The sequence below is a fragment of the Dyella sp. genome, from assembly GCF_051954575.1.
Classification (GTDB): Bacteria; Pseudomonadota; Gammaproteobacteria; order Xanthomonadales; family Rhodanobacteraceae; genus Dyella_B.
On sequence record NZ_JBQCHP010000179.1, the window covers coordinates 1 to 57336 of the forward strand.

The window sequence follows — 57336 nt, forward strand, 5'->3', positions numbered from 1 at the left end:
GGACATGCGTCTGCCGCAGGCATGGTCAGGCGCGGCGGGATGGATGGAAGCCCTGCTCGCGACGGTGGTGGTGCTGTGGGGCGGTGCGCCGTTCTTCGCGCGCGGCTGGCGCTCGCTCAAACCGTGGCAACCGAACATGTATACGCTGATCGCGCTGGGTACCGGCGTGGCGTGGCTCTACAGCGCATTGGCGTTCCTGGCGCCGTCGATCTTTCCACTGGGCTTTCGCGACATGCATGGCCGCGTCGGCGTGTACTTCGAATCGGCCGCGGTGATCGTCACGCTGGTGACGCTGGGCGATTTCCTGGAGTGGCGCGCGCGCCGGCGCACCAGCGCCGCGTTGAAGGCTTTGCTGGGCCTGGTGCCGAAAATCGCGCATCGCTTGTCCGACGGCGAAGAGCACGACGTGCCGCTGGATCAGGTGCAGGCCGGCGACGTCTTGCGCATACGTCCCGGCGAAAAAGTGCCGGTGGATGGCATCGTGTTGAGCGGCCACAGCCAGGTGGACGAATCGATGCTCACCGGCGAATCCATGCCAGTAAGCAAGAGCGAAGGCGATCCGCTCACCGGTGGCACGGTCAACCAGCAAGGTGCCTTGACCATGCGGGTGGAGAAAGTCGGCGCCGCCACGGTGCTGTCGCAGATCGTCGCGCAAGTGGCGCAGGCGCAGCGCAGCAAGGCGCCGCTGCAGCGGGTGGCCGATCGTGTGGCCGCGTGGTTCGTGCCGGTGGTGATCGCAGTGGCCGTGCTGGCCTTCGCCGGCTGGACCTGGCTCGGGCCGGAACCGCGCCTGGCGCATGCATTGATCGCCGCGGTGTCGGTGCTGATCATCGCCTGTCCCTGCGCGCTGGGCCTGGCCACGCCGATCTCGATCATGGTGGCGAGCGGCCGCGGTGCGCAGCAGGGTTTGCTGTTCAAGGACGCCGGCGCGATCGAGGCGATGCGCGAGGTCGACACGCTGGTGCTGGACAAGACCGGCACCTTGACCGAAGGCAAGCCGTCGCTCACCACGCTCCTTACGCTGGATCAGCACGAGCGCGCACACCTGCTCGGTCTGGCCGCCAGCCTGGAACAGGCGAGCGAACATCCGTTGGCCAGGGCGATCGTCGCTGCGGCGAAAGACGAGGGCGTGGGTGTTCCCGCGGCCACCGATTTCCAGGCGCACGTCGGTGGCGGCGTTAGCGGGCAGGCGCAAGGGCGGCAGCTGGTGTTCGGCAACGCGCAGCTGATGGAGCAGATGCACGTCATGCTGTCGGCGGAGACGCTGGCCAAGGCCGAACGCCTGCGCGGCGAGGGCGCCACCGCGATGTTCCTGGCCATCGACGGCAAGGCCGCCGGCGTGTTCGGCGTCAGCGATCGCATCAAGGCCGATACGCCGCAAGCGCTCGCCAGCCTGAAGGCAGCCGGCATGCATATCGTGATGCTGACCGGCGATCACGCCACCACCGCGCAGGCGGTGGCGCGCACGCTGGCGATCGACGAAGTGCACGCCGGCGTTTCACCTGCCGGCAAGGCCGCTGTGATCGACAACTTGCGCAAGCAGGGCAGGCGGGTGGCGATGGCCGGTGACGGCATCAACGATGCGCCAGCCTTGGCGGCGGCGGACATCGGCATCGCCATGGGCCACGGCACCGACGTGGCGATGGAAACCGCGCAGGTGACCTTGGTGAAAGGACAGCTCGGCGGCATTTTGCGTGCACGCATGCTATCGGCCGCGACGGTGAAGAACGTTCGCCAGAATCTGTTCTTCGCCTTCGTCTATAACGCGGTTGGCGTACCGCTGGCGGCCGGAGTGCTGTATCCGCTGTTCGGCATCACGCTGTCGCCAATGATCGCGGCGCTGGCGATGAGTCTGTCGTCGGTATCGGTCGTCGGCAATGCGCTGCGCTTGCGCATGCATGGCGATACCCGGATTTCCTCGTAGGTTGGGTAGAGCCCCGGATCAAGTCCGGGGCTCAGCCCAACCTATGTGGGCGTTCTCTGCATCAACGCCCGCCCAACTCTGCACCGGTGGTCGGATTGCTTTCCGTATTCGACGCCGTACGCGTCGCAAACGCTCGCACGCAGGCCTGGTCTTCCGAATCCAGCTTCACCTGCGCGTGGCCGTCGCCGCCGTCCATCGCCACGAACTCATCGATATTGCTGATGTATTTGAAATTCTCGTCGCTGTTCCACGGGCCGCGCGTATCGCCTTCGCCCTGCGAGGTGTTCACGTACACATGCGCAAACCCGTCCTTGCCGGGCAGTTTGCCGGGCGGAAAGTTAGGTTCGATGGCGTAGAGCGCCTTTTCGAACGATAGCTGGTGTGCGATCTCGCGCGTCATCAGGAACCCTAAGGCATCCTTCACACCCGGATCGTCGGTCACGTTGATCAAGCGCTCGTAGATGATCTTCGCGCGCGCTTCGGCGGCGATGTTCGAACGCAGATCGCAGGTGGGGTCGCCGATGGAATCGATGTACGCCGCGCTCCACGGCACACCGCCGGAATTGGTCAGCGCGGGGCCGCCGCCGTAGAGAACCTGCGTGACGTGCGAATCGTTGCCGGCGCCTTGCAATGAGCGATACAGATCCGCGGCCTCGGCCACCCCTTCGGCCAGTTCGCCCTTGGCGCCGCGGTTGAGCATGGCGACGATCGAGCCGATCACCTCCAGATGGCTCAGCTCTTCGGTGGCGATATCCATCAGCATGTCCTTGCGGCCGGGATCTTCCTCGGCCAGGGCCTGGGTGAAGTAGCGCATGGCGGCGGCCAGTTCGCCTTGCGGGCCACCGAATTGCTCCAGCATCAAATTGGCCAGTCCGGGATTGCATTCGGCGACGTGGACGGAATACTGCAACCGCTTGTTGTGAGAAAACATGGTGTGATTCTCCGTAGATCGTATGAGTTGCGGCACCTGGCAGGCAGCCGCTTCGGAGCTTGATGTGTCTTGGGGTCGATGTGCAGTGCGGAGGCGATACACGCTTTCGCGGCGCTAATGTGGGCGCGTAGCGGTCGAGGTGCGGTCAACCGTGTGTCGAGAATGCGCGATCAGAAGCGCAGCAACAGCATCACATTGAGCGCGATCACGAACGCGGCGCAGGCAATCGTCGTCAACCACATCCACGCGCCGCTGCGATCGTTGCCCATGATCTTTTTGTCGCGCACGAACCACACCAGCGCCAGCATCGGAAACGGCAGCGCGATGCTCAGCACCACCTGGCTCAGCACCAGCGCCTGCGTGGCGTTCATGCCGAGATAGACCACCACGAAGCTGGGTAGCATGGTGACCAGCCGGCGGAACCACAGCGGTATCTGCATGCCGACGAAACCTTGCATCACCAACTGCCCCGCCATCGTGCCAACGACCGAGCTGGACAGGCCCGAGGCGATCAGCGACACCAGGAATAACGTCGCCGCGGCCGAGCCGAGCAAGGGCGTAAGGCTGTGATACGCGGCCTGGATTTCGGCCACGTCGCGATGCCCGGCATGGAAAGCGCCCGAGGCCATCAGCACCATCGACACGTTGATCAACCCGGCGATGCCGAGCGCAACGCTCACTTCGATGCTCGAGTAGCGCAACACGCGCTTGCGCTCATGCGGGGATACCGAAGGAAAACGGCGTTGCGTCAGTCCCGAATGCAAAAACAGCGCGTGCGGCATCACCGTTGCACCGATGATGCCGGCGGCGAGCAGCAAGGCTTGCGAATCCTGCCATTGCGGCGCCAGCAACTGGCGGCCGGCGTGCAGCCAATCCACCGGTACGATGAAAAGTTCCAACAGGTACGACAGGCCGACGATGCCCACCAGCGCGCCGATGGCCAGTTCAAGCCGCCGAAATCCACCGCCTTCCAGCAGCAGCAAGGCATACGTCATCACCCCGGTGACCAGCATGCCGGCCCACAACGGCAGGCCAAAAATCAGGGCGATGCCGATCGCGCCGCCAAGAAACTCGGCAAGATCGGTGGCCATCGCGGCGATCTCGCTCACGATCCACATCAGCCCGACCAGCGGCTTGGGAAAATTTTCGCGGCAAAGCTCCGCCAGGTTCCTGCCCGTGACAATGCCCAACCTGGCGGACAAGCCCTGGAACAGCATGGCGATCAGGTTCGCCGCCAGCACCACCCACAGCAGGCCGTAGCCATAGCGCGCACCGGCCTGGATGTTGGTGGCGAAATTGCCCGGGTCCATGTACGCCACCGACACCACGATGGCCGGACCGGCAAACGGCAGCAGCGCGGCCATGCCACGGCGCTTGCCATCCAGCACGGCGCGCATTTCGCGCATGGCCATCTCGTTGGCACGATCGGCGGCAGAGACGTTGTACTTGGCGTCCAAGGTCGCGGTTTCCGGTTGATTGCATGACCGATGCTAGAGAGCGCGCCGTGCAAAGGGTGCGTATGCGTGCATGGAAAACTGCGGTGTCGATGAGTTTGTTCATGCCCCGGCGACAGTCTCTTCCTGCCGAACGATGCATGCTTTTGCGGCAATCCTCCGCGTACGAGGTTGACCCCATGAAAGAGGACACCATTTCCCTGGCGGGCACCACCCGGGCCATCGTCACGGTGCTGCGTACGCTACTGGATGCGCAGCCTGACCAGGACGGCACCTGGGAACGCCTGCGCGCGCAATATCGCCAGGCCATCGCCGGCTACGATGCCGACCCTTCGCTGCTGGGCGAACGTACCTCCTTCGATGAAGTCTTCGACATGCTCGGGGTCGACGTGCATGACGATTTCCGTGTTGTGCGCAGCGTGCGCCACGCCAGCAGACGGTTACCCGATGTCGATACCGCAACGGCCACGCCGACCGATGGCGTGGACGATGCCTCGTTGTATTGACCCCTTTGCAGTGGAAGCGCCGCGCCTTCCGACTCCCCCTCCGACATGACGCGCGCTTCCGCTGCAATCCTCACAGGCGCTTGCCTGCTGATGTTGAACTCTTTTTCACCGCAGCAAGACTTCGAGTACAGATGAGTAACGCCATGATCGCCTGGTGCGACACAAGAGCGTGTCGTGCGCTGTCCTGTTTTTCTTTGGAGTTACAACAATGGCAAATCAAAGTTCAGACAACAATCGCGGTGGACAAGGTGGCGGACGTGGATTCGCCGGCATGGACGAATCGCGGCAACGCGAGATCGCGAGCCAGGGTGGACGTGCGGCGCACGAAAGTGGCCACGCCCATGAGTTTTCCTCAGAAGAAGCCCGCGAAGCCGGCCGCAAAGGCGGTGAGGCGGTAAGCCAGGATCGCCAGCATATGTCCGCCATCGGCCAGAAGGGTGGCGAGGCGGTGAGCGAGGATCGCAGCCATATGGCGGATATCGGCCGCAAAGGCGGCGAAAACAGCCATGGCGGTGGCTCACGTTCCACCGGCGCCAGTTCTCGCGGCGGTAGCAGCGAGCAGCACGCCGAGGCCGGCAGGCAAAGTCACAAGAACACATGACCGGTGACTTTCCCTCCCCTGTATGCAGGGGAGGGAGCCTCTCTTCAGCGCGGTGTGCATGGGCCGGATGGACGTCGTAGGTTGGGGTGCAAACCCCAACGGTCGTCATCTTGACGGCTCGCGCAATTCGTCATTGTCCCCCGTCCATGCATGGCAATGTTGGGGTTTGCACCCCAACCTACAAATGAGGTTACGCCGCGAAAAACGCTTCCTCACGCCACCTTCGACACTAACAACTCCTCAACCCGTATCGGCAAATCCCTGACCCGCACGCCCGTCGCGTGATAAACCCCGTTGGCAATCGCCGCCGCAATCCCCGCCAAGCCGATTTCGCCAATCCCCCGCGCGCCCATCGCGTTGAAGCGCGTGTCGGGATAATCCAGAAACTCCACATCCATCTGCGGCGGCATGTCCGCGTGGCTGGTCATGATGTAGTCGGCCAGGTTGCTGTTCACCACCTTGCCGTTGCGTGCGTCGTACAACGCTTCCTCGAACATCGCCATGCCGATGCCCATCACCACTGCGCCTTCGATCTGGTTGCGGCCGGTGAGCGGATTGATGATGCGGCCGGCGTCGATCACCGTGACCGAGCGCGTGACGCGCAGGCGTGCCAAGTGCGGTTGCCATGCCACTTCGGCGAAATGCGCACCGAAAGAATGGGTGGAGTATTCCTTTTGTTTCTGGCCGAACGTCGCCTTGGCCTTGCCGTGGCCTTCGACTTGCGCGACGCGCGCCTGGTCGAGAATGTCGCGGAAATGCCGGCCCGCAGAGGGGCTTTGATCCTTGCGGTGCACTTTGCCTTCGCTGAAGGCGAGCTGCGTGGCATCCACACCTTTGAAGTGTTCGTCGTCCATGGCGAGCTTGATCAACTGCTCGCCGGCTTGCCCGACCGCTTCGACCAGCGCAGGCACCATCGAGCCGGTGGCCATGGAGCCGCCGGACCACGGGCCAGGCGGAAGATTGCTGTCGCCGATGACGACGTTTACCGCATCGACGTCGACGCCGGTGAGGCCCGCCGCCATTTGCGCGATGACGGTGTAAGTGCCGGTGCCGATATCCTGCGTGCCGCTGGCCACGCGCACACTGCCGTTGTTGAACAGGGTGATTTTCGCTTCCGCATTGAAGCGTTCGGCCATCCAGGTGCAGGCAGCCACGCCCCAGCCGAGCACGCTGTCGCCATCGCGCATGGAGCCGACAGCGGGGTTGCGGCGCGACCAGCCGAACAGTTCGGCGCCGCGCGTAAGGCATTCGGGCAAGTGGCGCGACGAGAACGGGATGTTCTTCATCTCGTCCTTGGCCGGTTCATTCTTCAGGCGAAACTCGATTGGATCCATGCGCAGCGCAATCGCCAGTTCGTCCATCGCCGATTCCAAGGCGAAGGAGCCGGGCACCTTGCCGGGGCCGCGCATGGACGTGCCGACGCCTACGTTGCGTTCGGCGTACGCGCCGGTGACGCGCAGGTTAGGCGTGCTGTAGAGAAAGCCGGTGGCTTCGCCGCAGTCCTCCTGATAATCGGAACCCGGCGAGCGATGGTCGATGTAGTCGTGCTGCAGCGAGACGAGACGGCCGTCCTTTTCCGCAGCGATGCGCAGGCGCTGTTGCGTATGCGGACGATGGCCGACGTTGTGGAACATCATCTGCCGCGATACCACCACCTTCACCGGGCGATGCAGGTCGCGCGCGGCTGAAGCCGCCAACAGGGCTTGTGGCCACGGCCATAGTTTGCCGCCGAAGCCGGTGCCGAGAAATTCGGTGATCACGCGTACGTTGTCGGTGGGCACGCCCAGCATCTGCGCCATCACCGAGCGGTAATTCATGATCGCCTGCGTGGTTTCGTAGAGCGTGAAATGCGTGCCGTCCCACAGCGCCACGCTGGCGTGCAGTTCGATCGGGTTATGCGTTTCGGTGGGCGTGCTGTAAGTTTCGTCGACCTTTACTGGCGCGCGCGCGTAGGCGCCGTCGGGATCGCCGCGTTCGGTCTGCGTTTCTGGCGATTTTTCCGCGCTCAGCCTGGTGGACACGGAAGGCGCTTGCACATCGGTATAGGTCACCTTGACTGCATTGGCCGCCGCCAGCGCTTGTGCGTAAGTGTCGGCCACGATAAATGCCACATATTGGCCGTAGTAGCGGATGCGATCGTCGTCCAGCGGCGGGCGCTTTTCATCGATCATCGCCTTGCTGGCCTTGGATACCTGATAGAACGTGCCGATGTTTTCGTGCGTATAGATTTTCTGCACGCCGGGCATGCGCGCGGCCGCCGTGCTGTCGATGCTGGCGATGCGTCCGTTCGCAATGGTGGCGCATACCGGCACGCCCCAGAGCATGTCCGCAAAGGCGAAGTCGGAGCTGTAGCGCGCGGCGCCGCTTACTTTCAGCGGTCCGTCGATGCGCTTGTGCGCACGGCCGACGACGGGCAGGGTGGTGAGGTTCTCGCGTTGCGCCATGACGGTTCCTCAAGCGGTGACCTGGGTGAGCGCGTGCGCAAGGCAGCGCCGGGCCAGCTCCAGCTTGAAGCCGTTCTGGCTTTGCGGCTTGGCGTTCGCCAGCAGCGCCTGCGCGGCGTGCTCGAACACGGCCGGCGACGGCGCCTGCCCGGTGAGCACGCGTTCGGCTTCGTGCGAACGCCAGGGACGCGTGGCGATGCCGCCCATCGCGATGCGTGCGTTGGCGATCTTTCCATCTTGCATCGTCACGACCACTGCCGCGGACGCAAGTGCGAACTCGTAGGATGCGCGGTCGCGCAGCTTCAAATAGTGCGACCGTGTACCTGCCTGCGGTTTCGGCAGCAGCACGTACGTAATGAGATCGCCGGGTTCCATCACGGTTTCCACCTGCGGCGTATCACCCGGAAGCAGGAAGAACTCGTCGATGGGGACGCTGCGCTCGCCCTTGCGTCCCTGGATCACGATGGTGGCTTCCAGCGCGGTCAGCGCGACGTTCATGTCCGAAGGGTTGGTGGCGATGCAATGCGGACTCACGCCAAGAATCGCCAGGTTGCGGTTGTAGCCTTCGATGGCCGGGCAGCCGCTGCCGGGTTCGCGCTTATTGCATGCGCTGGCGGTATCGCGAAAGTACACGCAGCGCGTGCGTTGCAGCAGATTGCCGCCGGTGGTGGCCATGTTGCGCAACTGGCCGGATGCGCCCGCCAGCAGTGCCTGCGACAGCACCGCATAATTGCGTTCCACCTCCGGCAGCACGGCAAGATCGGCATTGCGCACCAGCGCGCCGATCTTCAGGCGGCCGTCCGCCGTGGTTTCCACTCTATCCAGCGGCAGATGATTGATGTCGACGACTTGCGCGGGACGCTCCACGTCCAGCTTCATCAGGTCGACCAGCGTGGTGCCGCCCGCCACGTAGCGCACCTCTGCGCCTTGCTGCGCGGTGGATGCGTGCGCGCCGGCCTGGATCGCCTGCTGGATGTCGCTTGCACGGGAAAAGGCGAATGGCTGCATGTCGAACCTCGCTCAGCCGCGCCGTACCTGCTTGATGGCGGCCAGAATGTTGCGATATGCGCCGCAACGGCAGATGTTGCCGCTCATCGCTTCGCGCAGTTGCGCATCGGAGTCGCCCCATTTTTCCTTCAGCACAGCCACCGCGGACATGATTTGGCCGGGCGTGCAATAGCCGCACTGGTAGCCGTCGTGATCGACGAACGCCTGTTGCATGGGATGCAATGCGCCAGGCTGGCCGAGGCCTTCGATGGTGGTCACCTCATCGCCGTCGTGCATCGCGGCCAGGCTCAGGCATGCATTCACGCGGCGACCGTTGACGTGCACGGTACACGCGCCGCACTGGCCGTGATCGCAACCTTTCTTGGTGCCGGTCAGCTGCAATTCGTCGCGCAACGCATCCAGCAAGCTCATGCGATTGTCGACGGTGAGTTCCCGCGGCTTGCCGTTGACGACCATGCTCACGTGCGTGCGCATGTCCTCGTGGCGGGGCGATTGCTCATGCGCCTCGCCATGCACGGCGCTTGCGTGGGCGCTGGACCATCTGAATCCGGAAGCCATGCCAGTCATCCCGATCATCTGCAGAAAATTTCGGCGGCTGAATGCAGGCTCCGGCGGATCGGTTGGATGCTCAGGCATGCCGCTTTCCCTCGCTGCGAAGGTGACGGGGATTCAACCGTACTTGCGGTTAGGGTGATGTGCAGGGCAGGCCAATGGCGCGGCCAGATCAGTCGCGATCCGGCGCACCCAACGGAAAGAGCGGACGATACGGCCGCGCCTCGTCCACCGCGCGTGCGAAGGACGGACGCGCAAGCAGGCGCTTGCGATACGCGAGCAGATGGCCGAACGCCGGATCGATGCGATGCGTCCAGTCCGCATAGAACAGCGCCGGCGCCGCGCTGCAATCGGCCAGGCTGAAGCTGTCGCCGGCGGCCCATTCGCGATCGGCCATGGTTTTGTCCAGCCAAGCGTAGGCGGTTTCGAGCGCCTTGCGCGCTTCGCGCACGCCATGCGCATCGCGATCGGCTTCCGCACGCAGCGCATCGGACACGATCTTCTGCTGCGGCGCGAATACGTACAGGTCGAAACAGCGATCCATGAAGCGGACTTCCAGTGCATCGCGTGGATTTGCCGGGAGCAGCGACACGGGGCCAGGATGATGCAAGGCGAGATGCTCGATGATGATGGTCGATTCCATGATCGGCGTATCGCCATCGACCAGCAGCGGGAAGCGCTGGAACGGCCACATCGCGGCGAACTCGGCGTAGTGCTGCGGTTGTTCGCTCGACAGTACGCGCCACTCGAAGGGGACGCCGTTTTCGTAGAGGGCGATCAGTACTTTCTGGCAGTAGGAGGAGAAGGGGTGGGCGTATAGCTTGAGGCTCATCGTGCGTTCCTGTGGTGGTGTCTATCCGTGCGACGAGTGGGAATTAGCAGAATCGACAAAATATCCTCACCGTCATTCCGGCGAAGGCCGGAATCCATGCTTCGTCCTGGCGATGGATTCCGGCCTTCGCCGGAATGACGATGGGGCGAGAGTGGAGTAAGGAGAAACGTTTAGCTCACCAAGTAAAAAGGCCGCCATTCCAAAGAACAGCGGCCTTCAATCAACCAACGTAAATCCCTAAGCGTTACATCCCCAGCACGCTTTCCGCCTTCGTATACGGCAGGTTGTGCGCCTGCGCCACCGGCTCGCAGGTGACCTTGCCTTCGAACACGTTGAGGCCATTGCGCAGATGCACGTCTTGCTGCAGCGCCTTCTGCCAGCCGTGGTTGGCCAGCGCGAGCGTAAAGGGCAGGGTGACGTTGTTGAGCGCAAACGTGGAGGTGCGCGCCACCGCGCCCGGCATGTTGGCCACGCAGTAATGCACCACGCCGTCCACCACATAGGTGGGATCGGAGTGCGTGGTGGCGTGCGAGGTTTCCACGCAGCCGCCCTGGTCGATGGCGACGTCCACGATCACCGCGCCCGGCTTCATCGTGCGCACCATCTCGCGCGTCACCAGCTTGGGCGCCGCGGCACCCGGCACCAGCACCGTGCCGATCAAGAGGTCGGCGCGGCGCACCAGTTCCTCGATCGCCGAGCGGGTGGAGAACACGGTGGAGATCGAGGTGCCGAACTGCGTGGCCAGGCGCTTGAGCGCTTCGGCCGAGCGGTCCACCACGGTCACCTTCGCGCCCATGCCCACCGCGATGCTGGCCGCGTGCGAACCGGACACGCCACCGCCGAGAATCACCACTTCGGCCGCGGCCACGCCGGGCACACCGCCGAGCAGCACGCCACGTCCACCCTGGGCTTTTTCCAGCGCATGCGCGCCAACCTGCGGCGCCAATCGGCCGGCCACTTCGGACATCGGCGTCAGCAGCGGCAGCGAGCCGTTCGATGCGGTGACGGTTTCGTAGGCGATGCAGATGGCGCCGGAATCGATCAGGTCGCGGGTCTGCTCCGCATCGGGCGCCAGGTGCAGGTAGGTGAAAAGGATCTGGCCCTTGCGCAGCTTCTTGCGCTCCACCGCCAGCGGCTCCTTCACCTTCACGATCATGTCGGCGTCGGCAAAGATCTGGTCGGCGCTGTCGACGATGGTGGCGCCAGCGGCGACGTAATCGGCATCGGACAGCCCGGCGCCCACGCCGGCGTCCTTCTGCACCATCACCTGATGGCCGTGGTGTACCAGTTCCTGCACAGACGAGGGGACCAGGCCCACCCGGTATTCATGGTTCTTGATCTCTTTCGGTACACCGATGCGCATGACTGGTTCTCTCGACAGATGGTAGGAAAAGGTGGCGGCGCCAGCCTTCCGCGACCGGCGCGGCGCGCAGTATGATCGAGCTGTTGCGCAATTTCTCGCTCATTACGCCGATGAATCGGCCAATTTTTCGCATTAACTGCGAATAATGAACGCAAAGATAGAATTTATGACGAATCCTTTTTCGCCCCTGGACGAACGCGACCGCGCCATCCTCCGGTTGCTGCAGGAAGACGGTCGCTTGGCCAATGCCGAGCTGGCCCAGCGGATCAATCTTTCCCCCTCCGCCTGCCTGCGCCGGGTGAAGCTGCTGGAGGAGCGGGGCCTGATCTCCCGTTATGTGATGCTGCTGGACGAAAAGGCTGCCGGCCTGTCAGGCACCGCCTTCGTGCTGGTGACGCTGGACCAGCAAGGCCGAGCGGCGCTCGACGCCTTCGAGGTGGCGATCCAGAAACATCCGGAAGTCACCGAATGCTGTCTGCTGGCCGGCGCGGCCGACTACATGGTCCGTGTGGCATATGCCGACTCGGCGGATTTCGAACGCATCCATACCGAGATCCTCACCCAATTGCCGGGCGTGGTGCGCGTGCAGTCGACGCTGGCCTTGCGCACAGTGAAGCGCACCACTGCGCTGCCGGTGTAACGCTAGACTTAAGGCAACACTGATCAAGTATCACCGTCGTCACCAGCCCTGTATGTCCGCCTGCCGCAGGTACCCGTCACTACAGACGGCCAGTCTGCCTTCGCCGACGGCCCTATGGCCTGCGAACAGACAGGGCTGGTGACGACGGTGATACTTGATCAGTGTTGCCTTAAGCACATACTTCCGATGGGAACCCACGCATGGCACGCGACCCAGGACTCGAAGAGCTGTTGAACGAAGAGCTGCAGGATGAGCGCGGCCTTACCGGCAAGGCCATGTTCGGCGGCTGGGCATGGCTGTTGAACGGCAACCTGCTGTGCGGCGCCCGCAAGGACGGCTTGCTCGTGCGGCTGGGCAAGGGCAACGACGCCTGGGCGCTGAAGACGCGCGGCGTGGTGCCGATGATCATGGGCGAGCGCCCTATGCATGGCTGGGTGCGCGCGGCGCCGGAAGCCTATGGCGACGATGCGCTACGCCGAAAGCTGCTGGATGCGGCGCTCGCATTCGTCCGTTCGCTGCCCGAAAAGTAGATTGGGATGCCAACCCAGCTATCGCATCGTGTCGATTACGAACGGTTCAACAGCGGCGTCACCACCTGATCCAGGCGTTGCTGCGTCCACGCCGGTTGCTTGTCCTTCCAGCCGTTGTCGACCAGCTTGCCATTGCGATCGATGGTGAAATTCACCGGCAGATGCCAGATGCGTCCGTAGCCGGGCACATGCGGATCGCCCAGCAGGCCGACCGGAAAACGCAAGCTGCCGGCGACCTTGCGCACCTGGTCGAGATTGTCCGGCCCGTCGAGGCTGAAACCGAGCACCACCAGTCCGTCCTTGGCGTGTTCGCTGGCGTAGCGCGAGAGCAGGGGCAGCTCGTCGCGACATGGATCGCACCAGGTGGCCCAGAACGTGAGGATCACCGTTTTGCCGCGCAAATCGTGCAAGGCGATGTGCTTGCCTTCGAGCGTGGTGAGCGTGATGTCGGGCGCGGGTTGGCCGATGACCAGGTCGTTGGCGAATGCGGTGTGCGCAACCAGGCACAGCATCAGTGCGATGCATGTGCGCGATAGAAACGTGTTGAGTAGTTTGGACATGAGTTGTCGTTCATTCTTGCCGATACGTTCCCTCCCCTACGCGTAGGGGAGGGTTAGGGTGGGGTGAGGCAACCTCGCAATGCACGTCAAATGTGCGGCAAGCCTGAACAACCCCACCCCAGCCCTCCCCCCGGATCAAGTCCGGGGCAGGCTCTGCAAGCAGGGGAGGGAGCCTAAAGTCGCATGCTCACGCCCACCGTTCCCGTCCATCCCGGAAACACCTGATAGCCCTGCAGGCGGCTGTAAATCGGCACCTGCACAAAGGCATACACCTGCAGGTTGCTGCTTACGCTCGCGCTGATGCCGGGGCTGAGATAGGCCACGGTACCTTCGGTATCCGGCACGTCGGCGAGGTAACCCTGGTCGGCCATCTTGTGCGACCAGTTGAGCTGCAACTGCGGTACCCAGTTGGCATGCGCTTCATAACGCAGGCCCACGCTGACGGTAGTGAGGTTGCCGGGACGATAGTCGGCGCCCGGCCGGTTGAGGTTTTCCTTTACCGCGGCCTGGAATTGCGCGCTGGCGAATGCATCGAAGTCCTGGCTCACCGGCTGGTAGTAATACGCGCCAGCGATCAAGTCGGTGCTGCCGGTACCGGCCTGCAGATCCGTATCCAGCGATTGACCCATGCCGGGGCCGTTACGAAACGTGACCGGATGGCCGACAAGATTACCGTCCACGTCCTGTCCGCCGTAATTACCGGTAGGCAGCTTTACGCCGAACTGCACGCCCAGGTTGTGCATCGGCAAAAAGCCCTGGTAATTGGCCAGGATCTTGATGTCACCCAGGCCGGCGACGTGCGCGCCGCTGAGCTGGTCCGGCGCGGTTTGCGCCGGCGTGTAAGGCTGCAACTGCGTGCCATAGGTGCTGTGATCGCGGATCACGTACGGCACGATCATGCTTACGCCCCAGTCCGCATTGAAGCGATACATCGCGGTGAGGTTGATGTAGCGGTTGGTGGTGTTCTTCTCGATTTCTCCGCCGCCCAGCGCGGGATTGGCCGGCTGGTCGACCACTTGTTCGGCCGTGGCCTTGCGGCTGCCATGGCGCAGCTGGTTCTGGTCGATATAGGTGTAATCGAGATTGATGCGCCAGCCGGACATGGTGGAATAACCGGTGGCGGCGTCGGTGCTGAGCGTGCAGCCGCAGGTTGCGCACGCCTGCACGGCTGGCGGCAATGCAGTGGCGGCAAGCAATGCGGCAAGCGTCAGGCGCTGACGCGATCGCACGCGGGTGGCGCGTGGGAGTGGATGAGGACTCATCGAAAGGAAACTCCTGTACCGTTGCCGCCTTCCAAGACGGCAACGCAATCAAGGCGGGCCGCGGGCAATGGCCGCGCGCGACGCATCGCACACGCTGCCCGCAGCGTTATCAGTGCGCATGGCGGGCACGGCACGATGGCCGGCCAACGTCCATGCGTAGCGTGTCAGCTCAGGTGCGGCGGGCCACGAGGAGCGGCGCTGAGACGTGGCGATGCAGGCGTGTCGTCGCTGCGATGAATGGATGCCGGCGGCAAGGCGGGCGCGACCGGTGCCAGATAGACCACCGTGCCGGAAGCGAGCAGCGGTGTGTGATTGAGCAGTACGCAATAGCTGCAGCGCTCGGTCGGATCGGCCGGTGCCTGCGGGTGTCTGGTAGCGTCGGCCTGGTGAACCGGGCAATCGCCCTCGGCGGCGGAAGTGGCCGCGCCGGCCATGCTTCGCGACAGCACCGGCATCACCACGATCAAGGCCATGGCCAGCATCGCCAGCCATGTCACGGATCGAAGCGGACGCCTGCCTTGCAGCACGTTGGGTTCCCTGGAGGATGAGTGCGGTAGACGCGTAAGCGTAGCATGTGGCTATGCGTGCGGCTTGCATAAGATGCCGCAGCTGGGAGCGGCATGTCTGTCTATTTAGGCGAGCCCCATAGCACCTCACCGTCATTCCGGCGAAGGCCGGAATCCATTTATATCCATGCGAGATACATGTCGATTCAATGAAGCTCTGCGCAACGGCCAGCATGGACTCCGGCCTTCGCCGGAATGACGGTGAAGTGAGATTGATGGTTATGTTGAAACACCAGACGATGCGCTCCGTAGCATGTCGTCAATCACTCAACCACTTCACGCATCACTCGGCTTCCCCGTCACCGCCGAAATCGGCTTCTCCGGCGCCGGCTTGCGCATCCCTTCACCCAACGCGAGCAAGCCTTGCACCAATGGCGAAAGCGCATGCCATGTCTCTTCATCCTTCAGCGCTTTGTACAACCCACGCACGCCAGGCGGTTCTTTCTGAGCTGGAGGTTCTTCCGCCGCAGCCAGCAGCGCATCTTTCACCGTGCTGGTGATCTTGTAGAAGCGCGAGGGTGGAATCTGTCCAAGCATCATCAGCAGGGCGGCGATGTTCTGCACTGCGTAGCGCGAGCTTTCCAGATTGAGGCCTTCGAAAAGTATGCCGACGATATCCTGCCTGCCGGCGGCAAGATCGTTGGCCAAACGCAGCAACCCGGAACCGTGCAGGGTTTCCAGCAACTGCTCCAATTCCTCGCGCGCGGTGGGGCCGATCGTTGGCGGCTTGGGCTGATAGCTGATGGGTTCGGCCATAAGGATGCCCTGATCTATTCCACGTACCCGTCACCGCACTGTATGCGCGCCTCGAGGTTTTTACGTGGTGAAGGCAGACTGGCTGTCTGTCTCGGCACTGTGGCGCAGCGAGGCGCGCATACAGTGCGGCCCCAACATTCCGAGTTAAATGACGGGGTGACGTCCAGAAGGCCCGCAGGCTGCGCCGCGCGGCTTGCACGCGGGGAGGGCACATGGATGTGCCCGGCTTTGAGGAGCGAGGAACAGACGGCCAGTCTGCCCTGCGCCACGCAACACACCCTGCGAGCCTTCTGGACGTCATGCCGGGTGCGTGGAATAGATCAGGGCATCCTTAAAGTGTCTCGGGATGTTCGATGGTGCTCGGCGGTTCTTCGTATTCGGCGCGCTGCCATTTCTGTTCCGCATCGGGCCCCAGGTTCGGCGTGCGTTTGCCGTAGCGGTGATTGCGATACGGCAATGGCGGTTCGCCTTTCGGTTGCGGCAGTTTCTCGATACGCACGGCCAGTTCCTTGTAGGCGGGCGTGTTGACCTCCGCATCGTGATGCTCGCCGGTCAGCATGTTGACGCCGGGCTTGGAGTGATGGATAGGCAGGTACATGGTTTTGCCGCTGACGCGATCGGTGACGGTGGCGCGCACGTCCACCTGCGCGCGGCGCGAGATGATGCGCAGCCAGGTGCCGTCCTCGATGCCATGTTCGGCCGCGAGTTCAGGGCTGATTTCCACGAACCAGTGCGGTGATTCGTGCCGCACGCGCGGGCCGCGCCCGGTCTGGTTGGTGGACTGGAAATGTTCCAGCAGGCGGCCGTTGTCGAGCAGGATGTCGAACGTGGCGTCGGCTTCTTCGGCTGGCGCTTCCCACTTCACTGGATGCAGCTTCGCCTTGCGATCGGGGAAATGAAAACCGTCGGTGTAGAGCAGGGGCGTGTCAGTGCCGTCTTCCTTCACCGGCCACTGCAGCGATTTCCAGCCTTCCAGGCGTTCGTAGCTGACGCCGGCGAACATCTTCGCGATGCCGGCGCATTCGGCCATGATCTGCGACGGATGCGTATAGCCCCAATCGTGGCCAAGCTGTTTGGCCAGTTCGGTAAGGATCTGCCAGTCGGGCCGGCTGTCGCCGAGCGGCTCCATTGCCTTGTAGAAGCGTTGGATGCGGCGCTCGGTGTTGACGAAGCTGCCGTCCTTTTCCACGCTAGTGCAGGCGGGCAGGATCACGTCGGCGAATTCCGCGGTGCGGCTGGGGAAGATGTCCAGCACCACGAAGAATTCGAGCTGTTTGAACGCCTTGATCACGTTCTGCGTATCGGCATCGGAAATGGCGGTTTCCTCGCCGATCACCATCATCGCTTTCACTTCGCCCTTGGACGCCTTCTCCACCATGCTGAAGTTGTCCAGCCCCACTTCATCAGAAAGATGTTCCGGCGGCACGCCCCAGGCCTTGGCCCAGCGTTCGCGCGCCGCCTGGTCGGTGACTTTTTCGTAGCCCGGATACACGTTCTTCAGGCAACCGAAATCGCTGGCGCCCTGCACGTTGTTGTGGCCGCGCATGGGATAACCGCCGGTGCCCGGGCGGCCGTAATTGCCGGTGACCAGCAACAGGTTCGACAAGGCCGTGCTGGTGTCCGAACCGTGGCTGTGCTGCGTGATGCCCATCGCCCACAACAGGCAGACCGACGGCGCGTGCGCGATCATCTCCGCCGCTTGCACGATCTGCGCTCGCGGAAGACCGGTAGTGCACTCGGCGAATTCCAGCGTGAACGGTTCCAGCGATGCGCGGAATTCGTCCAGGCCATTGACGTGCGTGCGGAGAAACACCGTGTCTTCCAGGTCGTGATCGAAGATGTAGCGCGCAGTGGCGCAGGCCCACGCCAGGTCGGTGCTGCTTTTTACCCTCAGATGGATGTCTGCACGCGCCGCCATCTCGTGCTTGCGCGGATCGACCACGATCAGCTTCTGCCCGCGCAGCTTGTGCGCCGCCTTGATGCGCGCGGCGATCACCGGATGGCATTCGGCAGTGTTGGAGCCGACCAGGATCACCAGCGCAGCCGATTCGATGTCCTTGATCGAGCCGGCATCGCCGCCGTAACCCACGGTGCGGAACAGGCCCTGCGTGGCAGGGTTCTGGCAATAGCGCGAGGAATTGTCCACGCTGTTGGTGCGGAAGATCAGTCGCGCGATCTTCTGCGTCAGATATGCTTCTTCATTGCTGGCCTTGCTGGAGCCGATAAAGCCGATCGATTTCGGCCCATGCCGGTCGTGGATCTGCTTGAGCCGCTTGGCGACCAGGTCCAGCGCCTCGGCCCAGGTGGCTTCGCGGAATTGGCCGTTCTCGCGGATCAGCGGGGTGGTGAGGCGTTCCTTGGCGTTGACGAAATCCCACGCGAACTTGCCTTTTATGCACGTGGAAATGCCATTGACCGGGGCCTGTTCCACCGGCTGCACTTTCAATATCTCGCGTCCGCGCGTCCACAGCTCGAACGCGCAGCCCACGCCGCAGTAGGGGCACACTGTTTTCGTGCGCTTGATTTCCTGTTGCCGCAAGGCGACGTCGATCTTGGAAATGGCGGTGATCGGCGGCGCGCCGGTCGTATCCTCCAGCGCCTTGATGAAGTCGATCATCGAGCGCTTGGTATCGGCCTTGATCGCGGTGAAGGGGCCGGCATCCGGTTGCAGCGTGCGTTCCAGCAGGGCATTGCAGGGGCATACGGTGACGCAGTGCCCGCAGGAGACACAGCTGGACTCGCCGATCGGCTTGCCGGCATCCCACAGTACGCGCGGATGCGGGTTGCTGTAGTCGATGCTCAGCGTCTCGTTGACTTCGACGTTCTGGCACGCTTCCACGCAGCGTCCGCATAGGATGCACTGATCCGGGTCGTAGGTATAGAACGCGTTGGATTCGTCTTTTTTGTGTGGTTTTCGCGTGAATTTGTAACGCTGGATGGCGATGTCCATGTTGGCGAAGGTGTTGTGCAACTCGCAGTCGCCGGTATTGTTTTCGCACACCGTGCAATACAGCTCGTGCTTGGCGAGGATGCGATCCATGGCTTCCTCGCGCGCCTTCAGCGCCGCGGGCGAATCGGTCATGACGACGTCGCCCGCCTGGACTGTGGCAGCGCAGCTGCGCACCAGTTTGCCGTTGACCTCCACCATGCAGGTGTCGCAGGTTTGCAGCGGGCCCAGCGTTTTCAGATAGCAGACATGCGGGACGTCGATGCCCAGCCGCGTAAGGCCGTTCAGCAAGTTATCTGTGGATGGAAGTTTGTGTTCGAACCCATTGATAAGTACGTTGCAGGCGTCATCTGACATGGAAAGCTCGGCCTCGATGCATCGGTAGGCGCCTGTGCACGGATTACATCAGCGCGTCCCTGCTGTTTTGCCACCGTTGTCGTATGCGGTGCGATGAGCGAGGGTGACGCGAGGGTGAAGCGCTTGGGGATGTATGCCTGCTTGCACTTCCCAAAATGAGCAACATGTACTTACATGAAGCTTGCTTGAGGTTCACAATCGGAGCACGCACAGGTGTCCATTGTGCGTGCGACCGACGATGACACTTTGCAAACCTTTGACGTACAACGCTGGCTGCGTTCTTGCAGGGGAGGATGCCGTGTTTTCTTCATCGCTTCTTCACATTTTCGCTCCATGGTTATGACGGCTTAAAGGCGCATGGCAAACCTATCTACGAAGATTGCCGCTACTTCTCTTTCATCGCAGGCTGCTGAAAACAGGTACCGTCTGATGGTCGAGTCGATCAGGGACTACGCCATTTTCATGCTCGATACGCGCGGCGTGGTGGTCAGCTGGAACCGCGGCGCAGAACGCATGACCGGCTATCGTGCGGACGAGATGATCGGCCAGCACATCGAATGTTTTTATTCATTGCGGGATCGGGACGAAAACCTTCCGCGTCGCGAGCTGGACATCGCCCGCAACGAGGGGCGCCATGAATGCGAAAACTGGCGTCTGCGCAAGGACGGGCAACCCTACTGGGCGCATGCGGTGACCGAGCCGGTGCATGACGAAAACGGCGCGCTGACCGGCTTCGTGAAAGTCGTGCGCGCGCTTCCCGAGCGCAAGGAAGCCGACAAGACCTTGCGCCGCAGCCAGGAGCAGTTCCGCCTGCTGGTGCAGAGCGTGACCGACTACGCGATCTTCATGCTGGACAAGGATGGCCATGTGTCCAGCTGGAACTACGGCGCCGAGCGCATCAAGGGCTACCGGCCCGAGGAAATCATCGGCAAGCATTTCTCCTCGTTTTATACCCAAGCCGACCGCGACGCGGGCGAGCCGCAGAAAAACCTGGCGCGCGCCGCCATTCACGGGCGCGTGGAAACCGAAGGTTGGCGCGTACGCAAGGACGGCACCCGCTTCTGGGCGCATGTGATCGTGGACCGCATCCTGGACGACAACGGTGAATTGATCGGTTTCGCCAAGATCACGCGTGACGTGACCGAGCAGCGCGAAGCGGCGCAGGAGCTGGACCGCGCACGCGAGGCGTTGTTCCAGTCGCAGAAGACCGAAGCCATCGGCAAGCTCACCGGGGGCGTGGCCCACGATTTCAATAATCTGTTGATGGTGATCCAGAGCTGCCTGGACATGATGGAGCTGAAGCTGCCGCAGGATTCGCCGCTGCGCCGGCTGGCGCAGAACGCGCAATCGGCGGTGCAGCGCGGCGCTGCGTTGACGCAGCGCATGCTGGCCTTTGCGCGCAAGCAGGAATTGCGCGTGGCGCCGGTGGACATCGTGTCGCTGGTGGCCAACATGACCGAACTGCTGCGCCGCTCGCTGGGTCCGCAGGTCAATATCCGCACCATGTTCCCGGCCGCGCTCAATGCCGTGAAAACCGATGCGAACCAGCTCGAGCTGGCGCTGATGAACCTGTCGGTGAACGCGCGCGACGCCATGGACGAAGGCGGCAACCTGACCATTGCCGCGCGCAACGTCACCATCAACGCCACGCATTCCACGCGGCTCGCGCCCGGCGACTACGTCTGCCTTTCGGTTACCGACGAAGGCGAGGGCATGGACGAGGAAACGCTGGCGAAGGCGACCGAACCGTTCTTCACCACCAAGGGCGTGGGCAAGGGTACGGGCCTGGGTCTGTCGATGGTGCACGGCCTGACCGAGCAATCGGGCGGGCGCCTAGTGATCAAGAGCAGCAAGGGTTTCGGCACGCGGGTGGAGATGTGGCTGCCCAGCGTGGCTCCGCAGACGGCGCACGACACGGGCGATACGACGGTGGTGCTGGTGTCGACCAAGCCGACACATGCCGCGCGCAGCCTGCGCGTGGTGATCGTGGACGACGATCCGCTGGTGCGCACCACCTCCGGCGCGGTGCTGCAGGATATGGGGCATCGCGTGACGGAAGTGGCCTCCGCCGAGGAGGCATTGCAGATACTGGAAAGCAGCCAGGACGTCGACGTCCTGATCACCGACCACGCGATGCCGGGCATGACCGGCGCCCAGCTCGTCAGCGAGGTCAATATCCGCTGGCCCACGCTGCCGGTGGTGCTGGCGACCGGGTATGCGGAAATTCAAGAAGACTTGAGTGACGGGGCGACGCGCTTGTCCAAGCCGTACGATCGCCTGGGCTTGACCGAAGCGATTGCCAAGGCGGTGGAAGATCGGCGGGTGCATGCTTGAGTGAGCGTTCGGTACTTGCTACGCATCGCCTGATGTGGTGATTCGCAAATAACTTTCTGAGTGAGCTCCTCTCCCTCCGGGACCCGATTAGCGTCGGATCTCAGCTGTGCGATTGAACGCTCCCTCCCCTGCGAAGTAGGGGAGGGCTGGGGTGGGGTCAGGCAACCCCGCGATGAGTCCGTGCTGTGCGGCAAGCTCGTGCAACCCCACCCTAACCCTCTCTTGCACGCAGGGGAGGGAACACATGCCGGCAAGCTGAGATTCGACGCAGGTCCCGGAGGGAGAGGGGCTTATGCGTAGGACTGCCGCACTTATTGTCTCGTTCCAAGAGCAATTCCTAACCAGCCGCACTACAAACTCCTAACGGTGCTTAGCGCAGATTAAATACCCGGGCAGCGACCGCTGCCGCGGGCAACCGTAAGCGTGGTGGAGGCCCTTTCATGAACACCCCTGGTTTCACGTCCCCCGGCAGGTCTCCGGGGTCGCCGCAGTCGCTGTGGCATATGTGTTCGGACTACATCAGCCGCATCGTGCATCCGGCCGCCAAAACCCCGCCGGTGCGCACGCGTCGGCAGGAACTGCTCGCCGCCCAGGAACAGAAACGCCGCGAGCAGCGCGCGCACGTGCTGGAATTGCTGCGCGAAGTGAAGGACAAGCATCAGCAAGAATCACACGATCGCGACAAGCTGCAAGCTTGACGCCACGTTTCGTGCCGGCCCGCCTCGTGACGGGCCGGCCACATCCCCTTTACGGCACGTCGTCCAAGCTCACCTCCGTTCAAGCGATAGCGGATAGCGACATGGGACGTTCGGCCGAACGCGTCTACACCAGCCCCAGCGACATTGCCCAGCTCGAGAAATGGGTGGACGAGTTGGCCGTGAATGCGGCCGTGCGCATCGTCAAGCACGATGGCGCAACGGTGGAGGGCGTGGTGAGCGTCACGCCCACGGTGCAGCTGTTTCTGGACCCCAACGACCAGGAAGGCATGAATGGCGTGGTGCGCCTGATCGACCGGAACCGGCCGGATTGGGATGGCTTGGTATGGCTGGGGGATATTCGCGATATCCAGCATCTGGATTCGGTGCGGATGGGGACGAGCAAAGCGTAGGTTGGAGTGCAAGCTCCAACATCTCGGTGCATGCGTGCATGGCATTGTTGGGGTTTGAACCCCGATATATCCCCACGTTTTTGAGCGTGGTTCCGAGGGAAAGCCAAGATCTACACTGATCTCGTTTCAAAGCGAGTCGTCATTCCGGCGAAGGCCGGAATCCAGTTTGAATACGTCGTGCGCAGCACACAAAACCATTTATGGGGTGTGCTTCGCACGCCATTTTTGACTGGATTCCGGCTTTCGCCGGAATGACGACGCTATTTTTTGTCGATTAGAAAGAATGCAACCTACGGATTCTTCGGGTATCAAAAAGCAAAAACGTGGGGATATAGGGTTTGCACCCCAACCTACGTCGTTCCTGGCGACGCCGGCGGATCCATCCAATGCGCCATCGGCGCGGGGCTGCCCAAAAGATAGCCTTGTCCCATTTCACAGCCCATGCTCACCAGCGTTTCCAGTTGCGCCTGGGTTTCGATGCCTTCGGCGATCACCTGGATATTGAGCGCATGCGCCAGGGCCAGGATCGCGGCCACCACGGTTGTGCTGTTGCTGCTGCCGGCCTTGTCCAGTTCGTGCACGAAGGCGCGGTCGATCTTCAGCATGCGCAAAGGCAGGGAGTGCAGATAGCTGAGCGAGGAGTACCCGGTGCCGAAATCGTCCAGTGCCGCGCCCACACCCGCATTGCGCAGGCGGTCGAGCACGGCGCGCACGCTTTCGGGGTTGTCCAGCAGCGCGCCTTCAGTCACTTCGGTGATCAGGCGAGAGGGCGAGAGGCCGGTGCGCTCGAGCATTTTCATCACGCGCACGTCGAAGTCGACATGGCGCAAATGCAGTGCCGAAACGTTGAAGGTGATGAATGAATCGTTCAAGCCGTGCTGGGCTAGCAATCGGCAGCTGAGTTCGAACAGGCGCCAGTCGATCGCTTCGATCAGGCCGCTGTCTTCGGCGATTTTTACGAAATCCGACGGTCGCAACAGACCGCGCTGCGGATGGTTCCACCGGATCAGCGCTTCGTAGCCGACCACCTTGCCGTCGTTGAGCTGGCAGATCGGCTGGAAGTGCGGCTCGAACTCGTTCTGCCGCAGCGCCTTGCGCAGCTCGCTTTCCATCGCGAGTACGTCCACCATGCCCTTGGCCAGTGCCTCGTCGAACACCACGAAGCGTTTGCGGCCCAGTTCCTTGGCCTGGTACAGCGCCATGTCCGCATCGCGGATCAACTCGTCCGCATCCAGGTAGCTGGAATCGCCGCAAGCGATGCCTACGCTGACGGAGGGTTCCAGTTCTTTGCCGGAAATGCGCAGCGGCGTCGCCACCGCCTGCAGTACGCGGTCGGCGATGATGGTGGCCGTGTTGGTGTTCTCGATGTCTTCCAGCAGGATGGCGAATTCGTCGCCGGAAAGCCGCGCCACCATATCCGGCTCGCGCACGTGCGTAAGCAGGCGCACGGCAACGGCCTTGAGGAATTCGTCGCCGGCCAGGTGGCCGAGACTGTCGTTGATCACCTTGAAGCGGTCGACGTCGATATACAGCAATGCGCAGCGACGGTTCGGATCGCTTTGGATGCCATGGAGTACGCGATCCAGCCGCTCGCGCAGGTAACCGCGGTTGGGCAGGCCGGTAAGCGGGTCGTGCATCACCTGGTGATGCAGTTGCTGCTGCATCTGTTCTCGCCGCGCGATCTCAGCACGCAGTTCCTGCGTGCGTTCTTCCACGCGATGCTCCAGCCGTAGATTGGCCAGGTGCAGTGCTGCGGCGGAACGGCGGCGGTAGATGCTGTTGGCGATCTGCAGCGCGACGAAGCTGAGCAGTTCCTGTTCCTGCGGGCCGTAGCCGGTGTCGTTTTCGTAGCTTTGCACGGCGACCAGGCCGATCACCGACTCGTCCACTTTCAGCGGCACGCCCAGCCAGCAGGCCGATGGCTCGCCGATATGGTGGGGCACTACTTCGCCATCCTGGGTAAGCGCGACGATGTCATCGCGCGTACCGGACCACGGCAGGCCACGGCGCAATACGTATTCGCTGAGGCCGCGACCGACCGGGCGCGATAGCTGGTGGCGCACGCCGGTATCCATGAAATAAGGAAATTCCAGCTTGGTGCGGTCGTCGCTGAGCAGGGCGATGAAAAAGTTTTTCGCATCCAGCAATCGACCGACCACGGCGTGCACGCGCTCGTAGAACGCGTTTTCGTCGATGTCGGCGGTGGCCAGCTGGGCGACCTGGAATAGCGCCTCCTGCAGGCGTTCGGCGCGGTGGCGTTCGCGTACTTCCTGCAGCAAACCGCGGTTGACTTCGGCCAGCTCTTCGGTGCGCTCGCGCACGCGGCGTTCGAGCTCGTCCTTGATCTCCTTGCGTTCCAGCGCGGTAAGAATATGGTTGCCGACGAATTCCAGCAGGGTGAGATCGCTGTACGAATAGACGATGCCGGTGCCATAGCTTTGCACCACCAGCGCGCCTTGCACTTGGCCGTCGCGCAGCATGGGCACGCCGAGCCAGTCGTCGCTGTCGGGGCCTGCGATCACCAGCGGGCCGTTGACCTGTTCAAGCAACTGCTCATTGCTGCCCATCAGCGGCTTGCCCTGGGTCAGCAGGTACCAGGTGAGCGTATGGCGGCGGTCTTCCAGCCGCATGTCGCGATTGGTCTGGGGTTTGTCTTCGTCCTTGATGTCCGCGTAATACAGAAAACGCAACGTTTGCTGTTCCGGATTGCAGCGGACAATGAAGAAATTCTCCGCATACATCAGCCCGCTGACGATGCGGTGGATTTCGCGCAGCATCTCCGGCATGTCCAGCTCGGAACTGGAAAGCTCGGAGATCGAGAACAACGCACGCTGCAGGTTTTCCGAATGTTCCAGCTGGCTATGTGAATCGTAGAGTTCGGCCAGCTTGATGGTGTGGCGCAACTGGCGCACGCCCAGCTGCAGATGGGCGCCCATGTTGGCGAGCAGGTTCTTGGCCGAGCCCTCGATGGTCATGGTGAGCAGCAGCACCACCTGCTGTGCGTCGAGCAGGGCAAGCGCGTGGCGCCGGCCATCGACCGAGGCGCGCACGCCGTCGGCGGCTTTCAATGCGTCGCGCGCCAGGGCGAGTTCTTCCGGATCGGGTGCTTGCGCCTCGGCCGCGCGCTGTTCCTTGCGGTGCGCAAGCATCAGCACGCGGGCTTTGAGGCAATGCGGCTGCGACTGCAACAGGTTTTCGATGAGCGTGCAAACGTCGCCGGGCGTTTCGGCTTCGATCAGGCAACCGAGCCAGGCAGTGTTTTCCGGCTCGTGCGTTGTCGTAACAGGGATAGGAAGACTCAGGCTCATAGCCACCATCTGCCGTCTATGGCTCACCTATCAGTGGGTACGTGCGGTGCAGGAAATGTGAACCCCTGCGGTTAATGAGGCATTGCTGTCACGGCTTTGTCAATCTATCGGCTAAGCCGCTGATGGCTTTAGGTATTCGTCAACGGCAAGGCGCCGGGGGCGGGGCGCCGGCGGGCTGAGCCGTGCTTCGCACAAGGCTTTCCCACAGCACCAGCGGCATGGATGCCGATGCGTTTTTCCGCGCAAAGTGGCTCTCGACTCCCGGCCGGGTTGCTCCATGCTTGGAAAGGGCGTGTGACTTAAGGCATGCGCCTTGGTGCCTCGTGTTCGCGGAGCATGTGCGGCGCAGGATCAATCGTCATCAGGAAGAAAAAGGGGAGTTTTCATGAACAAGGTGGTTGCGGCCATGGTGGCCGCGATGGTGTTGGCAGGTTGCGCAACCTCGCAGCAGAAAGTGGACCCGGCGACGGTCGCCTCGTTCAAGCCGGGCGTAACGACGATCACGCAGGTCGAATCCGCACTCGGCCAGCCATTCCAGGCAACGCGCATGCCGGACGGCAGCCAGCAGTTGCAGTACGTAAGCAAGTATCAGGAAGTGGCCGGCGACGGTACGCCGACCACCGGCTCGCGCATTCCCAAGCGGGTGGAAAAAACGGTCTCCACGCTGCTGACCTTCGATCCGAGCGGGCATTTCGTCAGCGCATCGTCCAATTCCAAGAGCAAGGACAACCAGTGGCCGAGCGATCTCGGACATCTCAATGGCGGCGACGTGCAGCGCAACGGCGGCGGCTAGCCGGTCATTCCGCCACTAGCGTGCCTTGGTGATAGACGATCTTCCAGCCTTGCGCCGTATGCCGCCATAGCGTGGCGCGGCGCGTGATGCGCGCGCCTTGCCGCAAGGTATAGGTGAGCAGGTAATTGTCCGCAGCGATTTCCCGGCAGTGGAAATCGCTGGTTTGCCAATCGTCTTCCACCGGGTGCCGGTACCGTTCTTCCAATACGTCGAGCACGTACTGGCGGCTGTAGCGGCGGCCGGATGCGCCGACTTCCCAGAAGTCCGGCTCGGTCATGGCCTCGAAATCGGTACGCGTGGTGCCGAGTTCTGGACGATGGAAGATCGGTTCGCGGTCGCGAAGTTGTTCGAGAATGGGCAGCAGCCGGGCTTCGGTGATGAGTTTGGGTTCCATCGGCATCTCGTAGGTCCGGAAAAACGGTCGCATGTAGGTTGGGGTGCAAACCCTAACATCGCCATCTTCATGCGGCCCGATGTTGGGGTTCGCACCCCAACCTACGAGAGTATTCGGTGTTCGGCGAAAATCTTAAACCGGCTGCGGATTGCGCTCGCCAAACCCACGCTGATGCCAATACGGATACGCCGGCGTCACTTCGCTGGCCGCATCCAGTTTGGCGATCTGCTCGGCGCTGAGGTTCCAGCCGATCGCGCCCAGGTTCTGCCGCAGCTGTTCCTCGTTGCGCGCTCCGATCACCACGGTCGACACGGTCGGCCGCTGTAGCAGCCAGTTGAGCGCAATCTGCGGCACGCTCTTGCCGGTTTCCTTGGCGACCTCGTCGATCGCATCGATTACGCGATACAGGTATTCATTGTCCACCTGCGGCCCCATGTCGCCCGTCTTGTGCAGGCGGCTGGTGGCGGGCAGCGGCTGGCTGCGGCGGATCTTGCCGGTCAGGCGTCCCCAGCCCAGCGGGCTCCAAACCACCGCGCCCAGGCCTTGATCCAGGCCGAGCGGCATCAGCTCCCATTCGTAATCGCGTCCGATCAGCGAGTAATAGGTTTGATTGGCGACGTAGCGCGAATAACCGTAGCGATCGGCCACCGCCAGCGACTTCATCAAATGCCAGCCGGAGAAATTGGACACGCCCAGGTAACGAAGCTTGCCGGCGCGCACCATATCGTCCAGCGTGGAAAGCGTCTCCTCCACCGGCGTCATCGCATCGAAGCCATGCAACTGGAACAGGTCGATGTAGTCGGTGCCCAGGCGCTTCAATGCCGCGTCGATCGCATGGATCAGGTGATAGCGAGAGGACCCGACACTGTTGGGCTTGTCGTCGAAACGGAAGGTGGCCTTGGTGGAAATCAGCACTTGGTCGCGGCGGCCCTTGATTGCTTCGCCAAGTATCGATTCGGACGCGCCAGTGGAATAGATGTCCGCCGTGTCGAACATGCTCACGCCCGCATCCAGGCAGATATCCACCAGCCGGCGCGCTTCGGCCACGTCGGTGTTGCCCCAGGCGCTGAAGAACTCACCTTTGCCGCCGAAGGTGGCCGCGCCAAAACTCAGCACCGGCACCTTGAAGCCCGATGCGCCAAGACGTCGAAATTCCATGCATGCATCCTCTGGTCGATGGGGAGGTAACCCATCTACCTTTGTTCGGTGGCGTTCCGATTGCAAGCGCGGGCAGGGCGGTTTGGAGGATCGAGCACGACCTTCGGATGATCGTGTGAAGGCCCTGGAAGCGAACGCACGCGAAAACAGCGCTATAGTTCGGCCCGCTGTGTGCTTATCCCTCACGGACAGACAACGGGAGCATTTATGCCGACCCCATCCAACGCCGATGCCGACATCATCTGCAGCGCCTATGCGGACAAGATCAGGGCGCTGTACGACACCTTCTTCCTCAGCGTGGTGCAGACGCCGGAAAACCCCGGTCCCGCGAAGGATGCATTCGTAAGAGGTGTGATTCTTGCCCGCACCGTGCGGGACATGGCCATCAACGCCTTGCCCAGCGACGGCACGCCGCCGCCCAAACCGTTCGATACCATCACCAGGGCTTGATCTCCACACGCCACCACGCGTGAAGGCCGTGATGGCTGGGACACACAAAGGCCAACGTTACCATCATGGCGATGTGATGCTGCGCACACACCACGTGCCTGGCTGACCGGTTCACCACCAAGCTACACCGCCATCACGATGTGCCAACAGCCGCAACCCCAGAGTGGAGTCGACGCCGCCCTTCGCACCAGGTGGACTCCTTGCAACACTTCTATCTCCGCTATCCGGGGCCACAAGCGCACGACTGTGTGCTCGTTTCGGACGGAAAGCTGCTGCGCTTTCCCTCGCGAACCGACGCGCTCACGTTCGCCTTGCGTTGTTGCTACGAGTACGGGGCGACGGAGGGCGAGCCGGTGATCAATATCGAGGGGAGCGATGGATTGTGGCGGTCGTTTGATTGTCGGTTGTTGCCGCTGGCGCATTGATCAATGCGGGGGGCGTGTGCCGTTTCGCACGACAGGTTTGGGCAACAGTCCGACGAGCTAAAGTGCCCCTGACTTAAGCGCGCATGTCGACGCTCGCGAGGATGCGTCCCCTCCCCTGTTTGCAGGGGAGGGCTAGGGTGGGGTGCGAGCGCAGCGAGCGGCAAAACTAAACACCGCCACAAGCTATCTATCACCATGCATTTCTTGCCAACAAAAAACATGGCGAGATTCGGCTGCGTGCTAAAGCCCAAGCAACCCCACCCCGGCGCTCCCGCAGGGGAGGGGGCGATCATGGCAACAGTGAGTTTATCGGCCTAAGTTGGTGCGGTTGGGTATGGCGGTTTATGCGTTTGTCTTCACTTCCCGGTTTTTGCGCTGGGCCGAGCAGTCGAGTGGACACGCTTTCGCAAACCATTGAAGTAGCCTTCATCAGCCACTGACGCAGGTTTGGACTTGCACCTGTCAGCAACAAGTCTCGTAATTGCAAGCGTTCCTGATCTCGACGAATCAGTTCACGCACATATTCACTGCTGGTGCCATAGCCGCGCTCGTTGACCTGATCATCAACGAACGCTTTCAAGCTTTCTGGCAAGGAAATAATCATCGTGCTCATAAACGCAAGCTAGGCCGTTTTGGCAAATTTGGGCAAGGCGAAGCGAACTAAGCCGGTGACGCCCGGTGCACGCACCATTGACCGTCGTTGCCGATACTCGACCACGATGACCAAGCGCAGCAGCCCCGACCCCATTTTGCGCAAAGAGATACGGTCCGTCGGCCTGGTATACGTCAGCGACCTGCAGCCCGGCCTGACGCGTATGCGCCGGGGCAAGGGCTTTGTCTACTACAACCATGCCGGGCGGCGCGTTACGCATCCGCGAGAGCTGGCGCGCATACGCAAGCTGGCGATACCGCCCGCCTATACCAAGGTGTGGATCTGCACTCACCCACGCGGCCATCTGCAAGCCTGTGGGCGCGATGCGCGAGGCCGCAAGCAATACCGTTATCACCCGGATTGGCGACGCCTGCGCGATCACGGCAAGTTCGATCGACTGGTTGCTTTCGGCAAGGCGCTTCCCGGGTTGCGCCGGCGCGTTCGTCGCGACCTGGCCTTGCCGGGGTTGCCGTGCGACAAGGTATTGGCGTTGGTGGTGCGCCTGTTGGACGAAACCTTGATCCGCGTCGGCAACGAAACCTATGCGCGCGAAAATCAAAGCTATGGCCTGACCACGCTGCGCTCCAAGCATCTGCGTCAGGAACGCGGGCGTTTGCATTTTGTGTTCAAGGGCAAGAGCGGCAAGCGGCGCGATGTGTTGCTCGACGACAAGCGCTTGATACGGATCATTCGACGCATGCAGCAACAGCCGGGACAGCAGCTTTTTCAATATCTCGACGATGAAGGCAAACGCCGCGGCATCGATTCGACGATGGTGAACCGTTACCTATGCGAGGCCACCGGCAACGGCGAACAGCACGAGTTCAGCGCAAAGGATTTCCGCACCTGGGGCGGTACGGTGATTGCGGCAGGCATTTTGTGCCGCACGCCGCTGCCTGAAAAGGGCGGTGAAAAGGCGCGGCGTGCCGTGTTGGCCGATGCGATCAAGCAAGTGGCGGAACGGCTGGGCAATACGCCGGCGGTTTGCAAGGCCTCGTATATCGCGCCGCCATTGCTCGATGCTTGGCTGGACGGAAGCCTCAGCCGATACGTGCCTGCATCTGCGGCCGCGCATCGGCGGCAGTTGGAGCACGCGACATTACGCTTCCTGAAAAAGCACATATAGCTGTCCAGCAGACGATGAGACATCCGCTGACGCGTGACACACGGTGTCAGTCATGAGACGCGCAGCTTGCGCTAGCGGCCGAGCTCGACAGGCTGCGCAAATCCTTGACGAACGCGACCCTAACATCCCGCGCGCAGGGGTCAGGGAGGATTCGCTATGAAATGCTTATCGCCTAAAAGCCGCGCTGTTGCGGCCTGTTTGCTCGCCCCCGTCTCCTTCGCATTGATTTTCCAAACGGCACAGGCTCAGTCGCAGATTGGCGCGACAGGTCCGGTGTCAACAGCACCATCGACGGTGCCGGTGCCTGCCGGTAAACCGTGCGAGGTGGATCTGCTGACCATCGCAAACGGCAGCATTTTTGAAGAATATCCAACAGGGTCGACTGAAGGGGATGCCAACTTCGCCTATGCCCCACCTGCCAACTGTCCGGGACCGTGGGCCAAGGTGGTATTGAAGGTATCTGTCCAGGAACAGACTTCCGGCACAGATTCGACCCGGGCTTCCATCCGCCTGGGGGATGTGCAGATCTATGCCGGCACGATGTCGAACCTACCGCCGCCTGGACCCGCCGATTTTCCTTTCTGGGAAGTCGAGCGCGATGTCACCGATTTTTCTTCGCTCTTCACTACCGCGCAAAATGGTGTAGCCAGCCTTGTTGCGGACCAGAGTTACTGGCAAAACTATCAGGGCATCAACACCATCAACATGTGGGCAGAGTTGCTGTTTTATCCTGCCTCCAGCGCAAGCCCGGCGCAGAAAACGCCCGATGCCGTGGTTGGCCTACCTTCGGGCACCAATACGCTCACGCTTCCCCACAATATCGTTCGCGCCTACCTGGATATCTACAATCAGGAGCCGTGGTGGTTCACCTGCGTTCCCGATCAGGAGTTCAATCAGAAAAAACGCCCCTTCGCGAGCGACCTCGCCATCGGCGGCGCTTACAAGTTTGATCACGTGCCAGACGAAGGCTGCGGCGGCGGCAGCCTTGCGGAAATCGGCGTAAGCATCGACGGCACGCCCGCCGGCGTCGCCCCGGTTTTTCCACTGCTGTCACCGATCGACAACTTCGCATTCCTCAATGCGCTCAACGCACCGATCCAGCCGTCGCAGCTGCTCAACTATGCCCCATATCGGGTGGACCTGACGCCGTTTGCAGCGGTTCTCAATCAATCGGGACCGCATACGGTTGCGCTTAGTCGCCCTGACGCCGCCAATCTTTTGGTTTACGAGGACCAGGGATCCAGCCAGGTCAGCGGCGCGGTGCTACTCAATACGCTGGCAAGCTCCAACGGTTCTCCAACAATCACCGATACCCTCCAACCTACCGGTGACAGTCTTTCAGGCCAGGTAACCACCAGCCTGGATCGCGGCTTCGTCATCACCGGCTATGTCAACACGTCGAAGGGCCGCGTGGATGCCAGCGTGGAACAGACCAGCCATTTCCAGAATACGCAGGATTTCTATCTCGATGGACTCACCTTCCCGAACTACCGGGAATATCGTCAGCATCTGCGCCTGGCTAGCCAGACCCTGCAGCATAGCCAGCGGATCAGGGCAGGGGTGGTGTTGAGCGATGACCTGGTCACGGCGTCGTATCCGCTGGATCTGCGTTACGACATGACCGGGCATGTGCTCAATCACGAAGCCTACCCGCTGCAAGGAACGGTCAGCGCAACCCAGCAGCGCAATCTGGATGCGGTACATCTGAAGCACGACGCTGCTCTCTACGCCAGTCAGGTGCGCGACAACTTCGTTTCCACCAACACCTACAACACGGTGACGGGCAAGCACAGCAACTGGCAAAGTCAGGCCGATTATCAATTCATCGACAACCTGGGCAGTTGCTACCAGTCGGCACTTACCGCACTCAACGGTGTAGTGGCTACCGAAGCCACTGGTGTGGGATGTCCGAATGGGCAGAACGCTGTGCTCTGGTTTGCGCATCCGGATGGTTCGCCCGATGGTTTGGGTTGGGCGCATTGATACGTTGATGACTCGTCCAGGGCGCCCGGTCGTGCGCCCTGGATTTGCGTGGCAATCGATCGTTTTCTAAGAATCACCAAGTGGCGGAACGGCTTTTTTCTGGCCAGATTCCCATGACGCAAGCTCCGCGTCGTCATGCAGAATGCTCGCCAGGAACGTATTCATTTCCAGGAACTCCGGTCTTTCATCCGGCTGTACCAGGTGATGGAACGACTTGCGGACCAGATCGTCGAACGGGTAGGCGAACACCACTTCCTCGCCAGCATTCCGGCCCCGCCGGACACGATCCTCGCATGCAGTCATCGAGCATGAGCGATGCGTGCGGCAGTTGACGGGGCGCGCCGTGTAGAGCGTGCACAGGCCTTGTTCGTCCAACAGGCCACATTGCGAACCCGGTCCGGATGTTCCGAGTGAAGGAAGTCGGTGGGCGATCTTTGCCTTTTCAGTCTCGGTGAGTGCGAGCAATTCCCTAGCAACGACGGTTGCTTCTTGCGCGCTGAGAACGATGCGCATATGCGTACAACACATGGCGCATCCGCCATCATCCGGGCATGCCGGCTTGGGATAGCGATGGCTGCCTAGCTCATCCTTGACGATGGTATCGGCGAGGTTGAGTAGGGCAGGGATCTGCTTGGGAAGATTATTGTTGTCTTCGCCGGCATCAATGGCGAAGCGTGCAACGATCTCGTGCGAGCGCTCTTCAAGCAGTGGCCGGTATCGACGCATACCCTCCTCGGATGCGCATCGCTCCTCGAGTACGGCGTTGACGATTTTTGCTGCGAGTTCACGCGACGGTTCTTTCATATGCGATGGATAGCCGATATCTGTCTTCTATTTTTACATTCGTGGCGGATTATGGAAATTGCGGCAGCCAGGGGGGCTTTCCCGATGCAAGCATACGGTCTGCGCAATAATGGTGGCGATACGGTTATGTCCCCTTAGTCATTGATGCCAGGCGGACACCAATGGGCGCACAATATGAACCCACGGGTGCCTGCACTGCAGGTGTGAAGGTCCGCATCACTCGCCAGCGTACGGCCGGAAGATTCGCCCGGCCCAGTGATACGGACATAGCAGCCGGGGTAACGCCCGGTCACCCGTGCCAGGCAAAGGTTTTGCGAGCAATACCCACCTCGTTGTTATCACGCACATCAAGGATGGATCCTGACATATCCCCACGTTTTGCTGCGTGCTTTTTTCCTCAGCAAGGACGCAGCTTCACGCTGGCGTATTGCAAAAAAAGAAACACATCGTCATTCCGGCGAAGGCCGGAATCCATGCTTCGTGCTGGCGATGGATTCCGGCCTTCGCCGGAATGACGGTGCGGTAATAGGAAAAGTTAGGTGCGGGACGGATAATCTGCTGATTTCGCTCAACATGTCGAACGAACACATGGGGATCTCAGGGATGGATCCCTTCGAAAATCGCGGATCGGTTGACACTCTCGTTGGTCTTTGCCGTATTGCCCGCATATGCCGCCATTACCCGCCATGATGTAGCCGCTGCCCGCTACCGTGTTTCTCCGCAGGCACTTCCCGCTCTGGCTGATCTGCCTTTTGAAGGCCAGAGCATCTTGATCACTCCGCGCTGTCTGAGCGGGGCGCTACGATCAATTACGACGTCGATGACCTTGTCGACGACATCAATAGTGATCATTGAAACGCTCCGGACGCCATGCGCTACTTTGTGGCACTGATGCTTTCGTCGAGATAGCTAACAAGAGCCTCCGGCATCCCGCGCACCATTTCGCGGGGAACGTCATCGCTCCGCAGATCAACATACATGTCGATCGCCGCCAGCAGTGCAGCGCGTACCGACATGGCGTCATGCGTTGCCACCGTACGCGCCAATGTTCGGCTTGCCTCATCGCTCAGCAGTTCCATCCGCCGCACACCGCGCTGCGGCCGGCCCATCCGCCTATGCAACATCGGACCAAGCACTTGTTCGCGAAAGAAGGCCAGAATCCCGAGGGCCTCGAACAACTCGCCGCGCATAAGCTTGGTGGCCCCATAGTGAAGCCACACCCAGGCCCGTTGCTCAAACCATTCCGGCGCGAGGTTTGGCCATGCGATAGCGGCAGCATCAAGCCGTGCCTGGATGTGTTCGGGATCGCGTGCGAATAGCACGGCCGGGCGTTCGATAAGACTGCCCATGTCCGCCGACCTCACGAACTTCAGATCGACATGGATCAGGGATGGCCCATACAGGCAGATCAGCAACCTGGGCTCACCGACGTGCTCCCCGGTGAAAGCCGCCAGCAAGTCGCCTACTCGCTGAGCGAAATCATGCCGTGATGCCATGACTTCCGAGTATTTGTCGTCTTCGACGACGACCACAAAGTCCAGGTCGGAGTGCTGATCAAAGCCACCGTGGATATACGAGCCGCCGGCCAGCAGGGCATTAAGTCGCGTGTCTCGTACAACCTCGGCGCGAACTCTTTTCAGAAAATCGGTATGCAATGGAGGGATTGTGCTGGGCATTTTCGTTTCTCCAAGCCAGCAGCTCAGGTTACGAGAACAGGAAACGGGCGCACAAGGCCCAGGGGGATGCAAGCATGTGCTCATCCAGGTCGGCGGGTGCGATCCGATCTCGCACGCGCCCGGCCATCCGTGGCCCAGGTATCAGGGGCGACCATTGACGCCTGGGCAGCTTGTCGCGATGCTCTGGCAAACAGGGGCGGCGCGAGCACCCCGGCGGAAACCAGTCAGGTTCCGGAAAAAGGGGCAACGATGGCTAGTCGGCTTGGACGGTACAAAGGGGCGGCGCTGCTGCTTTTTATCGTTTTGCTGGTCGCGATCGGAATCTTCGGCGCGCCGGCACGCTATTCCGCGGCGGTATCTGCCGCCCTCACTATTGGTCAACTGCTCTTGATGGGCGGTGCGGCGCTGACGCTGGTGCTTCCTGCGTGGCGCTCTGGTAGCGAGTATCGGCGAAGCGTGGCGATCGCCGGCATACTGCTGATCGTGCCCTGGGCGCTGTTGACACTGATGCCCGGCTACGGCCCGCCGTTCGCCGCCAACCTGGCGATGAACCATGTGCGATTCATCATCCTGTTCGTCTCGACCGCTTTCCTCGGCGCGGGGCTGCTGGTGCTCAACGCGCCGCTGACACGCGGCGAGACCGGCGACCGGCTCGCCCCGCTGGGGCAGGCCAGCGGCCTGCTCGCGGTCGGCTGCCAACTGATCTGGGCGGCCATCCTGATCGGCTGGACCATGTCGGAGGCGCACAAGCCAGCGAACTACTTGCCCTTGTACGGCACGCCGCTCGGCAATACCTCGGATGTGTTGCTCTTCTTCGCCGGGTTGATGACCTACGTGGCGACCGCGTTGTATGCGTTGTCCTTCATGCGTCGTGGCTGGCTTCCCCGGATCGCCGCATGGGTCATGGCGATCATTGCCGCCATCGCTGTCGTCGGGTTGGTGGCGCGCGGATTGCAGTATCCCGATCTTTCAGAGCAGTGGTTCACCATGCCGGGAATGATCGTAGGCATTCCGGCGATTCCCTGGGTAATGCCGTACGTGCTGGGTGTGGTCGCGCTGGTTCATGCGGCGAAAGAAGAGGGTAGCGACGTGCGTTTTTGATGTTGGCGATTAAAGGGCTGCAGGTGGTTAAGTACGTTTAGTAAACTTGTAAAGGAAGAGAATGAAATTTATAACCTTATACAACCACAAGGGTGGTGTATCGAAAACTACATCGACATTTAACTTGGCAACCTATATTGCTGATGTAGGGAAAAAGGTGTTGATGGTCGATGCTGATCCTCAATGCAATTTGACTGAAATTGCATTGGCCTCTGTCATAAGCGAAATGGACGAGGCTGCAGCAAATTCAAGCAAAACTACCGCTTCAATTGAAGAGCTTCCTGGCACAAGCGTCTTGGATGCTTTGAACCAGAGAATTCAGGGTGACGCTGCGTTTATAGATTTAAACAAGGTCAAAACTCATAAAGTCAAAGAGCGACTTTACTTGCTTCGGGGCTCTGTAGATTTAAGTTCTATCGAAGACGATTTGGCTGAAGCGCATGTGCAACGGAATAGCCTTCGCACGAATTTGATGAGAACTTATGTCGCAATAGGAGATTTTTTAACAAGACTCGCAGAAAAAGAAGAATACGATTATGTATTTATTGATGTTGGTCCAAGTTCAGGGGCTTTGACTAGAGCCTTCTTTCTCGTTTGTGATGGTTTTTTTCTTCCTGTTGCTCCCGATAGGTTTAATGTCCAGGCGGTTGGGACGCTGTCAAAAATAGTTAATCGTTGGATGGCTGAGCACGCCCAGGTGAGAGAGCAATATAAAGAACTGGGATTGCCGATAAGGCAAGGTACGCCTGCATTTCTTGGCGCAATAGTTCAAGCTTTCAAATTATATGCTGGGCGGGCAAAGCCTGGTTATAAACTATGGATGGGGCGCCTGCCAAAGGAAATTTCATCAACTTTAAAAGTTGTCATGAAGGATCATGAGGATGATAATAATTTGTATCTTCCATCTTCAAAAAAAGCAATTATTGCAGAAATTCCCGATTTTAATCAGCTGGCACCATTAATGCAGGAGGTTGGTAAGGCTGTTTTTAATATCAGTAGACAGGATACAGCGCTGATTACCGATAGTGGTCAGCCTTGGGCTGGGAACAATTGGACGCAGGCCGAAGAAAGGATAAAGACATATAAGAAATTATTTGAGGCTATTTATAATATTTCTGAAGGCCTATAATTATGCCTGACATGACTGCGGAGGTTAATTTAAGGCAGCACTATGTTGCTTTTCTTGATGTCCTCGGTTTTAAGGAGATGGTTGAGGAGGATATACGGAATCAAAAGGAGCATTACTTAACAAGATTATTTGCTTGCCACCAAGGCGCTGCTATGGTTTTTCGAGAAAAGCCAAGTTGCACAATCACACAGTTTTCTGACTCTATAGTTGTGGCTCTTCCTTATGATGCGTCCGATTTTCAATGGTTTGTAAGAAAGATCGCTGATTATCAACGCCTTTTATTGGATGAAGGTTTTCTTTGCCGCGGAGGGATTGCAGTTAATAAGCATTTTTCGAATGGAACATTCACCTTTAGTGCCGGTCTTATTCAAGCGTATAAGGTGGAAAGTAAGCTTGCTAAATATCCGCGCGTTGTCGTTTCGCCGGAAGTTTTGGAGCTGATATACGCAGATAGAAAAGATGTGCCACCCTCTCTTGTCTTGGAGGACGACGGTTTATTATTTGTTGATTATCTAGGCTTAACAAAAGAAAAAAGAAAAAAAGGATTGCAAAAAAAAATTCTAGAGATGATGTCAGGCTTATCTTCTCACCAGGACCCGTCTGTAAGAGAAAAAGCGATTTGGTTAGCTGCATATTCGGATTCTGCGCTAGCTACGTCGCATGCGAAACCAAGATTCTTTGGAGGAAGTGTTCGGCGTCGGTAGCGCGATTTTGACGGCTGTCAATTGTGGAAAGCAACGGTTACAGTGGTTCACCTTTTCCGCTGCCAAAATAACGGTTCCGGGTTCACTTATTGTGGGCGCGGGCGCTGACGATCCAATATGATTGACGGGCTCGACAATAAAAAACGCCCGGCGATCTCTCGCCGGGCGTTTCACGTCATTGGTAGAGGTGGCGCGGGCGAACCCTCGTCCGAAGGCGCTTGACGCACGGTACTGCATGCTTGCTTACTGTTGATTTCTTCATGGGCGCGAAGAATCGATTTAAACTCAGCGCGATGGTTGACCAGACTGGGATGTCAACCAAATCGTACCCATGTATTCAGCAAGCTCACCTTGATCTATGGTGCCGTAGGCAACGTCGACCATGATTTCCTCAAGATCGGCGAGTTCCTCAATGACGATCCCTTCCATCGCCAGATAGGTCAGAGCGCAGGCAAGCCCCGTTCGCTTGTTCCCGTCGTTGAACACGTGGCCGCGAGCGATAGCTATTGCATAGGCGGCAGCAATACCGAAAATATCATTGAGGCCGGCATAAAAGACGTGATTTTCAACGCGGTGGATGGCGGCTTCTACGCCTCCTCGGCCGCCGCTGGCAAATCCTGGAAGGCCCCCATATTTGGCTAGAATTTCGTCATGGATCGTAATCACATAATCGAGGTCCAGCATTCATCGATCCTTCAATGCCTTTAGGACCTTATCGTGAGTGGCCATTACTTTCCGGGCCGTCTGTACGACCTGCCTCTTTTCCTCGGGCGTAGAGACCTTCACATCTTTTTTCGGGTGAATAATCGGGCGCGGTTTCAGCTCTACGCCGTGCAGTACCTTTTTCTGTTTGCCGGTCATGATGCACCTGCTGTGGAATTTACACGTGTCGAATCATAAGCCTTTCCAAGATACAAAAGGCAGATGAACTAACTAGTTGGCCGAACAAAAACGCCCGACGATCACTCGCCGGGCGTTTTCGCTTTATTGGTGGAGGTGGCGGGAGTCGAACCCGCGTCCGAAGGCGCTTGACGCCCGGTACTACATGCTTAGCTCACTGTTGGATCTCGTCCCGCGACAGCACAGAGTGCGAGGCGCATCGAAGGACCAGCCCGCTTGATTTAACCCTGGCCGGCAGGCGGCAGCTTTGGGCGATCCCGTGATAATGACCCTACACCTACGAGCACAGGCACAAGTGGGTTCGGGGCTAGGCCTTAAGCGGCCAGAGCGTAGTTGTCGTCGTTGGCAACTATAAGTTTGCGGCTGGATTTACGAGGAAAGCTGCCCCCTCGGCATGCACCAAGCTATCTCACTACCCCCGTCGAAGCCAGAACACCCCCGGGGAAAAAGATCGCGTTAGCGACGCGATTATATATGGTGATGGGGGTGGGGGATATCAAGGTTTGCGCGTTGTGCAGTAAGCGGCGTGGCAGCGTGGGTCGTGGTAGCTGCGAAAGCGGAGGTGTTTTTCGACAGCGGTGGCGACTGACTTGGCGTTCGGCGCAGAGCGCAATGGATTCCCGCTTTCGCGGGAATGACGGCCTAGAGGGTGTTTGCGGGCATGGCGGCCTTAGGGTGGTCGTGGAAGTGGCGGCCTGGAGCTGTTCGTGGAAATGGCGAGCTTGAGGCGGTGTGGGAATGACCACCTTGCGCTGGCTTGGTTACACAGGCCGGGTGGATGGTTCAGGCGGCGCGGTTGTGCGAGCGCATGGTGCGCTGTTTTTCGCGCTGCCAGTCGCGTTCCTTGTCGGCGTTGCGCTTGTCGTGTTCCTGCTTGCCGCGGGCCAGGCCGATTTCCACTTTCACCTTGTTGCCTTTCCAGTACATGGCGATGGGCACCAGGGTGTAGCCCTTGCGTTCCACCGCGCCGATCAGTTGATCGATTTCCTGGCGATGCAGCAGCAGTTTGCGCGTGCGCCGGTCCACCGGCACCACGTGGGTGGAGGCGCTGATCAGTGGCGGAATGGAGGTGCCTACGAGGAATATCTCGCTCTTGAGCACTACGGCATAGCCGTCGCCGAAGTTGATGCGGCCTGCGCGCAGGGCCTTCAGCTCCCAGCCTTGCAGGGCGATGCCCGCCTCGAAGCGCTGGTCGATGTGGTATTCGTGCCGGGCGCGCTTGTTGAGGGCGATCGTGCCGCCGCTTTCTTTTTTGTCTTTGTCCTTCGCTTTTGCCATGTCCGTTAAACTTTGGCCTGTCGCCCCCGCACAGGATGCCTGTACGCGGGCTCGACCTTGATTCCTGTAATGAGGGTGCCGTGATCCAAATCCGCCGCAGTGCCTTGGTGAAATATTCGCCGGCGCAAATGTTCGACTTGGTCAATGAGGTCGAAGCATACCCAAAGCGCTTCGCCTGGTGTGCCAGTGCTGAGGTGATCGAGCGCGGCGACAACATGCTGGTGGCGCGGCTGGATCTCAAGTTCGCCGGCTTCCACCACAGCTTCACCACCCGCAACACCATGGATCATCCGCGCCGCCTGCAGGTGAGCCTGGTGGACGGGCCGTTCCGCAGCCTGGAAGGTTTCTGGGATTTCATCCCGCTCGGCGCCGACGGCTGCAAGGTGGCGCTGGAGCTGGATTTCGACTATGCCGGCCGCCTGGGCGGTGCGGCGTTGAAGCTGGGTTTTCAAGGGCTGGCCAGCCGCATGGTGGACGACTTCTGCCGCGAGGCGGACAAGGTCTATGGCTGAGCGCATCGCGGTGGAAGTGGTCTGCGCCACCCCGCAGCGCCAACTGCTGCGCCGGCTGAGCTTGCCGGCGGGAAGCACGGTGATCCAGGCGGTGGAGCAATCGGGCCTGCTGCGGGAGATGCCCGAAGTGGCGTTCGATCCGTCACGCTTGGGTATTTTCTCCCGCCGCGTGGCGGCGGACGACCTGCTGCACGATGGCGACCGGGTGGAAATCTACCGGCCGCTCACGCTCGATCCGAAAGACGCCCGACGCCGACGCGCCAGGTGAAGCGGGCAGGGCGATCAGTTCGAACCGCCACCGCCGCCGTTGTCGCCACCACCGCCACCGTTGTCGCCGCCCGAGCTGGAGCCGGGGGCCTTGTCGCCGGAGGTGTCGTTGACGTCGTATTTGGTCTTGTACTTGTTGCTCTGCTGCACCAGCTTCTGCGCATCCTGGAAGTACAGGTTGCCTTCGGTGCGCACCAGCACGTCGTTGTTGAAGTAAAGACTCATGGCGTTGGTCTTCATCTTCTCGCCACGATGCGAATAGGTAGAGACGTAATCCCAGCGGTTCTGGTTGAACGGCGTGGACACCGAAGGCGTGCCCAGCAGCACCAGCACCTGACGCTTGGTAAGACCCGGCTTGAGCTGATCGGCAAGGTTCTTGTCGATGGTCTTGTCGAACAGATTGCCCTGGGCTACGTCGGGGGTATACACGAGATGACAGCCGGCCAGGGAGAGAGCCAGCGTGGCGTAGCCCAGCGTGCGAATCAGCTTTTGCATTCGTAGTGCGTCCGGATCGTGAAGGTGTCGATGATACACTATGGCTCGATTTGACCGTGTACCGGGAGCTTGCGATGGAGCAGGAAACTCAAGAACTCCGTAAAGCCGGGCTGAAGGTCACGCACCCCCGGATGCGCATTCTCCAGATCTTCGAGGAAGACGGCACCCGGCACCTCACCGCCGAGGACGTCTACAAGAAGCTGCTGGCTCATCAGGAAGATATCGGCCTGGCTACGGTGTACCGGGTGCTGACCCAGTTCGAGGCCGCCGGCATCCTCAGCAAACATAATTTCGAGGGCGGGCAGGCGGTATACGAACTGGACCGCGGCCAACACCACGATCACATGATCGATGTGGACAGCGGGAAAGTGATCGAGTTCGTCAGCGAAGAGATCGAGCGCCTGCAGCGCGAGATTGCGGCCAAGCACGGCTATGAGATCCAGGACCACAGCCTGGTGCTGTATGTGAAGCCGATGGGGAATAAGCGCAAATAAGCACATAGGCTGGGATGCCAATCCCAGCATTGCCATCTCCGCACTTGCGCTATGTCGGGATCGGTGTCCAAGCCCACGGGGCTTTCTGGAAGGCAGGCATAAAAAAAGCCGCGGGAGGACTCCTGTCCGCCCAGCGGCTTACCGTTGTCTCTTGACGTGCGTGGTATCGGAATTGCTCGCGAATACCTGCAAATGTCCAGACTCCGGCGGAGTGGCGTCCTGCCACTCTTCGAGTCCTCCGTCCCCACGGATGACTCGTGCTCGCCGTCTCTCGACGGCGGCTCCCCCACATCGATGGGATTGATCCTAACGAAGCTTTTACGGAGCTGGTATTGGAAAATTTCCTAGTTACAGTGTCACAAGTCACTAGATTCGCGCGTGGGGATGTTGCTGCGCAGCAAAATACGCAGGTGAACGCCCTGGCTGTCGGGGCGTAGGCGGAACAGCCCGCCCAGCGAGGTCACGCGGTCGCGCATGCCCTGCAGGCCCCGGCCGCCGCGCGGTACGCGTTCGGGCAGGCCCACGCCGTTGTCGCGGATATCCACCAGCGCCAGCGCCACGCCCGCCCGCTCGCCGATGCGCAGGCGCAACCGGAATTCGGTGGCCTGGGCGTGCTTCACGGCGTTGGTGGCGCTTTCCTGGGCCAGGCGGTAGATGGCGGTGCGGATGTCTTCCTCCAGCATGCGCGGGTCGCCGTGCAGTTCCGTGTGATAGATCATGCCGGCGGTGGCGAGCAGGTCGCGGATCGGGCCTTCGTCCAGCGCGCGCATCAGGCCGAACTCATCCAGTACGGCCGGGCGTAGGTCATCCATCACCCGATGCAGCGCGCGGCGCATGTGGGCCAGGATGTCGTTGATGGAAGTGCCAATGTCTTCCAGGCCAGCCTGTTTCAGGCGGTTCTGCGCCAGCTTCACGTGGGTCTGGATGGCGGTGAGGTTCTGGCCCAGTTCGTCGTGCAGCTCGGCCGCCATGTGGCGGCGCTGGTTTTCTTCGGTTTGCAGGTTGCCGCGTGCGGCGTCGCGTAGCTGGCGGGCGAGGTGATCGAGACGGCGGTTGACCGCGGCCAGATACACATTCTGCTCCGCCATGCGCGCGCTGCTGCGCCGGAGCGCATCCGTGGCCGAACCCAGCATCAGCGCGCCGGTGCCGGCCACGGCCAGGAACATGTGCGAAGACGCGGTCGGCACCACATGCGTAAAGACGCGATCGACCAGCGCCATGCCCGCGCTGGAGACCAGCATCGACAGGCTGGCGCCGCGCCAGCCATGGCGGAAGGCGAAGAACAGCACCGGCGCCAGCGACAGGATGCGCGCGAACTCGCGTTGCGGCGCCGCCTGCTCGGTAAGGATCAACAGAATGATCAGTGCCGGCAGCATCACCAGCAGAGCGTCCATCAAGAGCTCGGACATCTCCTGTTTCGACGGTCGCGCACGCCACAACATGATCAGCGGCGGCACCAGCAACAGCAGGCCGACGTAGTAGCCGAGGATTTCGTTGCCCAAACCTTCCAGCAAACCAGTCGATGGCAGCTCGTGCAGCAAGGCCATGGTTGCCGCGTCGGTGGCCGTGGCGGCCACGCCGGTGAAGCCGGCCGAGAGCAGCAGGCGCGAGACTTCTTCCGGGTCGCGCATGCTTGGCCGCAGGTTCGCCCGCCGCAGCAGCCCTAAGCACAGCGCCACCATTATCGGCAGCGGCAGGTCGCCAAACACGAAGGTGTGCCAGTCCAGCGTGTAGCCATACCAATATTCAATGGACAGCGCGGCGACCAGCTCCGCGCCGATCAGCCATGGCCAGTAGCGAAACGGCGACAGCAGCAGCACGCCGAAGCGCAGGCCGAACTGCAAGGTCCAGTCCGGCTGCGAGGTGGGCCACAGCAAGCCCCACAGCACGCCATAACCCAGGCCGGCGAACGGGGGCGACTTCAGGAAGGAAAGTTTCAGGCGCATGCGCGGATGTTAGCGGGCGGTGGTCGGCCCGTGATGCCCCCGGTAGGAAACGGGATTGCATCCAGGCCGACGTCGGATACAGTGCGCCTTATGCACAGCATTGTTCTGGTCGACGATCACGCCATCGTCCGCGAGGGGTTCAAACGGCTTATCGAAATGGAGCCGGACCTCGAGGTCGTGGCCGAATGCCGCAATGCCGATGACGCGGTGGAAGCCATCAGCCATTACCAACCGGACTTGGTCGCGCTCGACCTGTCGCTACCTGACGGCAGCGGTCTGCCGCTGATCGAACATCTGCGCAGCGTGTCCACCGGCACGCGCATCGTGGTGCTGAGCATGCACGATGGCGAACCCTACGTATCGGAAGCCTTGCGGCGCGGCGCGAGCGGTTACGTCACCAAAGGTGTCGCGCCGGAAGAACTGGTGGCGGGCCTGCGCGCGGTGATGCACGGCGAGGAATTCCTGAGCTCCGACCTGCGTCAGCGCCGCGCGGCAAGGCCGAACGACACACTCGACCCGATCGACCGGCTTACCGCGCGCGAACACGAGGTATTCCTGCTGCTGGCCGCCGGCCGCGCGCCGAAGCAGGTGGCGGCGGAGCTGGGAATCGGGCAGAAGACCGTCTACATCCATCGCGCGAGCCTGATGGGCAAGCTGGGCGCGGGTTCGGAACTGGATCTTTATCGGATCGCGAGCGAACGCGGCTTATTGCCGATTCGCACGTAGGTTGGGGTGCAAACCCTGATATATCCCGACGTTTTTTCGTTTGGTGCATATGTGCCCGAAATGCCGTCATTCCCGCGAAAGCGGGACTGACGGCCCAGTAATCTGGAAGATCATGTGCAAGGTGTATAGCTCGCTGATTTTATTGAAATCATCGAGCAAAAACGTGGGATACGTCAGGGTTTGCACCCCAACCTATGTGGCTGAGCGTCGTCTCAACACGGACAAGGCGTGCTCGGCAAATCCACGCATGGCTGATCGCAGCGCTTCCCGGCTACTAGCGACAGCCTGCTCTTCCATCTGTCCAAGCCTATCGGCCGTTTCCGTCTCGCCAATCATCGCAAACGATCCGCGCAGCGAATGCAGGTGATCGCGCACGACCTGCATATCACCCTTGCCCAGCGCTTCCTCGATCGCTTGCATGGATTGGTGAAAGCCTTGCTGCAACAGGGTATGGACCTTCGCCGGCAGCGGCCCGTGAGTCAGGTCATTGGATTTGGCCGCGAGCCGATCGGGCGTGGCGGTCCTTCCAATCAGCCGGCGCACCGTAGCGTCCACGGCCTCGATCGACAATGGCTTGGTGAACAGCGCATCGATACCCGCCGCGGCGCAGCCTTTGCGCTCGGCATCGTTGGCCGTGGCGGTGAATGCAAGGATGGGAACAGCCACTCCTTGCGAGCGCAAGCTACGCGCAAGCGTGCAGCCGTCCATGACCGGCATATTGAGGTCGGTCATGACCACGTCGTAGTGCGCTTCGGCAAAGCGTTGCAGGGCGGCATTGCCTTCCTCGGCAAGTTCGACGTCATAGCCGAGCGATTTCAATTGCCCTTGCAGAAGCAGGCGGCCGATGGGATGGTCATCCACCACCAGCACCCGTAGGGCTGGCTTGTCACCCGGCAGATGATGGCCGGATCCGGCATTCATGACGCAACGACCTTCGCATCGCGCGGCATGGCGCGGCGCAATGCCGGCATTTGTTCGTCGGGGCGGTGCTTCACGAGTACGCGGATCCCTGCAGTGGACGGCGTCAGACGAGCGCGTATTCTCCGGCCGCCGCTGCACAACCGCAATCGCATCCACGCATCGTGTTGAAGAAAAAAAGCCGGCACGTGAACTGGGATGCCGTGCACATCCGATTGATCATCGTTTGCCGCGATCTTCACGCAACATTATCGGGTGCCGTGCCATTTTTCACGCGCTTTCCATCTTTGTGCCGCGTTTGGTTGTCCGCTAACCGTTCCAGTGTGGCCATCGCCGCCTTCCACCAGGCGGCTGCGAGTTTCAGTGAATCTTTGCCCGCGTTGCCGCGCCGACGGCAATGTGCGCCTCACAGTTACTTCAAGGAGGAAGTCTATCAATCGACCGCTTCATTGCTTCAGCCGGAGATAGCGCTTCAACGAGGCGCGCTGAAGCAATCCTGCCCGAACCTTTTCGAGATCAGCAGCAAACACGCGCGTTGCGATGCCGGATGCCGAAGGCGTGATGGTTTCATGAAAGTTGGCATGCCGATGTGAAACGGGATGGCACGTAGCCGCGTGACCTAAACCTCTCCCACTCTTCATTGCAGAAAGGATGCGTCGTCATGAAAAAGCACAACGGTAACGGTCACTCCAATGGTCATGGCCAGTCGACAGCTCGCAATGTTTCAAGCGGATTGCAGGCCACGTTGGCAAAGAAAATAGCCGCGACGCTTGCGCAAACGGCGGTGGGCCAGGAGGCGTGGCAGCGAGGTAACGGCCGGCGTGCCGCCGGGACCCCGGTGGGTGTGAAGAGTCCGACGACCGGAGTGATGGATAATCAAATTCTTGCCACTTATATCGCCATCAGGTCGGGCAATTACGGTGCCGATCGGGATGCCGTGGCCGGCGAGAGTGGAACGGCGCTAGGAGCGAATGCCAACGCGAATGCACAATCTGCCGTTGCGCTTGGCGGCAATACCCTCGCCGGTTATAACGGCACCGCCATCGGCACATTGACGAGGGCAGCCGGGACATACAGCACGGCTGTAGGCTTGCAGTCGAACGCAAGCGGCCTCGAGGCCACAGCGTTGGGCTCCCGTGCCGTTGCTAACGGCTCTAATTCCGTCGCTATTGGCGTTAATGCGAACGCCACTGGTAAGTTCAGCGTCGCCGTCGGCTCGCAGGTCACCGTCAATGCGGACAACGTGGTTGCACTCGGCTCTCATGGCATGACGGTGGATTCGGGCTCGGCCGGATCGTTCGTGGTTGCGCCCGACAAGAATGGTGGCGTATCGGGATCCGCCAACGCGGTGGCGATCCTGGGCCTGGCCACAAACGCAGCAAGTGGTGTCGCGGTGGGAAACGGAAGCAAAGCTCTCGGCGCCTCGGCAACCGCGATGGGGGTGAGCGCAAATGCCGCCGCAACCAATGCGCTGGCATTAGGCAACGGCGCTTCCGCACTCGGAAGCGATTCGGTGGGTATGGGCAGGGCCGCTCAAGCGGTCGGCGACAACACGATCGTCATCGGCTACAACGCCAAATCCAATACCGGTTTGGCCAGCAACGGAACGGGCAACATCGCGATCGGTTCGAATGCGGTCATCAACAACGTGGGAGCCGGTGCGATCGCGATCGGGCGTAATGCCAAGATCGATGCCGACAGCAGCGTTCCCAATACCACCGGTGTGGGGTCCGTGGTCTTGGGCGATGGCGCCACGGCTTACGGCGATGCCTCGACGGCCATTGGTGGCGGCAGCTACACCGGGCCGAGCAACAGTGTTGCGCTGGGCAATGGTGCGCGCGTCTTGGCGCAGGGCAGTTCCGTGGCGTTGGGTGTCAATGCGCTGGCTGATGAGGTCGGCACCGTCTCCATCGGCAACAAATCCACGGGATTGCGGCATCGAATCGTCAACATGGATCCCGGATTGTCGACCTACGAAGCGGTCAACATCGGCCAGTTGCAACCTCTGGTGACCGCGTTCGGCGGTAACGCTGCGATCGACCCGGACACTGGCGCCGTGACCGGCCCTACGTACACGCTTGCCAATGGCGGCACGCAGACCACGCTTGGTGGTGCGCTGAAGGCGCTGGATGATGCCGTGAGCAACGCCGGCGGCCAGAACGACAAGTATTTTGCGGTGAACAGCACGGGACCGGCTGCCGCGGCCAGCGGAAGCGACGCCATGGCCCTGGGCAGCGGCGCCGCCGCGGCGGGCAATAATTCCGTAGCGCTTGGTGCGAATGCGCGGGCGGATGCGGCCAATACGGTTTCGGTAGGCACGCGCGGCAGCGAGCGCAAGATCGTCAACGTGCTGGCCGGTGATGTTTCTGCAACCAGCACCGATGCCGTGACCGGCGCGCAGCTCGATGCAACCAATCAGCAGATCATCGAGCTGAGTGATGCCCTCAGCCATGGCGGCGTGATTGATCCAGATACCGGGGACACGTTGGCGGTGACTTACAACACCGCCACCAAGGACACGATTACGCTGGGCAACAGCGGGCGGCCAGTGAAAGTCACGAACGTCGCCGTCGCCACGACGCCCAGCGACGCGGTGAACCTCAGCCAGTTGACCAGTACGGCGGACGCGCTGCGCGGCGAGCTCACCGGCAACCTCAAGTACGTGAAGGTCAATTCCGACGGCGTCGATGCGAATGCCGCGGCGCCAGACTCCGTCGCCATCGGCTCGGCGACGCTTGCAACGATCGAAGGTTCGCTGGCGGTGGGCGTACGGGCGCGCGCGTCGGCCGCGCATGCGGTGGCGCTCGGCAGCGACAGCCTGGCCGATACGGTGTTGACCGTCTCGCTGGGCAACAAACCGGCCGGCTTGAAGCGCCGCTTGGTCAATCTGCAAGCGGGTGTGGAGGCGGACGATGCGGTGAGCGTGAGCCAGTTGCAGCCGATGGTGACGGCGCTCGGTGGCGGCGCGGCGATCGATCCGGTGACCGGCGTGGTGACCGGCCCCACCTACACGCTTGCCAACGGCGGCGTGCAGACCAGCCTTGAAGCGGCGCTAGGGGCACTGGATCAGGCAGTGAGTGACAGTGGCGCGAATACGCCGTATCTGGCCGTCAACAGTACGGGTGCGGACGCCGTCGCGAACGGGATCGATGCCATCAGCCTGGGCAGCGGTGCGGTCGCGACCGGCAACAATTCGGTGGCGCTCGGTGCGAACACCACGGCTGATGTGGCCAATACCGTTTCGTTCGGCACGCCCGGCGCGGAACGCAAGCTCGTCAACGTCGCCGCGGGTGATCTTTCGCCGACCAGTACGGAAGCAGTGACCGGCGCACAACTGGACAGCACGAACCAGCAAGTGGGTGTGCTGGAAAACGCCCTGACCGGCAGTGGCCTGATCGATCCGGGTACAGGCACGTCGCTGGCGGTGACCTACAGCAGCGGCGCGAAGAACACGATCTTCCTCGGTAACCTCAACACGCCGGTGGAGGTCATGAATGTCGGCACCGGCCTGGCCGATACGGATGCGGTCAACGTGGCGCAGATGACCGGTGCAGTGGCAGGGCTGCGCAGCGAGCTGAGCAACACGCTCGCCTACGTCAAGGTCCGCGCGACCGGCGGCAATGCGCAGGCCAACGGCACCAACTCGGTGGCGATCGGCTCCGCGTCCAGTGCCAGCGACACGGGGACGGTGGCGATCGGCACCGGCGCGCGTGCCACGGGCGCCAACTCGGTGGCGCTGGGCAGCAATTCCCAGGCGAGTGCAGCGCGCACGGTCTCGGTCGGCAGCCCCGGCAACGAGCGCCGGATTGTCAACGTGGATGCGGGTGACGTGAGCGCCGACAGCACCGATGCCATCAATGGCTCGCAACTGTTCGGCGCTTTGAATGCGCTTGCGACTTCTCGTGCGGGCGTCCTGGATGTCGACAATCCCATCTATGCGATCGAAGGCGTGACCGGGGACAACTCCGCCTCGCTCAATGGTGGTGATCCTTCGCTCTCTACCGCCCTGGCGTTCGGCGTGACCTCCAGCGCCTCCGGCACCGATACGGTGTCGTTCGGCTTGAGTGCGGTGGCGCTGTCGGACAACGCGGTAGCGATCGGCAGCAACAGCACGATCGGTACGGATATGCCTTATGCGGTGACGGTCGGGTCCAATGCCCAGGTCAACGGTGCGCAGGCCGTCGCCCTGGGCGCCAACGTCCAGGCCAACAAGGACTACGCCTTGGCGGTCGGCACCAACAACACCTGGGCACTGGGCGTAAGCTCGATTGCGATCGGCGACGGTGCGAAGGAGCGGGGCGACAGCGGCATCGCGATCGGCAAGAGCGCCGCGGTGGCCGCCAATGCGACCAGTTGTATCGCGGTGGGCACGGGCGCGAGTGTGGCCACCCGATTGAACGATGCGATCGCCTTGGGTACGGGCGCCAGCGTAAGCGCCGGCGCCAACGGCGGCGTGGCGCTGGGGCAAGGCGCGGTGGCCAATCGCGGCACGGCGGTGTCGCTGGGTAGTGCGACGATCACCCGGCAAATCATCAACCTGTCGATGGGCACGCAGGGCACGGATGCGGTGAACGTGAGCCAGTTGCAGGGCGTGACGAGCGCACTCGGTGGTGGCGCCTCCATCGGTGCGGACGGCAGCATCGTGCCACCGTCCTATACGGTCGACGGTACCGCCTATGCCAACGTGGGCGCCGCGATCGCGGCCGTGGTAAGCATGGCCGGGACCGATCCCAACGCCGTGGCGTACGACGGCGCAACCAAGGACACGGTTACGCTGGGTGGCGCCAACGGCACCTTGTTGACCAACCTGCGCGCAGGCAGCGTGGTCATCACCAGCACGGATGCGATCAATGGTTCGCAACTGTTCGGCACGGCGCAAAGCATCGCGACGGGCCTGGGCGGTGGTGCCGCAGTAAATCCAAATGGCACCGTCACGGCGCCGCTGTACGTGATCGGCACTACAACGGCGAGCAACGTGGGTAGCGCACTGGGCAACCTGTACGATGTGGTCAAAGGTGAATTGGCCGACGCGGGGCTGGTGGATCCGGATACCGGGCGCGCCATTGCAGCGGTGACCTACGACAGCGCCTCGCAAAGCAAGGTGACCTTGGGCGGAGCGAACGCAAGCGTGATGGTGCAGGTGTCGAATGTGGCGCCGGGTGCGGTATCGGACACGAGCACGGATGCGGTGAACGGTTCGCAGCTGAATGCGACGAATCAGGCGATCGGCGATTTGACGGATGCGTTCAACAACAGCGGCGTCTTCGATCCAGGCACGGGTGAATCGCTGGCGGTGACGTACGCCAATACATCAAAGACGGATATCGCGCTGGGTACGGCCGGAACGCCGGTGACGGTGTCGAACGTCAATGCAGTGACGCTGTCTGCGTCGAGCACGGCGGCGGTGAACGGTTCGCAGCTGTTCGCAACGAACCAGGCGATCGATGATCTGGCCGATGCGCTGGACAAGGGCGGCGTACTCGATCCGGTCACTGGTGAATCGCTGGCGGTGACGTATGCCGATGCATCGAAAGCAGATATCACGCTAGGTGCAGCCGGAACGCCGGTGACGGTGTCGAACGTCAATGCGGTGACGCTGTCTGCGTCGAGCACGGCGGCGGTAAATGGCTCGCAGCTGTTCGCAACGAACCAGGCGATCACTGATCTGGCCGATGCGCTGGACAACAGTGGCGTACTCGATCCGGTCACCGGTGAATCGCTGGCGGTGACGTATGCCGACGCATCGAAAGCAGATATCGCACTAGGTACGGCCGGAACGCCAGTGACGGTGTCGAACGTCAATGCGGCGATACTGTCTGCGTCGAGCACGGCGGCGGTGAATGGTTCGCAGCTGTTCGCAACGAATCAGGCGATCAATGACCTGGCCGATGCGCTGGACAACAGCGGCGTGCTAGATCCGGCCACCGGCGAATCGCTGGCGGTGACCTACGCGGATGCATCGAAGACGACCATTACGCTCGGTACGGCCGGTACGCCCGTGGCGATCTCGAATGTGGAGGCAGGCATGCTGTCGGCCACCAGCACCGACGTGGTGAACGGCGCGCAGCTGTATACCGTCGCCCAATCCATCGATGAGCTGAAGGACACCCTGGACAACAGCGGCCTGCTCGACCCGGCTACCGGCCAATCACTGGCCGTCACCTACGACAACGCGTCCAAGAACGGCGTGACCTTGGGCGGCACGGGCGCAATCACTCCGATTCCCTTGCACAACATCGCGACCGGCACCGCCAACACCGACGGCGTCAACGTGGCGCAGCTGACTTCGGGCTTGAACAACCTCAAGAGCGAATTGACCAACGGCGCGATCGACCTGAAATACATCAAGGTCAATTCGACTGGCGCAGCGGCCCAGGCCAATGGCGTCAACGCGGTCTCCATTGGCTCCGGTTCCAGTGCCACGGGAAATGCGGGGGTGGCCGTTGGCACAGGTGCGCGTGCGGTGAGCGTGAACTCGGTGGCGCTTGGCTACAACTCCCTGGCCAACGAACGGGATGAGGTGGTATCGATCGGCAGCATCGGCCGCGAGCGGCGGATCATCAATGTCAATGATGGCAATGTCAGCGCGGGCAGTACCGATGCCGTGAATGGTGGCCAGTTGTTTGCCGTGCGCAGGGCGCTGGAAGCGCTCGCCGCCAGAGCGAACGGCGTGAACGACGCCAGCGATCCGGTGGCGGCCGTCGATGGGCGCAGCGGCAACAACGTGGCGTCGCTGGATGGCGGCGATCCGCAGGATGCGACGGCCGCGGCGATCGGTACGTTCTCCATCGCCAGCGGCACCAACGCGCTCGCGGTAGGTTTGCACAACCTGGCCGGGTCGGATTACTCGGTGGCGCTGGGGTACCAGGCGCAGACCGGTGCCGATCACGATTACTCCGTGGCGATGGGTTCGGATGTGCAGACCAACGCCCGCAGCGCCGTGGCGGTCGGCACCGAAGTGCGTGCCAATGGCGAGTATGCGGTAGCGGTCGGCAGCAACCGGACCTTTGCGATCGGCAACAGTGCTGTCGCGATGGGTGATGGCGTGACCGTGCATGGCGACAACAGCATCGCCATCGGGCGTAGCGCCATGGTGGCGAAGAATGCCAACGATGCGCTGGCATTGGGCACGGAAGCGAGCGTGGTGGCGGGCGCGATCGGTAGCGTTGCGCTGGGTCATGGCGCGGTGGCGGACCGCGGCAACGCGATCTCCATTGGCGGCGGCAGCGTCGGTACGCGGCAGATCATTCACGTCTCGGCAGGTACGGAACCGACGGATGCGGTGAACGTTGCGCAATTGCAGGAGGCAATGGCGGCGATGATGGCCGAGATCCAGTCGTTGCGTAGTCAACTGGCCGCGCGTCCGACGGCGCAGTGATGCGTGCAAAAAAAAGCCTGGCGGAGGCCAGGCTTTGAAGCAACGCAACATTGAGGATCATCTGGCTTGCTTGATTGAGCTCCCTCTCCTGCCAGTGGGGGAGGGAGCGGTTCGCTACCACTGGAACGAAGCGCCCACGCCCACGGTGTTGCCGCTGCTGGACAGGCCCACACCCGCACGAACTTTCCAGTTCTGGTTGATGCGGGCTTCACCGCCCAGCGCTGCGGAGGTGTAACCCTTGTAGCTGCCCACGCCGGCGCCGATCGAGTAGGTCTTGCCGGCGTCGACACCTGGGATCATCGTCAACGCCGTAACCCCTGCAATGCCGGAATAAGCCGCGCGTGCGGTGTTGCTGAGCTGGCCCTGCAATCCATCGACCTGGCCCTGCAGGCCATCGATACGACGGTCGAGCTGATTGACCGCACCTTCGACGCCACGAACCTGCTGGCCACCCACGGTGTAAGTCGGCGTGCTGATCGTGCCGTCCGCGTTGAGCGTGGCGCCGCCACCCAGTGCGTCAGCAGCGCTCTGTGCCGTAGCGGCCAGCTGCGAACCGTTGACGGCATCCTTGCTGCCTGCGTTCACGGCACCGTCGCCGACGTTGGTGATCTTGTTGCCCTGGGCGTCGTAGTCCCACGAGCCGCCACCCGTATCACCACCACCACCATTGTTCTCGATGCTGGTGACGCGGTCGCCGATGTTGGTGACGGTCTGGTTCAAGTTGTCGACCTGGCCTTGCAGCGTACTGAGCTGACCGAAGTTCACGGCGTCATATTGGTTTTTGCCATCCGCGACGTTGGTCAGGATCACCGGCGCTGCCGCCGGGCCACCCAGCGTCACCGAACCGTAGTTGGCGGAGCCATCACTATTGAGGTCATACCTCACTGCCAGCGGATCGGTCGCCCCCGATGAGGCGGCGGCCTGAATGGCCTGCTCGACGGTGGAATAACGGTTGCCATCCACCAGGAACGAAGGCTGCGTGATGCTGCCATCCGACCCGATGCCGGCGCCGGCACCCAAGGCGTCGGTAACGCCTTTGAGCTGGCTCACGTTCACCGCATCCGTGAGCCGCGTACCCGCTGCGACATTGATGATCTGACGCTCCGCACCGATGGAGCCGATCGACAGCACGTTGGCGCGATCGGCGACGGAGCTGGCGCCCAACGCGATGCTGCCGTAGGCGCCCGCGGCAACTTTGGAACCGGCGCCCAAGGCGACGCCGCCGGTGGCATTCGTGGCCACGCTGGTATTGGCGCCCAGCGCCATGGCGTTGCTGACGTTTCGGGCCACGTTTGCGTTGGTGCCCATGGCCACGGAGTTGCTGGCGCCGCTGTTGACCTTGGCGCTGCTGCCCATTGCGATCGAGCCCTGGCCAACAGCCCAGGTGTTGTTGTTGCCAACAGCCAGTGCGTTATCCGCGTTCGCCACGACATGGGAACCCAGGGCAACGGCTTGCGTGCCGCCGGTATTGGCGTCGGAGCCTACCGCTACGGAATAGGGCTGATCGGCGCCCGTCGTGGCATTGCTGCCCAGCGCGACGGAGTTGTCGGATAGGGCCGCAGCACGCAGGCCCATCGCAACCGTGTTGCCACCGTTGGCGTTCGACATCACGCCTGTAGCCAGCGCGGTCGCATCCGGCACACTCGTGCTGTTGAGCGATGCATTGTTGACGCCCGTCACGCCATCGGCGGCAAACTGGTCTCCGGAAGCATCCATGGTGCCGATGGCGTTGCGTTGCGCCGAGCCCATCGCCAACAACGACGTGGTGGCGTGCGACAGTGCATCGCTTGCGTTGTTGCCGCCGGCGCTGCTGGTGTCGTGAGTCGCTGTGACGTTAGAGTTGTCTGCCGCCCGTATGTTTTTTGCATCGCTGCCGGTGGCCATCGCCGAGCCCATCAAGATGGCCTCCGCCAGGGCAACTGCGATCAGGTTACGGACGAAAGCGCTTTTCCTTGAGGTCGGATTAGTACGAGTTCCCGCGTGCATGGTGGCTCCTCATCAGATCGTTCGTGATGAGGAAATATTAGGAATTACGGGTACTTAGATCAGTCGGCCGTGGCCTATTTATATCGAACGAGTAGTAGGACTAGTCCGAGTTTGTCCTAGATCTCGTGAAAGGCTGCGCTGGCTGAGCAGTAGGGAGGGAGTTGTTCAGCGAAGGCCCCGGGAAGGCCGGGGCCTGGTGACTTTGAGAATCTTCAAGCCGCTGAGCCCGTTTTTCGCCAGGACGAAGCTTCAGGCTTTTTTTGTGGCTTGTTGCGTGAACAAGTACATGAGGTCTTACGCCGAGGCGTTATGCACCTTCATGCTGCACGTTGACCATCCACGGCACGCCGAACTTGTCCACCAGCATGCCGAAGCCGTCGGTCCAGAAGGTTTTCTGGAACGGCATGGTGACCTGGCCATCTTTGGCCAGCGCATTGAAATATTTTTCGCCGGAGGCAACGTCACTCGCGGAGACCGAGAGGCTGAAGCCGGAATGCTTCAGTTCGCCGTCGCCGGCCTGGCCGTCGGACATCAACAGGTGCGCGCTGCCAACCACCAGCGTGGCATGCATGATCTTGTCGGCCAGCTCGGGTGCGGTCTGGTAATCCTGGCTGGCGGGCGCATCCTTGAAGCGCACCTTCATCAGTTCCTGCGCGCCGAGCGCATCGCGGTAGAAGGCGATGGCTTCTTCACAGCGTCCGTCGAAAAACAGGTAAGGCTGGATTTCCATGTGCGTGACTCCTCGGGTTGGGGAAACTCTCGTTGGGGTTCGCACCCCAACCTACGATGCAGCGTCGCGCAGCGCCTGCGGCAATGGCACGGATTTGCCGCTCGCCGGATCCATCCACACCATCACCACGTTACCGTCGCAGTAAAGCTTGTTGTGGTCGGCGGCATCGATGATGCGATGCGCGACCGTCATCGAACTATTTCCCAGCCGCGCGCAATACAACTGAATGTGCACTTCGCCCGGCCATTCGATCGGCAGGCGATAGTTGAGCGTGCTGGCCGCCATCACTGGCATCGCATGGTCGTCCGACCACGAACCCGGCAAGCGTTGCAGCCATTGCACGCGCGCTTCTTCCAGGTAAGTGAGATAGGTCGAATTGTTGACGTGGTTGAACGCGTCCAGATCGCGCCAACGCACGCTGATGGCGGCGGTGTACAGCGGTGTGGGCGTCGCAGAGGAGTCGTTCGTCATGAAGCCACTTTGCGTTTGGGTTTGGCCTTGCCGTTGTCGCTTTCGAGCTTGAGGCGCGGCGCTTTCGCGGGCTTCAGATGCGTGGCGAGGAAGCGGCCGGTATGCGAGCCCACCGTCGCCGCAACGGTTTCCGGCGTACCGGTCACCAGGATGCGTCCGCCACCCGCGCCGCCTTCGGGGCCGAGATCGACGATCCAGTCGGCGGTCTTGATTACGTCGAGGTTGTGTTCGATCACCACCACCGTGTTGCCCTGGTCGACCAGCTGATGCAGCACGTCCAGCAGTTGCTCGATATCGTGGAAGTGCAGGCCGGTGGTGGGCTCATCAAGGATATACAGCGTGCGGCCGGTTTCGCGCTTGGACAATTCCTTCGACAGTTTCACGCGCTGCGCTTCGCCGCCGGACAGCGTGGTCGCGCTCTGGCCGAGCTTGATGTAGTCCAGGCCCACGGAGCGCAACGTATCGACTTTACGTGCGATCACCGGCACGTTCTCGAACAACCGGGCGGCGTCTTCCACCGTCATGTCGAGCACGTCGGCAATCGTGTGGCCCTTGTAGAGAATCTCCAGCGTCTCGCGGTTGTAGCGCTTGCCGTGGCAGACATCGCACGGTACGTACACGTCCGGCAGGAAATGCATTTCCACCTTGATCATGCCGTCGCCTTCGCAGGCCTCGCAGCGTCCGCCGCGCACGTTGAAGCTGAAGCGGCCGGGCGTGTAGCCGCGCGAACGCGCTTCGGGCACCTGCGCGAACAGTTCGCGCAATGGCGTGAACAGGCCGGTATAGGTGGCGGGATTCGAACGCGGCGTGCGGCCGATCGGCGACTGGTCGATATCGACGACCTTGTCGAACAGCTC

At 61.5% G+C, this 57336-nt stretch carries 49 protein-coding genes, 1 other RNA gene and 1 pseudogene (1 of these 51 only partly in view); 22 read left to right on the plus strand and 29 right to left on the minus strand.

The annotated features are described in order from the left end of the window. Positions 1-4 precede the first annotated feature (4 nt). On the plus strand, positions 5-1924 hold the full coding sequence (locus tag ACTHNE_RS20570; RefSeq protein ID WP_440270217.1) for a copper-translocating P-type ATPase: 1920 nt from the start codon (positions 5-7) through the stop codon (positions 1922-1924). A gap of 61 nt (positions 1925-1985) precedes the next feature. On the opposite strand, the gene ACTHNE_RS20575 is transcribed toward ACTHNE_RS20570, so the two are convergent. Both ACTHNE_RS20575 and ACTHNE_RS20580 read right to left on the minus strand, forming a co-directional pair. Continuing rightward, positions 1986-2855 carry a manganese catalase family protein gene (locus ACTHNE_RS20575; RefSeq protein ID WP_324939487.1) on the minus strand — a complete coding sequence of 290 codons (870 nt, stop codon included), beginning with the start codon at positions 2853-2855 and terminating at the stop codon, positions 1986-1988. Positions 2856-3025: 170 nt separating this feature from the next. After that, the gene (locus tag ACTHNE_RS20580; protein ID WP_324939485.1) at positions 3026-4312 is read right to left on the minus strand and encodes an Nramp family divalent metal transporter; all 1287 of its coding nucleotides are present in this window, start codon (positions 4310-4312) and stop codon (positions 3026-3028) included. A 176-nt stretch (positions 4313-4488) separates the two neighbouring features. Here ACTHNE_RS20580 and ACTHNE_RS20585 point away from each other — a divergent pair, with 176 nt between their 5' ends. Then, a complete protein-coding gene (locus tag ACTHNE_RS20585) occupies positions 4489-4815 on the plus strand; it encodes a hypothetical protein (RefSeq protein ID WP_324939481.1) in 327 nt (108 codons plus the stop codon). A 208-nt stretch (positions 4816-5023) separates the two neighbouring features. After that, a complete protein-coding gene (locus tag ACTHNE_RS20590) occupies positions 5024-5416 on the plus strand; it encodes a KGG domain-containing protein (RefSeq protein ID WP_324939477.1) in 393 nt (130 codons plus the stop codon). 212 nt (positions 5417-5628) lie between these two features. Here the strand turns inward: ACTHNE_RS20590 and ACTHNE_RS20595 are convergent, their stop codons facing one another. The 5 genes and pseudogenes from ACTHNE_RS20595 to ald all read right to left on the minus strand — a co-directional run bounded on the left by ACTHNE_RS20595 (position 5629) and on the right by ald (position 11615). Further along, the gene (locus ACTHNE_RS20595) at positions 5629-7860 is read right to left on the minus strand and encodes a xanthine dehydrogenase family protein molybdopterin-binding subunit (protein WP_324939474.1); all 2232 of its coding nucleotides are present in this window, start codon (positions 7858-7860) and stop codon (positions 5629-5631) included. Positions 7861-7869: 9 nt separating this feature from the next. Further along, positions 7870-8868 carry an FAD binding domain-containing protein gene (locus tag ACTHNE_RS20600; RefSeq protein WP_440270189.1) on the minus strand — a complete coding sequence of 333 codons (999 nt, stop codon included), beginning with the start codon at positions 8866-8868 and terminating at the stop codon, positions 7870-7872. A gap of 12 nt (positions 8869-8880) precedes the next feature. After that, positions 8881-9324, minus strand: a pseudogene (locus ACTHNE_RS20605) ((2Fe-2S)-binding protein); the annotation flags it as partial. Positions 9325-9592: 268 nt separating this feature from the next. After that, positions 9593-10252 (minus strand): glutathione S-transferase family protein, encoded by a 660-nt coding sequence (locus ACTHNE_RS20610; RefSeq protein ID WP_324939465.1) that lies wholly within the window; start codon positions 10250-10252, stop codon positions 9593-9595. A gap of 244 nt (positions 10253-10496) precedes the next feature. Beyond that, the gene (gene ald, locus ACTHNE_RS20615; RefSeq protein ID WP_324939461.1) at positions 10497-11615 is read right to left on the minus strand and encodes an alanine dehydrogenase; all 1119 of its coding nucleotides are present in this window, start codon (positions 11613-11615) and stop codon (positions 10497-10499) included. Positions 11616-11781: 166 nt separating this feature from the next. Between ald and ACTHNE_RS20620 the strand changes: the two genes are divergently transcribed. Together ACTHNE_RS20620 and ACTHNE_RS20625 are read left to right on the plus strand one after the other, a co-directional pair. Further along, positions 11782-12255, plus strand: a complete 474-nt coding sequence (locus ACTHNE_RS20620) for an Lrp/AsnC family transcriptional regulator (protein WP_324939458.1) — start codon at positions 11782-11784, stop codon at positions 12253-12255. A 200-nt stretch (positions 12256-12455) separates the two neighbouring features. Beyond that, on the plus strand, positions 12456-12785 hold the full coding sequence (locus tag ACTHNE_RS20625) for a TfoX/Sxy family protein (protein ID WP_324947903.1): 330 nt from the start codon (positions 12456-12458) through the stop codon (positions 12783-12785). 35 nt (positions 12786-12820) lie between these two features. Here the strand turns inward: ACTHNE_RS20625 and ACTHNE_RS20630 are convergent, their stop codons facing one another. The 5 genes from ACTHNE_RS20630 to fdhF form a co-directional block, all read right to left on the minus strand. Continuing rightward, positions 12821-13345 (minus strand): peroxiredoxin family protein, encoded by a 525-nt coding sequence (locus ACTHNE_RS20630; RefSeq protein ID WP_440270190.1) that lies wholly within the window; start codon positions 13343-13345, stop codon positions 12821-12823. Between the two features lie 173 nt (positions 13346-13518). After that, complete coding sequence (locus ACTHNE_RS20635) at positions 13519-14607, minus strand: transporter (RefSeq protein ID WP_440270191.1); 1089 nt, start codon at positions 14605-14607, stop codon at positions 13519-13521. Between the two features lie 164 nt (positions 14608-14771). Further along, positions 14772-15134, minus strand: coding sequence for a DUF2946 family protein (locus ACTHNE_RS20640; RefSeq protein ID WP_440270192.1), 363 nt, complete (start codon positions 15132-15134; stop codon positions 14772-14774). Positions 15135-15449: 315 nt separating this feature from the next. Beyond that, positions 15450-15929 carry a DUF1641 domain-containing protein gene (locus ACTHNE_RS20645; protein ID WP_440270193.1) on the minus strand — a complete coding sequence of 160 codons (480 nt, stop codon included), beginning with the start codon at positions 15927-15929 and terminating at the stop codon, positions 15450-15452. A gap of 331 nt (positions 15930-16260) precedes the next feature. After that, positions 16261-19233, minus strand: a complete 2973-nt coding sequence (gene fdhF, locus ACTHNE_RS20650; protein WP_440270194.1) for a formate dehydrogenase subunit alpha — start codon at positions 19231-19233, stop codon at positions 16261-16263. A 357-nt stretch (positions 19234-19590) separates the two neighbouring features. On the opposite strand from fdhF, the gene ACTHNE_RS20655 reads away from it, so the two are divergent. From ACTHNE_RS20655 to ACTHNE_RS20665, 3 genes are all read left to right on the plus strand, one after another. Next, the gene (locus ACTHNE_RS20655) at positions 19591-21567 is read left to right on the plus strand and encodes a hybrid sensor histidine kinase/response regulator (protein WP_324947891.1); all 1977 of its coding nucleotides are present in this window, start codon (positions 19591-19593) and stop codon (positions 21565-21567) included. A 440-nt stretch (positions 21568-22007) separates the two neighbouring features. Then, positions 22008-22265 (plus strand): hypothetical protein, encoded by a 258-nt coding sequence (locus ACTHNE_RS20660; protein ID WP_324947889.1) that lies wholly within the window; start codon positions 22008-22010, stop codon positions 22263-22265. Positions 22266-22366: 101 nt separating this feature from the next. Further along, complete coding sequence (locus tag ACTHNE_RS20665; RefSeq protein WP_440270195.1) at positions 22367-22675, plus strand: DUF3247 family protein; 309 nt, start codon at positions 22367-22369, stop codon at positions 22673-22675. 350 nt (positions 22676-23025) lie between these two features. On the opposite strand, the gene ACTHNE_RS20670 is transcribed toward ACTHNE_RS20665, so the two are convergent. Continuing rightward, a complete protein-coding gene (locus ACTHNE_RS20670; RefSeq protein ID WP_440270196.1) occupies positions 23026-25983 on the minus strand; it encodes an EAL domain-containing protein in 2958 nt (985 codons plus the stop codon). A 385-nt stretch (positions 25984-26368) separates the two neighbouring features. On the opposite strand from ACTHNE_RS20670, the gene ACTHNE_RS20675 reads away from it, so the two are divergent. Further along, complete coding sequence (locus tag ACTHNE_RS20675) at positions 26369-26776, plus strand: hypothetical protein (RefSeq protein WP_324938877.1); 408 nt, start codon at positions 26369-26371, stop codon at positions 26774-26776. Positions 26777-26780: 4 nt separating this feature from the next. Here the strand turns inward: ACTHNE_RS20675 and ACTHNE_RS20680 are convergent, their stop codons facing one another. Further along, positions 26781-27170, minus strand: coding sequence for a nuclear transport factor 2 family protein (locus ACTHNE_RS20680; protein WP_324938874.1), 390 nt, complete (start codon positions 27168-27170; stop codon positions 26781-26783). Positions 27171-27302: 132 nt separating this feature from the next. Then, positions 27303-28328, minus strand: coding sequence for an aldo/keto reductase (locus tag ACTHNE_RS20685; RefSeq protein WP_440270197.1), 1026 nt, complete (start codon positions 28326-28328; stop codon positions 27303-27305). A gap of 207 nt (positions 28329-28535) precedes the next feature. Here ACTHNE_RS20685 and ACTHNE_RS20690 point away from each other — a divergent pair, with 207 nt between their 5' ends. After that, complete coding sequence (locus ACTHNE_RS20690; protein WP_324938868.1) at positions 28536-28778, plus strand: hypothetical protein; 243 nt, start codon at positions 28536-28538, stop codon at positions 28776-28778. A 200-nt stretch (positions 28779-28978) separates the two neighbouring features. Then, a complete protein-coding gene (locus ACTHNE_RS20695; protein ID WP_324938864.1) occupies positions 28979-29203 on the plus strand; it encodes a hypothetical protein in 225 nt (74 codons plus the stop codon). Between the two features lie 289 nt (positions 29204-29492). Here ACTHNE_RS20695 and ACTHNE_RS20700 read toward each other — a convergent pair whose 3' ends face one another. Further along, on the minus strand, positions 29493-29816 hold the full coding sequence (locus ACTHNE_RS20700) for a ribbon-helix-helix domain-containing protein (RefSeq protein WP_440270198.1): 324 nt from the start codon (positions 29814-29816) through the stop codon (positions 29493-29495). A gap of 106 nt (positions 29817-29922) precedes the next feature. On the opposite strand from ACTHNE_RS20700, the gene ACTHNE_RS20705 reads away from it, so the two are divergent. Beyond that, on the plus strand, positions 29923-30981 hold the full coding sequence (locus tag ACTHNE_RS20705; protein ID WP_440270199.1) for a DNA topoisomerase IB: 1059 nt from the start codon (positions 29923-29925) through the stop codon (positions 30979-30981). A 156-nt stretch (positions 30982-31137) separates the two neighbouring features. After that, positions 31138-32964 (plus strand): peptide-N4-asparagine amidase, encoded by a 1827-nt coding sequence (locus ACTHNE_RS20710; RefSeq protein WP_440270200.1) that lies wholly within the window; start codon positions 31138-31140, stop codon positions 32962-32964. Between the two features lie 66 nt (positions 32965-33030). On the opposite strand, the gene ACTHNE_RS20715 is transcribed toward ACTHNE_RS20710, so the two are convergent. Further along, the gene (locus ACTHNE_RS20715; RefSeq protein ID WP_440270201.1) at positions 33031-33768 is read right to left on the minus strand and encodes a YkgJ family cysteine cluster protein; all 738 of its coding nucleotides are present in this window, start codon (positions 33766-33768) and stop codon (positions 33031-33033) included. A gap of 875 nt (positions 33769-34643) precedes the next feature. Beyond that, complete coding sequence (locus ACTHNE_RS20720) at positions 34644-35444, minus strand: hypothetical protein (RefSeq protein WP_440270202.1); 801 nt, start codon at positions 35442-35444, stop codon at positions 34644-34646. Between the two features lie 129 nt (positions 35445-35573). Here ACTHNE_RS20720 and ACTHNE_RS20725 point away from each other — a divergent pair, with 129 nt between their 5' ends. From ACTHNE_RS20725 to ACTHNE_RS20735, 3 genes are all read left to right on the plus strand, one after another. Beyond that, a complete protein-coding gene (locus ACTHNE_RS20725; RefSeq protein ID WP_440270203.1) occupies positions 35574-36545 on the plus strand; it encodes a hypothetical protein in 972 nt (323 codons plus the stop codon). Positions 36546-36606: 61 nt separating this feature from the next. Then, a complete protein-coding gene (locus ACTHNE_RS20730) occupies positions 36607-37674 on the plus strand; it encodes a ParA family protein (RefSeq protein WP_440270204.1) in 1068 nt (355 codons plus the stop codon). 11 nt (positions 37675-37685) lie between these two features. Beyond that, positions 37686-38378 carry a hypothetical protein gene (locus tag ACTHNE_RS20735; protein WP_440270205.1) on the plus strand — a complete coding sequence of 231 codons (693 nt, stop codon included), beginning with the start codon at positions 37686-37688 and terminating at the stop codon, positions 38376-38378. 285 nt (positions 38379-38663) lie between these two features. On the opposite strand, the gene ACTHNE_RS20740 is transcribed toward ACTHNE_RS20735, so the two are convergent. The 4 genes from ACTHNE_RS20740 to smpB all read right to left on the minus strand — a co-directional run bounded on the left by ACTHNE_RS20740 (position 38664) and on the right by smpB (position 40556). After that, entirely contained in the window at positions 38664-39062 is a 399-nt protein-coding gene (locus ACTHNE_RS20740) for a type II toxin-antitoxin system death-on-curing family toxin (RefSeq protein WP_440270206.1), read from the minus strand. Then, the gene (locus ACTHNE_RS20745) at positions 39063-39239 is read right to left on the minus strand and encodes a hypothetical protein (RefSeq protein WP_440270207.1); all 177 of its coding nucleotides are present in this window, start codon (positions 39237-39239) and stop codon (positions 39063-39065) included. A gap of 127 nt (positions 39240-39366) precedes the next feature. Further along, positions 39367-39718, minus strand: a transfer-messenger RNA (tmRNA) gene (gene ssrA, locus ACTHNE_RS20750). 343 nt (positions 39719-40061) lie between these two features. Beyond that, complete coding sequence (smpB, locus tag ACTHNE_RS20755; RefSeq protein ID WP_440270208.1) at positions 40062-40556, minus strand: SsrA-binding protein SmpB; 495 nt, start codon at positions 40554-40556, stop codon at positions 40062-40064. An 80-nt stretch (positions 40557-40636) separates the two neighbouring features. Here smpB and ACTHNE_RS20760 point away from each other — a divergent pair, with 80 nt between their 5' ends. Both ACTHNE_RS20760 and ACTHNE_RS20765 read left to right on the plus strand, forming a co-directional pair. Next, positions 40637-41068, plus strand: a complete 432-nt coding sequence (locus tag ACTHNE_RS20760; RefSeq protein WP_440270209.1) for a type II toxin-antitoxin system RatA family toxin — start codon at positions 40637-40639, stop codon at positions 41066-41068. After that, a complete protein-coding gene (locus tag ACTHNE_RS20765) occupies positions 41061-41336 on the plus strand; it encodes an RnfH family protein (RefSeq protein ID WP_440270210.1) in 276 nt (91 codons plus the stop codon). The genes ACTHNE_RS20760 and ACTHNE_RS20765 overlap by 8 nt, the downstream gene beginning before the upstream one ends. A gap of 14 nt (positions 41337-41350) precedes the next feature. On the opposite strand, the gene ACTHNE_RS20770 is transcribed toward ACTHNE_RS20765, so the two are convergent. After that, positions 41351-41830, minus strand: a complete 480-nt coding sequence (locus tag ACTHNE_RS20770; protein WP_440270211.1) for an outer membrane protein assembly factor BamE — start codon at positions 41828-41830, stop codon at positions 41351-41353. 74 nt (positions 41831-41904) lie between these two features. Between ACTHNE_RS20770 and fur the strand changes: the two genes are divergently transcribed. Continuing rightward, on the plus strand, positions 41905-42324 hold the full coding sequence (gene fur, locus ACTHNE_RS20775; RefSeq protein ID WP_440270212.1) for a ferric iron uptake transcriptional regulator: 420 nt from the start codon (positions 41905-41907) through the stop codon (positions 42322-42324). Between the two features lie 356 nt (positions 42325-42680). Here fur and ACTHNE_RS20780 read toward each other — a convergent pair whose 3' ends face one another. After that, positions 42681-44270: an MASE1 domain-containing sensor histidine kinase gene (locus ACTHNE_RS20780; protein ID WP_324942295.1), complete on the minus strand. Its 1590-nt coding sequence runs from the start codon at positions 44268-44270 to the stop codon at positions 42681-42683. Positions 44271-44360: 90 nt separating this feature from the next. Here ACTHNE_RS20780 and ACTHNE_RS20785 point away from each other — a divergent pair, with 90 nt between their 5' ends. Further along, positions 44361-44996: a response regulator transcription factor gene (locus ACTHNE_RS20785; protein WP_324942298.1), complete on the plus strand. Its 636-nt coding sequence runs from the start codon at positions 44361-44363 to the stop codon at positions 44994-44996. A 192-nt stretch (positions 44997-45188) separates the two neighbouring features. On the opposite strand, the gene ACTHNE_RS20790 is transcribed toward ACTHNE_RS20785, so the two are convergent. Then, positions 45189-46073 carry a response regulator gene (locus tag ACTHNE_RS20790; protein WP_324947846.1) on the minus strand — a complete coding sequence of 295 codons (885 nt, stop codon included), beginning with the start codon at positions 46071-46073 and terminating at the stop codon, positions 45189-45191. A 5-nt stretch (positions 46074-46078) separates the two neighbouring features. Between ACTHNE_RS20790 and ACTHNE_RS20795 the strand changes: the two genes are divergently transcribed. Together ACTHNE_RS20795 and ACTHNE_RS20800 are read left to right on the plus strand one after the other, a co-directional pair. Then, complete coding sequence (locus ACTHNE_RS20795; RefSeq protein ID WP_324947843.1) at positions 46079-46507, plus strand: hypothetical protein; 429 nt, start codon at positions 46079-46081, stop codon at positions 46505-46507. 68 nt (positions 46508-46575) lie between these two features. Beyond that, positions 46576-53292, plus strand: coding sequence for a hypothetical protein (locus ACTHNE_RS20800; RefSeq protein WP_324947841.1), 6717 nt, complete (start codon positions 46576-46578; stop codon positions 53290-53292). Between the two features lie 114 nt (positions 53293-53406). Here ACTHNE_RS20800 and ACTHNE_RS20805 read toward each other — a convergent pair whose 3' ends face one another. The 4 genes from ACTHNE_RS20805 to uvrA form a co-directional block, all read right to left on the minus strand. Further along, positions 53407-55188 carry a YadA-like family protein gene (locus ACTHNE_RS20805; RefSeq protein WP_324947838.1) on the minus strand — a complete coding sequence of 594 codons (1782 nt, stop codon included), beginning with the start codon at positions 55186-55188 and terminating at the stop codon, positions 53407-53409. A 397-nt stretch (positions 55189-55585) separates the two neighbouring features. Further along, on the minus strand, positions 55586-56008 hold the full coding sequence (gene yjdN, locus ACTHNE_RS20810) for a VOC family metalloprotein YjdN (protein ID WP_324947836.1): 423 nt from the start codon (positions 56006-56008) through the stop codon (positions 55586-55588). A gap of 51 nt (positions 56009-56059) precedes the next feature. Beyond that, positions 56060-56479: an acyl-CoA thioesterase gene (locus tag ACTHNE_RS20815; protein ID WP_324947834.1), complete on the minus strand. Its 420-nt coding sequence runs from the start codon at positions 56477-56479 to the stop codon at positions 56060-56062. Continuing rightward, positions 56476-57336: the final stretch of an excinuclease ABC subunit UvrA gene (gene uvrA, locus ACTHNE_RS20820; protein WP_440270213.1), read on the minus strand. Its footprint extends 2037 nt past the window's final position; only the last 861 of its 2898 coding nucleotides appear in the window; the start codon falls outside the window, past its right edge; its stop codon occupies positions 56476-56478. The genes ACTHNE_RS20815 and uvrA overlap by 4 nt, the downstream gene beginning before the upstream one ends.

What these genes read in the sequence shown, in the direction of transcription:
- ACTHNE_RS20690 (WP_324938868.1), top strand. Translation starts at nt 28,536, where the DNA reads ATGCCGACCCCATCCAACGCCGATGCCGACATCATCTGCAGCGCCTAT.
- ACTHNE_RS20620 (WP_324939458.1), top strand. Translation starts at nt 11,782, where the DNA reads ATGACGAATCCTTTTTCGCCCCTGGACGAACGCGACCGCGCCATCCTC.
- ACTHNE_RS20770 (WP_440270211.1), bottom strand. Translation starts at nt 41,830, where the DNA reads ATGCAAAAGCTGATTCGCACGCTGGGCTACGCCACGCTGGCTCTCTCC.
- ACTHNE_RS20585 (WP_324939481.1), top strand. Translation starts at nt 4,489, where the DNA reads ATGAAAGAGGACACCATTTCCCTGGCGGGCACCACCCGGGCCATCGTC.
- ACTHNE_RS20645 (WP_440270193.1), bottom strand. Translation starts at nt 15,929, where the DNA reads ATGGCCGAACCCATCAGCTATCAGCCCAAGCCGCCAACGATCGGCCCC.
- ACTHNE_RS20730 (WP_440270204.1), top strand. Translation starts at nt 36,607, where the DNA reads ATGAAATTTATAACCTTATACAACCACAAGGGTGGTGTATCGAAAACT.
- ACTHNE_RS20765 (WP_440270210.1), top strand. Translation starts at nt 41,061, where the DNA reads ATGGCTGAGCGCATCGCGGTGGAAGTGGTCTGCGCCACCCCGCAGCGC.
- ACTHNE_RS20720 (WP_440270202.1), bottom strand. Translation starts at nt 35,444, where the DNA reads ATGCCCAGCACAATCCCTCCATTGCATACCGATTTTCTGAAAAGAGTT.
- ACTHNE_RS20625 (WP_324947903.1), top strand. Translation starts at nt 12,456, where the DNA reads ATGGCACGCGACCCAGGACTCGAAGAGCTGTTGAACGAAGAGCTGCAG.
- ACTHNE_RS20655 (WP_324947891.1), top strand. Translation starts at nt 19,591, where the DNA reads ATGGCAAACCTATCTACGAAGATTGCCGCTACTTCTCTTTCATCGCAG.
- ACTHNE_RS20680 (WP_324938874.1), bottom strand. Translation starts at nt 27,170, where the DNA reads ATGGAACCCAAACTCATCACCGAAGCCCGGCTGCTGCCCATTCTCGAA.
- ACTHNE_RS20815 (WP_324947834.1), bottom strand. Translation starts at nt 56,479, where the DNA reads ATGACGAACGACTCCTCTGCGACGCCCACACCGCTGTACACCGCCGCC.
- ACTHNE_RS20675 (WP_324938877.1), top strand. Translation starts at nt 26,369, where the DNA reads ATGAACAAGGTGGTTGCGGCCATGGTGGCCGCGATGGTGTTGGCAGGT.
- ACTHNE_RS20665 (WP_440270195.1), top strand. Translation starts at nt 22,367, where the DNA reads ATGGGACGTTCGGCCGAACGCGTCTACACCAGCCCCAGCGACATTGCC.
- ACTHNE_RS20745 (WP_440270207.1), bottom strand. Translation starts at nt 39,239, where the DNA reads ATGACCGGCAAACAGAAAAAGGTACTGCACGGCGTAGAGCTGAAACCG.
- ACTHNE_RS20595 (WP_324939474.1), bottom strand. Translation starts at nt 7,860, where the DNA reads ATGGCGCAACGCGAGAACCTCACCACCCTGCCCGTCGTCGGCCGTGCG.
- ACTHNE_RS20805 (WP_324947838.1), bottom strand. Translation starts at nt 55,188, where the DNA reads ATGGGCTCGGCGATGGCCACCGGCAGCGATGCAAAAAACATACGGGCG.
- ACTHNE_RS20785 (WP_324942298.1), top strand. Translation starts at nt 44,361, where the DNA reads ATGCACAGCATTGTTCTGGTCGACGATCACGCCATCGTCCGCGAGGGG.
- ACTHNE_RS20660 (WP_324947889.1), top strand. Translation starts at nt 22,008, where the DNA reads ATGAACACCCCTGGTTTCACGTCCCCCGGCAGGTCTCCGGGGTCGCCG.
- ACTHNE_RS20715 (WP_440270201.1), bottom strand. Translation starts at nt 33,768, where the DNA reads ATGAAAGAACCGTCGCGTGAACTCGCAGCAAAAATCGTCAACGCCGTA.
- ACTHNE_RS20780 (WP_324942295.1), bottom strand. Translation starts at nt 44,270, where the DNA reads ATGCGCCTGAAACTTTCCTTCCTGAAGTCGCCCCCGTTCGCCGGCCTG.
- ACTHNE_RS20600 (WP_440270189.1), bottom strand. Translation starts at nt 8,868, where the DNA reads ATGCAGCCATTCGCCTTTTCCCGTGCAAGCGACATCCAGCAGGCGATC.
- ACTHNE_RS20740 (WP_440270206.1), bottom strand. Translation starts at nt 39,062, where the DNA reads ATGCTGGACCTCGATTATGTGATTACGATCCATGACGAAATTCTAGCC.
- ACTHNE_RS20700 (WP_440270198.1), bottom strand. Translation starts at nt 29,816, where the DNA reads ATGAGCACGATGATTATTTCCTTGCCAGAAAGCTTGAAAGCGTTCGTT.
- ald (WP_324939461.1), bottom strand. Translation starts at nt 11,615, where the DNA reads ATGCGCATCGGTGTACCGAAAGAGATCAAGAACCATGAATACCGGGTG.
- smpB (WP_440270208.1), bottom strand. Translation starts at nt 40,556, where the DNA reads ATGGCAAAAGCGAAGGACAAAGACAAAAAAGAAAGCGGCGGCACGATC.
- ACTHNE_RS20635 (WP_440270191.1), bottom strand. Translation starts at nt 14,607, where the DNA reads ATGAGTCCTCATCCACTCCCACGCGCCACCCGCGTGCGATCGCGTCAG.
- fur (WP_440270212.1), top strand. Translation starts at nt 41,905, where the DNA reads ATGGAGCAGGAAACTCAAGAACTCCGTAAAGCCGGGCTGAAGGTCACG.
- ACTHNE_RS20670 (WP_440270196.1), bottom strand. Translation starts at nt 25,983, where the DNA reads ATGAGCCTGAGTCTTCCTATCCCTGTTACGACAACGCACGAGCCGGAA.
- fdhF (WP_440270194.1), bottom strand. Translation starts at nt 19,233, where the DNA reads ATGTCAGATGACGCCTGCAACGTACTTATCAATGGGTTCGAACACAAA.
- ACTHNE_RS20630 (WP_440270190.1), bottom strand. Translation starts at nt 13,345, where the DNA reads ATGTCCAAACTACTCAACACGTTTCTATCGCGCACATGCATCGCACTG.
- ACTHNE_RS20705 (WP_440270199.1), top strand. Translation starts at nt 29,923, where the DNA reads ATGACCAAGCGCAGCAGCCCCGACCCCATTTTGCGCAAAGAGATACGG.
- ACTHNE_RS20570 (WP_440270217.1), top strand. Translation starts at nt 5, where the DNA reads ATGCGTCTGCCGCAGGCATGGTCAGGCGCGGCGGGATGGATGGAAGCC.
- ACTHNE_RS20800 (WP_324947841.1), top strand. Translation starts at nt 46,576, where the DNA reads ATGAAAAAGCACAACGGTAACGGTCACTCCAATGGTCATGGCCAGTCG.
- ACTHNE_RS20685 (WP_440270197.1), bottom strand. Translation starts at nt 28,328, where the DNA reads ATGGAATTTCGACGTCTTGGCGCATCGGGCTTCAAGGTGCCGGTGCTG.
- ACTHNE_RS20735 (WP_440270205.1), top strand. Translation starts at nt 37,686, where the DNA reads ATGACTGCGGAGGTTAATTTAAGGCAGCACTATGTTGCTTTTCTTGAT.
- ACTHNE_RS20575 (WP_324939487.1), bottom strand. Translation starts at nt 2,855, where the DNA reads ATGTTTTCTCACAACAAGCGGTTGCAGTATTCCGTCCACGTCGCCGAA.
- ACTHNE_RS20710 (WP_440270200.1), top strand. Translation starts at nt 31,138, where the DNA reads ATGAAATGCTTATCGCCTAAAAGCCGCGCTGTTGCGGCCTGTTTGCTC.
- ACTHNE_RS20590 (WP_324939477.1), top strand. Translation starts at nt 5,024, where the DNA reads ATGGCAAATCAAAGTTCAGACAACAATCGCGGTGGACAAGGTGGCGGA.
- yjdN (WP_324947836.1), bottom strand. Translation starts at nt 56,008, where the DNA reads ATGGAAATCCAGCCTTACCTGTTTTTCGACGGACGCTGTGAAGAAGCC.
- ACTHNE_RS20610 (WP_324939465.1), bottom strand. Translation starts at nt 10,252, where the DNA reads ATGAGCCTCAAGCTATACGCCCACCCCTTCTCCTCCTACTGCCAGAAA.